Consider the following 56,155-nt stretch of genomic DNA (forward strand, 5'->3'; position numbering starts at 1 on the left):
GGAATCCCGGGCTGGGAAGATCGCCGAACACCTGCTCGGCCCCGGCCTCTTCTCCGGCTGGGGCGTGCGCAGCCTCGCCGAGGGACAGGGGCAGTACAACCCGCTCGGCTACCACGTCGGCACCGTCTGGCCGTTCGACAACGCGTTCATCGCCTGGGGGCTTCGGCGCTACGGCTTCACCCGGGAGGCGGGGCGCATCGCCGAGGGGATTATCGACGCCGCCGGGTTCTTCCAGGGCCGGCTGCCGGAGGCATTCGGCGGCTACCACCGCGACCTGACCCGGCACCCCGTCCAATACCCGGCGGCGAACAGCCCGCAGGCCCTGGCCACCGGAGCACCCCTGCTGTTGGTGCGCACGCTGCTCGGCCTCGAGCCGTACGGAGAGGACCTGGTGGTCGCGCCGGCGCTGCCCGACCGGTTCGGCCGGATCGAACTGCTCGACATCCCCGGGCGGTGGGGCCGCGTCGACGCCATCGGGAACGTGGCACCCCGGGAGACGGACGCCGGCCGGTGAGCCCGGCGACGTGGCCGCCCCGCCCTGGTGAGCTGCCGGGGCCAAGGGTCACCGTCGCGGGCGGACCAGGCCCGTCTCGTACGCCAACACCACCGCCTGCACCCGGTCGCGCAGCCCCAACTTGGTCAGCACGTGCCCGACATGGGTCTTGATCGTGGTCTCGCTGACCGACAGCGCGGCGGCGATCTCCGCGTTGGACAACCCCCGGGCCACCTGCACCAGCACCTCCCGCTCCCGTTCGGTGAGGGTGTTCAGCGCCTTGGGCGGGGTGGCCGCCGGGTCGGGCAGCACGTCGGCGAAGCGGTCCAGCAGCCGCTTGAGGATGCGAGGCGCGACCACCGCCTCCCCGGCGGCGACCGTGCGGATCGCGGTCACCAGGTCCTCCGCCGGCACGTCCTTGGCCAGGAAGCCGCTCGCCCCGGCGCGCAGCGCCCCCACCACGTACTCGTCCAGGTCGAACGTGGTGAGGATGAGCACCCGCACCGGCAGCCGGGCGTCGACGATGGCCCGGGTGGCCGCCACCCCGTCCATCCGGGGCATCCGGATGTCCATCAGCACCACGTCCGGCAGCAGCCGGCGGGACAGCTCCACCGCCTCCTGGCCGTCCCCGGCCTCGGCCACGATGTCCAGGTCCTCCTCGGTGCCCAGCACCATCCGGAAGCCGGTACGCAGCAGCGGCTGGTCGTCGGCGAGCAGGATCCGCACCGGCCGTGCCGCCGCCGTACCGTCGCTCATGAGCTCTCCCTGTCCTGCTGGTGGTGCCGTCGGTCGCCCGTGCGGTGGTGGCCCGGACGCCCGCGCCGGCGCCGCACCGGCGCGGCCCGGCCGGCGGCGCCCGCCCGGCGCTCCCGGGTCACGCTGCGGCCCCGACCGACTCCACCGGAATCCGCGCCGACACCCGGAAGCCGCCGCCCGGCCGTGGACCGGTCCGCAGGGTCCCACCGTAGAGGCCGACCCGCTCCCGCATGCCGACCAGGCCGTGCCCGATCCGGTCGGGTCCCGGTCCCGGCCCGCGCCCGGTGTCGGTGACCTCCACCGTCAGGCAGCCCTCGGCGACGGTGAGCCGCACCTGCGCGGTGGCCTCCCCGGCGTGCTTGAGGGCGTTGGTCAACGCCTCCTGCACGATCCGGTAGACGGTCAGTGACACGCCCTCCTCCACCGGCCCGAGGGTGCCCTCGACGTGCAGGGTCACCGGCAGGCCCGCCTCCCGTACCTGCTCGACCAGCGCCTCGATCCCGGCCAGGCCGGGCTGTGGGGTCAGGTCCGCCGCGGGCTCCGCGTCCGTGCGCAGCACGTCCAGCAGGCGGCGCATCTCCCGCAGGGTGACCCGGCTGGTGTCCTCGATGGTGGCGATCGCCTCGTCGGCGGCGTCCGGGTCGCGGCGCAGCACCCGACGCGCCCCGGTGGCCAGCACCCCCATCACGCTCACGTGGTGGGCGACCACGTCGTGCAGCTCCCGGGCGATCCGGCGCCGCTCGTCGGCGACCGCCTGCTCGGCCAGGGAACGCTGGTTCTCCTCGGCCACCCGGGCCCGCTCCCGCAGCGCCCGCACCGACGTGCGCCGCGCCTGCACCGCCCGTCCCACCGCGTACGACAGCAGGGCGATGAGCAGGTTGTTGAGCAGCAGGTAGCCGGGGCTCACCGCCAGCACCCCCTGCGGCGGGGCGACCAGGTTGGCCACCCCCACCGGGACCCAGAGCAGCACCGCGGCCAGCGCCGCCTGCCGCGCCGGCCGGTGCGCGGCCATCGTGTACGTCAGGACCATGAACGCCAGGCCCTGCGTGCCGGGCGCGAGCCTGAGCAGCACCGGCAGCATCAGGGTGGCCACGGCCAGACCCACCGCCGTCCACGGGGCGACCCGGCGCAGCGCCACCGGGGCGGCCGTGAGCAGGCTCCACGCCAGCGCGCCCGGCATCCGCCCGGGCCAGAACTCCGGCGGGGTGAGCAGCAGGAAGGCGATCTCCAGCAGCACCAGGGCGGCGGCGAAGAGCGCGTCACCGGCGAGCGGTCGGCGCTGCCACCATCGCGCGGGTCCGTCCGTCATACCGCGACGCTAGTCGCCCCTCGTCGCGCCAGGTCGTCGCCGACGGTGAACCTGGCCTCATCCTCAGGAAGGAGACGACCTCCGCCGCCCCGCCTCCGGGCGAGCGGTCGGCGACGGCGGCCGGTCACCCGGCGGTGTCGGCGGGGTGCCGCCCCCCGGTCGCCGGTCGACGCGCCCGGGTGACCGGTCGGTGCCCGAAGGCGGGGCGTCGGGCGGCCGCTCAGGAGCCAGGGCGGTCGGGTCGGGCGGGTGAGGGACGGCGGGTCACTCGTCGGCGCCGGGGGCGGCCGGGCCGGAGCGGGCGTCGCGCAGCGGGTCGGCGGCCGCCGACCGGTCCGGGAACGGCGGCGGGGTGCCCCCGAAGGTCGGGCAGTGCGCCTGGTGGCTGCACCAGTCGCAGAGCCGGCTCGGCCGGGGCCGGAAATCCTGCCGCGCGGTGGCCTGCTCGATGGCCTGCCAGAGCGCCACCACCGTCCGCTCGAAGCGCAGCAGCTCCTCGGCGTCGGGAGAGTAGTCGCAGACCTCGGCGTCCTTGAGATAGAGCAGGCGCAGCACCCGCGGCACCACCCCCCGGGTGCGCCACAGCACCAGCGCGTAGAACTTCAGCTGGAACAGCGCGCGCGCCTCGAACGCCTCCCGGGGCGCGCCGCCGGTCTTGTAGTCGACCACCCGCAGCGCGCCGTCCGGCGCGACGTCGAGACGGTCGAGGTAGCCCCGGATGAGCAGCTGCTCGTCGACCACCGCCGAGATCAGGCTCTCCCGCTCGGCCGGCTCCAGCCGGCGCGGGTCCTCCACCGCGAAGTAGCCCTCCAGCAGCCCCGCCGCCGAGCGCAGGAACTCGGCGGTGCCCGCCTCGTCGCCCGGGTCGAACAGGCCCGCCAGCTCGGGCTGCTCGGTGACCAGCCGGTCCCACTGCGGGGCCACCAGGCCACCGGCGGCGTCCGGGGTGCGCCCGCCGGCCGGCAGGTCGAACAGCCGCTCCAGCACCGCGTGCACCAGGGTGCCCCGGGCCTGCTCCACCGTCGGGCGCTCGGGCAGCCGGTCGATGCTGCGGAACCGGTAGAGCAGCGGGCAGGTCTTGAAATCCGCCGCCCGCGACGGCGACAACGACGCCCGGATGGTGGACGGCAGCGCCGCCGCCGGAGTGGCCTGCTCGTCGATCACCGGTTCCGCCGTCATGTCCCGAAGGTTAGGGCACCGGTGTGACAGGGCCGTGATCGGCGCACCGGAGCATGATCCGCACGGCGTAGCATCGGGGCGGTGAAACCCCGCAGTCGAGCGCCCCGCCGGTCCGGCCGACGCACCGGCCTGACCGTGGGCCGGGTGTTCGGGGTGCCGCTGCACGTCAACGTGTCGATGCTGCTGCTGACCCTGCTGATCACCGTGACGTACGCCGAGTTCGCCCGCGACCGGCTCGAACTCGGCCCGCTCGGCGGTTACCTGATCGGCCTCGGCTTCGTCGTCTCGCTGCTCGGCTCGGTGCTGCTGCACGAGCTCGGCCACGCGCTGACCGCCCGCCGGTACGGCATCGGTGTGCGCGGGATCACCCTGGAACTGCTCGGCGGGTACACCGAGATGGAGTCCGACGCCCCCAACCCCCGGGTCGACCTGCTGGTCTCCCTGGCCGGGCCGGCGGTCTCCGCCGTGCTCGGCGCGATCGCCGTCGGCGTCACCATGGCCCTGCCCCCGCACACCCTGGCCCACCAGCTCGCGCTGCAGGTGGCGCTGAGCAACGTGATCGTCGCGCTGTTCAACATCCTGCCCGGCCTGCCGCTGGACGGCGGCCGGGCGCTGCGCGCCGCGGTCTGGGCGCTCACCCGGGACCGGCACCGGGCCACCGAGATCGCCGGCTGGGTGGGGCGCGCCGTCGCGGTCGGCACGGCCGTGCTGGTGGTGCTGCTGACCGTCCAGCGGCTGCTGGTGCCGCTGGCCCTGCCGCTGATGCTGCTGGTCGCCGTCACCCTCTGGCGCGGCGCCGGCCAGTCGATCCGGTACGCCCGGATCAGCCGCCGGGTCCCGCTGATCGACCTGGCCCGGCTGGCCCGGCCGGTCTTCGGCGTGCCCACCGGCACCCCGCTGGCCGAGGCGCAGCGCCGGCACGCCGCGCAGGCGCCGGCCGGGGCGGCGGTCACCGTGGTCGACGGCACCGGCCGGCCGGTCGCCCTGGTGGACCCGGCCGCGGCGGACGCCGTACCCCCGGAACGCCGGCCCTGGGTGGCGGTGGACGCGGTGGCCCGGCCGCTGGACCGGCTGCCCGCGCTCCCGGCCGGGGTGGCCGGCGACCGGGTGATGGAGACGGTGCAGCGCCACCCGGCCGCACAGTACGTGGTGACGGCAGGCGAAGATGTGGTCGGCGTTCTGCACATCGGGGATCTCGCCCAGGTCCTCGAACCCACACGGAAGATGAACAGGTGACCGCAGCACATCCCCCCGCCCTCCCGGCCGAGAACGGCACACCGGCGCCCGTCGCCGTCGGAGACCTGCCCCCGGTGCACCGTGGGCCGTTCCGCCCCGGCGACCGGGTGCAGCTGACCGACCCTAAGGGGCGGATGCACACGGTCGTCCTGGAGCCCGGCAAGGCGTTCCACACGCACCGCGGCATCCTGGAGCACGACGCGCTGATCGGGCAGCCCGACGGCAGCGTGGTGACCACCTCCGGCGGCGGCACCGCGTTCCTCGCGCTGCGCCCGCTGCTGTCGGACTACGTCCTGTCGATGCCGCGCGGCGCGCAGGTGATCTACCCGAAGGACTCGGCGCAGATCGTCGCGATGGGCGATATCTTCCCCGGCGCGAAGGTGCTGGAGGCGGGCGCGGGCTCCGGGGCGCTGACCTGTTCGCTGCTGCGCGCCGTCGGCACCGGCGGCGAGCTGCACTCCTACGAGCTGCGCGACGACTTCGCCCAGATCGCGCGGCGCAACGTCGAGTCCTTCTTCGGTGCCCCGCACCCGGCCTGGAAGCTGCACGTCGGCGACGTCGCCGACTGCCCGGAGACCGGTTTCGACCGGATCATCCTGGACATGCTCACCCCGTGGGAGACCCTCGACATGGTCGAGCGGGCGCTGCTGCCCGGCGGGGTGTTCATCGGCTACGTCGCCACCACCCCGCAGCTGTCCGAGCTGGTGGAGGCGCTGCGCGAGCGCGGCGGCTGGACCGAGCCGCGGGCCTGGGAGTCGCTGGTGCGCGACTGGCACGCCGAGGGGCTGGCCGTGCGCCCGGACCACCGGATGATCGCGCACACCGCGTTCCTGGTCTCCGCGCGTAAGCTCGCCCCGGGCGTCACCGCCCCGCCGCGGCGTCGCAAGCCCAGCAAGGGTGCCGAGGCTTACGCCGAGCGCAAGCAGGCGCTGCGCGAGGCGGCGGCGGCCCGGCAGGCGGCGGCCGCCCAGGCCGCCGGGGTGGAACCCGCCGCGACGGGCGAGGCGGACGCGTCGTGACGGGGGAGCGGGGCGGCGGGGAGTGAGCGGGCGGATTCCGCCGGCCGGTGCGGGTCGGCGGCGCGACCTGGGGGAGATGGCATGAGTCGGCCGGGCTTCGGCGGTGGGGATCTGCCGGCGGTGTTCCCGGACTGGTCGCCCTACCAGGACCTCGAATCGGCGGCGCGGGCCTACCTCCGTGACCCGGACATCGCCCTGGAGGCGCTCGGCGGGGTGCTGCGCGGGGCGTCCGTGCTCGGCTTCACCCTGGAACGCTTCGTCAACGAGGTCAACGGGGTGTGGCAGGAGGTCGTCGTCTGCGACGGCAGCCGCCTGGTGCTCTGGCACGGCGAGGACGTGCCGCCGGGGGAGGGGCCGCCCGGGTCGATGACCTCCTCGCTGCGGGTGGTGCCGGTCTCCACCGTCACCGAGGTCGGCTGCCGGCGGCGGCTGACCCGCGCCGACAGCGGCGAGGTCCGGGTCGACAGCATCGACGTCTACCTGCTGCTGACTTCGCTGGACGAGGCGCCGCCCGGCGACGAGATCGCCGGCGCGCCCCGGCACGACGCGCTGCGCTTCGGCAAGACGCTCGACGACGGCGGCGCCGGCCAGATCGCCCGGCTGGAGGAGTTCGCCCGGCTGGTCGCCTCCGTGGTGGGCCGCCCGGTGCTCTGAGGGCCCGACCTGCACACGCGGGGCCGCGGACGACGATGTCGTCCGCGGCCCCGCGACGTCTGTGCCCGCTCGGGCGGGTCAGTCCTCCTCGGCCTCCGGGCCGGCCACCTCGACGCCGTCGCTGCCGCGCACGACGTGGATGCAGTCGCCCGGGCACTCCTTCGCCGAGTCGATCACCTCCAGGCGCAGGTGCTCCGGCACGTCGACCCGGCTGCCGGGGGCCAGTCGCAGCTCGCCGTCGGGGCCCTTGACGTACGCCAGGCCGTCGACGTCGAACTCGAAGACCTCCGGCGCGTACTGCACGCAGAGCCCGTCGCCCGTGCAGAGATCCTGGTCCACCCAGACCTGAAGCTGGTCCGTCACGACCTCCGCCACGATGCACCCCCCATGTTCTCCCGTCCCACGCCCCGACGGTACCCGAACGCCCGTACCCGACCCGGAGGCGACCCTTGGCGATCAAGGTTCGGTGACGAGGGCGTTGCGTAGGACCGAATCGCGCTCATAGCGGCTAGTGTTAGGGCAGAACGTTCAAGCCCCCCGGGGAGGTGGGACGTGGCACGCAGCGACGACGCGGACTCGCGCGCCGCACGGTGGGAGAAGGAAGCCCACGATCTCTCCACGCAGGTCGCGTTCCTGCAAGAGGAACTCGCTCTGGTGCGGCGCAAGTTGACCGAAAGCCCCCGACACGTCCGGCAGCTCGAAGAGCGGCTGGCGGCCACCCAGGCACAGTTGGCGCGGCTGACCGAGAACAACGACCGGCTCGTGAGCACCCTCAAGGAGGCTCGCGCGCAGATCGTGACGCTCAAGGAGGAGATCGACCGGCTCGCGCAGCCACCGAGTGGCTACGGCGTCTTCCTCGCGCGGCACGACGACGGCACGGTGGACATCTTCACCGGCGGACGCAAGCTTCGGGTCGCCGTCTCGCCCTCGCTGGACGCCGCCGAGCTGCGGCGTGGCCAGGAGGTCCTGCTCAACGACGCGCTCAACATCGTCGACGCGTTCGGCTACGAGCGGGTCGGTGAGGTGGTGATGCTCAAGGAGATCCTCACGGGTCCCGACGGCAGCGCCGGCGACCGCGCGCTGGTGGTCTCGCACTCCGACGAGGAGCGCATCGTGCACCTCGCGGAGACCCTGATCGGCTCGCCGATCCGGGCCGGCGACTCGCTCATGATCGAACCCCGCTCGGCGTACGCGTACGAGCGGATCCCGAAGAGCGAGGTCGAGGAGCTCGTCCTGGAGGAGGTGCCCGACGTCGACTACGGCGACATCGGTGGCCTCCAGTCGCAGATCGAGCAGATCCGCGACGCGGTGGAGCTGCCCTTCCTGCACGCCGACCTGTTCCGCGAGCACCAGCTCCGGCCGCCGAAGGGCATCCTGCTCTACGGGCCGCCCGGCTGCGGCAAGACGCTGATCGCCAAGGCGGTGGCCAACTCGCTGGCCAAGAAGATCGCCGAGCGCCGGGGTGAGGAAAAGCACACCAGCTTCTTCCTCAACATCAAGGGCCCGGAGCTGCTCAACAAGTACGTCGGCGAGACCGAGCGGCACATCCGGCTGATCTTCCAGCGGGCCCGGGAGAAGGCCGGCGAGGGCACCCCCGTCATCGTCTTCTTCGACGAGATGGACTCCGTCTTCCGCACCCGCGGCTCCGGCGTCTCCTCCGACGTCGAGAACACCATCGTCCCGCAGCTGCTCAGCGAGATCGACGGTGTGGAGGGTCTGGAGAACGTCATCGTGATCGGCGCCTCCAACCGGGAGGACATGATCGACCCGGCCATCCTGCGCCCCGGCCGGCTCGACGTGAAGATCAAGATCGAGCGTCCGGACGCCGAGGCGGCCAAGGACATCTTCTCGAAGTACATCCTCTCCGGGCTGCCCCTGCACCCGGACGACCTCGCCGAGCACGGCGGTGACCCGCAGGCCACCGTGGCGGCGATGATCGACGCGGTCGTGCTCCGGATGTACTCCGAGACCGAGGAGAACCGCTTCCTCGAGGTGACCTACGCCAACGGCGACAAGGAAGTCCTCTACTTCAAGGACTTCAACTCCGGCGCGATGATCCAGAACATCGTCGACCGCGGCAAGAAGATGGCGATCAAGGAGTTCCTCACCTCCGGGCGCAAGGGTCTGCGCCTGCAGCACCTGCTCGACGCCTGCGTCGACGAGTTCCGCGAGAACGAGGACCTGCCCAACACCACCAACCCGGACGACTGGGCCCGGATCTCCGGCAAGAAGGGCGAGCGGATCGTCTACATCCGCACGCTCGTCTCCGGCGGCAAGGGCGCCGAGGCCGGCCGGTCCATCGAGACCGCCAGCAACACCGGCCAGTACCTCTGACCGGACGACGACGAAGCCCCGCGGCGCCCGCGCCGCGGGGCTTCCTCGCATGTCACGACACGTTCACCTGGGCGACGCGTGCCCAGGGAGTGGAATGCCGGACTCGTCGGTAGACTGCGCACACCGCCGTCGACCGTCCGAGGAGCTTCGTGACGTCCGAGCTCACCGTCGCCGCCCCGCCCACCACGGCGGTCGAGGACGCGCACCCGCCCGCGCCGACCCGGCGCCCCTGGCGACGGGTCCCGGTCGTGCTCGCGGCGCTCGTGGCGGCCTGGGCCGTACCCGCCGTCACGCACGCCCTGCACGGGGGCTGGCTGCTGCCCCCGCTCGTACTGCTCGCCACCGCCAGCGTGCTGCGCGGCGGCCGTACCCTGCTCGACCGACTGGTGCTCGCGACCGCCCTGCTGCTCGGCGCGGCCACCGCCGGCGGACTGCTCTTCGCCGTCTGGCCCTGGGGCATGCGGCCCGTGCCGCTGACCGGCCTCGCCCTCACCGTGGTCGTGCTCGCCGCCGCCGGCCTGCGCCGACACCCCCGCCTGCCGCGCCCCGGCTGGGTCGACCTGTTCCCCGTCGCCGGCACCGCCGCGCTGCTCACCTATCTCGCGGCGCCCTGGCAGCGCGCCACCGACCTCGCCGACCAGTTGACCATCCTCGCCCGCGGCGAGGACAACTGGCGGCACCTGGCCCTCTTCGACGTCGTCGGCCGCCTCGGCGGCTACGCCTTCGTCGACCCCGCCGCCGCCAAGGACCAGATCATCTCCCAACTGCTCTACTATCCGCAGGGCTGGCACCTGGTCACCGCCCTGGTCGACGGCTTCCTCACCCCCGTCGGTGCCGCGCCCCGCGGCCCGGCCGCCATCGACCACTACGCCGGCTGGCTCATGGCCAGCTTCGGACTCCTCGTGCTGGTGCTGCTCTGGGCCGCGCACCGCATCGCCGGACCCGTCCACCCGCTGCACCGCACCGTGCTCACCGTCGTCGTCGGCGCCCTCATCCTCGGCACCCAACTGCCCCGCCTGCTGGTCTCCGGCTACCCGACCGAGATCCTCGGGCTCACCCTCACCGTGCTGCTCGCCGCGCTGGTCGGCCGGCCGCTCGCCAACACCCGCGAACAGGTCGTCCTGCTCGCCGCGCTGCTCGTCGCCATCGGCTTCACCTACTACCTGTTCCTCCCGCCCGCCGCCGTGCTGGTGCTCTGCTGGGTGGTCGGCCACCGGCGGGAGGCGCTGCGCCGCTGGCCCACCGTGCTCGCCGTCGGCCTCCTCACCGCCCCCCTCGCCCTGGTCGCCCCGCTGCTCGGCGTGCTCCGCGCCAAGCAGACCGAGGCGCTGGCCATCAACGGCGGCATCGAGGCCCGCACCGAAGCCTGGCGCGCCCTCATCTGGCTGGGCGGCATCGTCGGGGTGGCCCTGCTCGTCCAGGTCCGCCGCGCCGATCCCACCTGGCGGCGCTGGCTGCTCGTCGCCGCCATCGGCGTCGCCCTGCCGCTGGGAATCGCCTTGTACAACACCACCTCCGGCGTCGAGCCCGGCTACTACTTCATCAAGGCCACCCACCTGGCCACCGCGCTGCTCGTCGTCGGCGCCGCCGCCGTGGTCCGGCTGCTGCCCGTACCCCGGCCCAACCGGTCCCGGCGCGGCATAGCGTCCACCGTCGCCGGCGTGCTCACCGGGATCGTCGTCATGGCCGTCGCCGTCACGCTCTGCGGCGTCACCGGCTGGCACCCCAGCCTGCTCATCGCCAACGACCGGACCTGGACGCAACGGTGGGTGCACCAGGACCTGCACCTGCCGTCCAAAGAGGCCTGGGTCTGCGCCGCCGCCGCGCAGCGGTACCCCGACCTGCCCGACACCACCACCTTCGTCCTCGACCGCGGCCCCTACCGGGGTTACGTCGAGACCCTCTGCGTCGACGCCCTGCACGGCACCACCGCGCGCACCGAACCCGGCGTATACAACCTGGACTTCCTCGAACCCGAACGCACCGACCAGATCGTCCGGCGGGTCTCCGGGCCGATCCGCTTCATCACCGCCGATCCCCGCGCCGAACGCCGGGTCCAGCGGCTGATCAGGAAGGACCCGTCGTTGCGCCACCGGATCAGCTTCGTCCCCCTCACCGTTCCCGACTGCGACGTGCTCCCCTCCGAGCCGCCCCCCGTGCCCGGCGCCCCGCCCGCGACACCCGAGCCGCCTGTGCCGGCGTGCCCCCCTACGCCCTGAGGCGGACTACGCTCGACGTGACGGGGGACCGGGTCGGGCGAGCGAAGCGGGTAGGTCGATGAGCGTAAGACGGATCATGGGCACCGAGGTCGAGTACGGGATCTCCGTGCCCGGCCAGGCCGGAGCCAACCCGATGGTCACCTCCTCCCAGGTGGTCAACGCCTACGGAGCGCGCCCCGAACTCAACCGCGGCGGCCGGGCGCGCTGGGACTACGAGGAGGAGTCGCCACTGCGCGACGCCCGCGGTTTCACCTACTCCGGAGCCGCGTACGACCCCGCCGAGGCGCTCGCCGACGAGGACCTCGGCCTGGCCAACGTGATACTCACCAACGGTGCGCGGCTCTACGTCGACCACGCCCACCCCGAGTACTCCACCCCCGAGGTGACCAACCCGCTGGACCTGGTGCGCTGGGACAAGGCGGGGGAGCGGGTGATGGCCGAGGCCGCCCGCCGCGCCGCCACCATCCCGGGCACCCACCCGATCCACCTCTACAAGAACAACACCGACAACAAGGGCGCCAGCTACGGCGCGCACGAGAACTACCTCATGCGCCGGCAGACCCCGTTCGCCGACATCGTGGCGTACCTGACGCCGTTCTTCGTCACCCGGCAGATCGTCTGCGGCGCCGGCCGGGTCGGCATCGGCCAGGACGGCGGCCAGAGCGGCTTCCAGATCTCCCAGCGGGCCGACTTCTTCGAGGTCGAGGTCGGCCTGGAGACCACCCTCAAGCGGCCCATCATCAACACCCGGGACGAGCCGCACGCCGACGCCGACAAGTACCGGCGGCTGCACGTCATCATCGGCGACGCCAACCTCTCGGAGATCTCCACCTACCTCAAGCTCGGCACCACCGCGCTGATCCTCACCATGATCGAGGAGAAGGCGCTCGGCGCCGACCTGGGCATCGCCGACCCGGTCAGCGAACTGCGCGCGGTCAGCCACGACCCGTCGCTGAAGCACCTGATGCGGATGCGCGACGGTCGCCGGCTGACCGCCCTCGACGTGCAGTGGGCCTACCTGGAGCGGGTCCGCTCCTTTGTCGACGACCGGTACGGCGACGACGTCGACGAGCAGACCACGGACGTGCTGGACCGGTGGGAGAGCGTGCTCGACCGGCTCGGCCGCGACGCGTTCCTCTGCGCCGACGAGCTGGACTGGGTGGCCAAGCTGCGGCTGCTGGAGGGCTACCGGGAGCGGGAGAAGCTCGGCTGGGGCGCGCACAAGCTCCAACTGGTCGACCTGCAGTACTCCGACGTGCGCCCGGAGAAGGGCCTCTACCACCGGCTGGTGTCCCGCGGGTCGATGAAGACGCTGCTCGACGACGAGCAGACCCGTACCGCGATGGTCCAGCCGCCGGAGGACACGCGCGCCTACTTCCGGGGCCGCTGCCTGGCCCAGTACGCCTCCGAGGTGGTCGCCGCCAGCTGGGACTCGGTGATCTTCGACGTCGGCCGGGAGTCGCTGGTCCGGGTGCCGATGATGGAGCCGGAACGGGGCACCCGCGCGCACGTCGGCGCGCTGTTCGACCGGTGCGACACCGCCAAGGACCTGCTGGAGACGCTGACCGGCGGCTGACCGGCCGCCGACGTACGCCCGTCGGGTGCCGTGAGCCGGCGCGCGGCGGGCTTTTCGTCGCTCAGGCGAGGTAAGTTCATCGCAGACGATCGTGGAGGAGGCAGCCATGGCCACTCGTGACAGCGGCGGGCAGTCGCAGTCGGGCAAGGCCCGTCAGGGCGAGGAGATCGAGGACGTCACCACCGAGGCGAACCCGGAGGTCGCCGAGCGGCACGCCGAGATCACCGAGGACGTCGACGACCTGCTCGACGAGATCGACTCCGTCCTCGAGGAGAACGCGGAAGAGTTCGTGAGGGGCTACGTCCAGAAAGGGGGTCAATGAGGTCTATGTCCGATTCGTCCAACGAACCGGACAAACTGTGCCGGCAGTGCAAGCGTGCGCTGCCCCCCACCGATTTTCACCGGGACCGTCGACGGGCGGACGGGCTCGCTTTCTACTGCAAGGCGTGCGCGAACGCCCGGTCGGAGGCGAGCCGCCGAAAGCGTGGCATCTCCCCGCAACGAAAGTCGCCGACGCCGCCTGGCGAGGGTCTGAAGTGGTGCCCGGACTGCGAGCAGATCAAGCCGGTCGCCGATTTCCCCACCACCGTCAGCAAGGCCAGCGGCCGGCACAGCTACTGCAAACCCTGCCATAATGCCCGTGGCAAGGAGTCCGCGCAGCGGCTCTACGGCGGGACGCGCGAGTACCACCTGCGCCGGCGGTGCGGCATTGGGGAGAAGGAGTTCCAGGAGCTCCTGGCCGAGCAGGGCGGCGTCTGCGCGATCTGCGGCGGCGAAGATCCGCAACACCTGGACCACGATCATCGCACCGGATGGGTGCGCGGGATACTCTGCTTCAACTGCAACGGTGGTCTTGGCCAGTTCCGTGACAGTCCCACGAGGCTGGCCAGGGCGATCACGTACCTGAGAGGAACCACGTGGCAGCGGGCTTTGATCCATCCGGGCGTCTACCAGATGTGTTCACCAACGCGGGGACGTCCTCCTTCACCTCGTTCCTGAGCAGGGTGGCCCCCGAGATGCTGCCCGGCCGTCGGCCGCTGCCGCCGGGCATGGCCGCCGACATGGCGCCGCACGCGACGACCATCGTGGCCATCTCGGCCGCCGGTGGCGTGGTGATGGCCGGCGACCGGCGGGCCACCATGGGCAACCTGATCGCCCAGCGCGACATCGAGAAGGTGCACCCGGCCGACGCGTACTCGCTGGTGGGCATCGCGGGCACGGCCGGCATCGGCATCGAGCTGATGCGACTGTTCCAGGTGGAGCTGGAGCACTACGAGAAGATCGAGGGCGCGATGCTCTCGCTCGACGGCAAGGCCAACCGGCTCGCCTCGATGATCCGCGGCAACCTGGGCGCGGCCATGCAGGGGCTCGCGGTCGTGCCGCTCTTCGCCGGCTTCGACCTGGCCGCGAAGGACCCGGCGACGGCCGGCCGGATCTTCAGCTTCGACGTCACCGGCGGCCCCTACGAGGAGACCGGCTACGACGCGATCGGCTCGGGCTCGCTCTTCGCCAAGTCCGCCCTGAAGAAGCGCTTCCGCGCCGGGATCTCCGTGGACGACGCGGTCCGGCTCGCCGTCGAGGCGCTCTACGACGCCGCGGACGACGACACCGCCACCGGCGGCCCGGACCTGACCCGGCGGATCTACCCGGTGGTGATGACGGCGACGGCCGAGGGCACCCACCGGCTCACCGACGCCGAGACGGCGGCGATCGCCGAGGCGGTCGTGGCCGCGCGGATGGAGAACCCGGGCGGCTGAGGCCCGCTCCCACCTCACAGTCAGCAGTCCAGCACAGCGCCCGAAGGAGAACCGCCGCCGTGGCCATGCAGTTCTACGCCTCGCCCGAGCAGATCATGCGCGACCGCTCCGAGCTGGCCCGTAAGGGCGTCGCCCGGGGTCGCAGCGCGGTGGTCCTGAGCTATGCGGGCGGGGTGCTCTTCGTCGCGGAGAACCTCTCCAGCGCCCTGCACAAGGTCAGCGAGATCTACGACCGGATCGGCTTCGCCGCGGTCGGCCGTTACAACGAGTTCGAGAACCTGCGCCGGGCCGGCGTGCGGATGGCCGACCTGAACGGCCTGAGCTACGATCGGCGCGACGTCACCGGCCGGGCGCTGGCGAACGCGTTCGCGCAGACGCTGGGCTCGATCTTCACCGAGCAGTCCAAGCCGTTCGAGGTGGAGATCTGCGTGGCGCAGGTGGGTGCCACCGCCGAGGACGACGAGTTGTACCGGATCACCTACGACGGTTCGGTCAACGACGAGCCGGGCCGGATGGCCATGGGCGGTCAGGCCGAGGCGATCACCGGGGTGTTGAAGGCGCAGCACCGGCCGGAGATGTCGTTGAGCGAGGCGGTGCGGGTCGCCGTGCAGGCGCTGAGCAGCGTCGGCGGTGAGGGTGGGGCCGCCCGGACGATCGCCGCCAACCAGCTGGAGGTGGCGGTCCTGGACCGGCGCCGGGTGGGGCGTACCTTCCGGCGGGTCACCGGGGCGGCGCTGACCGCGCTGCTCGAGGGGGACGCGGCGGGTGACGCGTCGCCGGCCGGCGGCCGGGCGAAGACGCCGACGGTGCCGACGGAGGAGGCGGGCAAGCCGACCACCTCGGCCGCCTCGGCGGACCTGGAGGGTCAGCCGGAGCAGACGCCGGAGGCGTAGCGGTTCGTGGTGTCGCGGGGGTCGGGGAGCTTCCCCGGCCCCCGCGGCGTCTCCGGGCCCGTGCGGGCCGCCGCGGTTGCGCCCACGCCGCCGCGGTTGCGCTCATGCAGGCGCTGTGCTCACGGCCGGCCGCGCGCGCCCACGCCCGCCGGCCTACATCCGGGGGCGGCTGATGAGGCGGGAGAGCACGATGACGCTTTCGGTGCCCCCGATGACGGGGGAGGTCCGCATCCGTTGGATGGCCTGCTCGAGATGAGCGATGTCTTCGGCCTGTAGGTGGACCATCGCATCGGGCGCGCCGGAGATCGTGCACGCCTCGATCACCTCGGGGATCTTCTCGAGCTCATGCCGGAGGTCACCGGGGGTCGGGCTGCCGGCACAGTGGATCTGGACGTAGGCCTCGGTGCGCCAGGCCAGCGCCTGTGGGTCGATCACCGCGGTGAACCCGCGGATGGCGCCAACGGCGACCAGGCGGTCGAGCCGTCGTTTGGCCGCCGACGGGGACAGCCGGGCCGCCTTGCCGATCTCGGCGTACGTACTGCGTGCGTTGGCGACCACGCACCGGATGATCTCCTCGTCGATACGGTCCATCGCGCCGCCCTCCTCCCGTCGTGCCGCGCTTCCGCACAAAGAATCCGCTGTACCTGCCGATCTGTGCAAAGAATCGTACGCGATCAGCAAGTTTTGGCGATTGTTTGCGCCACGCCGCCCTGGATAGATTCACCGCGCCACATCGCCGCTGATCAGGGAAGGGGGGCGCACATGACCACCGCGCTCACGGCCACGGAGGCCAACGCCCTGGCGGCGGTCGACGAAGCGGGCATCGCCCGTACCCTGCTGGAACTGCTGGCTGTCCCCAGCGTCACCGGCAGCGCCGCCGAGTCCGAGCTGCAGCACCTCCTGGCCCGGCGCTTGGACGCGCTGGGGCTCGAGGTCGACCTGTGGGCGATGGATCTGCCCGCGCTCCGCGCGGATGCCGAGTTTCCGGGTACCGAGGCGCCGCGGGACGAGGCGTGGGGGCTGGCCGCCGTCACCCCGGGCGGGGGCGACGGGCCGACTCTGGTCCTGCAGGGTCACGTGGACGTGGTGCCGCCCGGCGACCCGGCCCAGTGGCGTGGGGACCCGTTCGTCCCGACGGTCGTCGGGGACGTGGTCCACGCTCGGGGCGCCTGTGACATGAAGGCCGGGCTGGTCGCCAACCTCGCCGCGCTCGCCGCGATCCGCGCCAGCGGCGCCAGGCTGCGCGGCCGGATCGCGGCCCACTTCGCCGTCAGCGAGGAGGACGGCGGGCTCGGAGCGTTCGGCACGCTACGGCGCGGCCACCGCGGCGACGCCTGCATCATCACCGAGCCGACCGGCGGCGCCCTGGTGACCGCCAACGCCGGCGCCTTGACCTTCCGGATAGAGGTGGTCGGCAAGGCGACCCACGCCAGCACCCGTGACGCGGGGATCAGCGCGATCGACGCGTACCTGCCGATCCACGCCGCGCTGGCCCGCCTGGAGGCGCGGCGCAACACCGCGCCCGACCCGCTGATGAGCGACCACGCGATCCCGTACGCCTTGTCGGTGGGCAGGCTCCGTTCGGGCGACTGGGCCAGTAGCGTGCCCGACCTGCTCGTGGCGGAGGGCCGGTTGGGGGTACGGCTGGACGAGGACCCGGCGCAGGCACGGGCCGCGCTCGAAACCTGCGTCGCCGAGGCCGCCGCCGCCAACGCGTGGCTCCGCGCGCATCCGCCGACCGTGACCTGGCCGGGGGGCCAGTTCGCCAGCGGCCGCCTGGCGCCCGACAGCCCGCTGCGGGATCTGGTCCGCGACGCGCACGCCGACGTCGTCGGCGGCCCGCGCCTACCTGAGCGCGGTGCGCCGTACGGAAGCGATCTCAGGCTGTACACCGCGGCCGGCGTGCCGACGCTGCACTTCGGGCCCGGTGACGTCCGCCTCGCGCACGGACCCCGCGAGCAGGTCCGGGTCAGCGAGATCGTCGCGGCGACCCGCGTGCTCGTGCTCGCGACGCTGCGCGCGGTCGGTGTCCGGTAGCGGGCAGGTTCGAGGGCTGGGACACGGCGACGGCCGCCCGGCGACTGCCGGACGGCCGTTCACGGCGAGACGGTCAGCGCTTGCGCAGCAGCGGCTTGGCCAGGGCCCAGTAGCCGGCGGCGATGGCGTTGAAGACGCCCATGCCGGGGGGCGAGTCGACGTTCGACGGGGCGACCCGGGCGGTCATCAGCTCGGCGATGACCCCGTCGGGCACGATCCGCTCGTCCTGGAGCTGCCGGCGGCGCGACGTCAGCCAGGCCCGGTTGGTCCAGAGCCAGCCCCAGCCGCGGAACTTCTGCGTGACCCAACCGCCGGCGAGCGCGGCGGCGAGCATGGCCGCCTCGGTGAGCAGCAGGACCGGGGCGAGCACCACCAGCGTCCGGGTCTCGTACGCGGTGAGCAGCGTGACCAGCCGGTTGCGCTCGACCAGGTAGAGCTTGAGGGCGTTGCGGGAGAACTCGTAGTGGTGCCGCACGACGGCGTCCGGGACGTACTCCAGCCGGAGCCCGCGCTGCCAGAGCCGCAGGCTGAGTTCGGTGTCCTCGTGGTAGGCGAAGTACTCGGCGGCGAAGCCGTCCAGCTCCCGCCACAGCTCCCGGTTGATGACGAAGCAGCAGCCGCTGAGCGACGGCACGGTGGTGCGGACGGCGTGGGCGCTGGCCGGCTCGCCGTTGCCGCCGGCCCAGGACAGCCCGGTGAAGTGCAGCGGGTTGCCGGAGGTGTTGATCAGCTCCGGGTCGTCGGCGAGGCGGATGGAGGCCATCGCGGCCCCCACGCCCGGCTCGCCGGCCACGGCAACGACCTTGGCCAGGGCGTCGGGGGCGACGATCGCGTCGGAGTTGACGAAGGCCAGCCACTCGCCGGTGGCCTCGGCGGCGCCGACGCGGCAGCCGCCGGAGTAGCCGGTGTTCTCCTCGGGGCGGATCACCCGGACGCCGGGGAAGCCCTTGACGACGTCGATGCCGTCGCCGGTGCAGCCGTTGTCGACCACGATCAGGTCGATGTCGACGCCGGTGCTGTCCAGCACGGCCCGGGCGGCGTCGACCAGGTACGGCTCGGCGCCGTAGGCCAGCATCACCGCGGTCACCTGCGGGCGGGTCATCGGATGCCTCCGGATACTCCGGTCGCCAGGGCGTCGTCGAGGGACCGGGTCGGGGTGGGGGTGGGGCGGGACTGGCGGCGCAGCAGCAGCGCCATGGCGGCGGCCACCACGACGGAGCCGACCGTGTAGGCCAGCTCGACGCGGAGCGCCACCGACGCCGGGGTGAGGGTCACGGCGATCAGGGCGGCCACGCCGACGGCCCAGGCGACGGCCTGGGCGCGGTGCCGGTCGAGGGCGAGCAGCGCCTGGCCGAGGACCATCGCCCACAGGTAGGCCAGGGTGGCCACGGCCAGCCAGGCGAAGTCGCCGTGGCCGAGCACGCCGGCGGCGTCGAAGAGGGTGCCGACCAGCCAGGGGCCGAGGGCGATGGCGCCGATCGCGCCGAGGACGCCGAGCGCGGTGACGATGCCGAGCGCCCGGCGCAGCAGGCTGTGGAAGCCGCGCAGGTCGCCGGTGGTGGCGGAGGTGGCCAGCCCGGGCAGCAGGGACGCCTGCAGGGAGGCGAAGACGAACAGCGGGATGCGGACCAGCACCAGCGCGGAGAGCAGCGCTCCGGCGGTGGTGACGTCGGACGGGTCGAGCAGCCGTACGTTGATCACGCCGACGTTCACCACGACCTGCGACAGCAGGCTGGAGACCGTGAGCAGGCCGAGGCCGCGCAGCAGGACGCCCCAGGCGACCGGTACGCCGCCGCCGGCGGCACGCAGCACCGGGGGCAGGGTGAGCAGTACGCCGGCCAGCGGGGCGATCACCAGCACCAGCCCGTACCACAGGGGTGAGGTGACGCCGGTGAGCCCGAGCACGGCGACCATGGCGATCCGCAGTCCGCCGTCGACGCCGAGCTGGGTGCCGTACCAGGGGAAGAGTTGCAGGCCGGAGAGGACGCCGCGGGTGGTGTAGGCGACGGCCATGGCGACGAGCGCGCCGATCAGCACGGTGACCATGGCGGCGTCGCCGGCGAAGAGCCGGTCGGTGAGCGGCCCGTGCGCGGCGAGGATCACCACGATCATCGCGGCGAGCACCCCGGCGGCGAGGACGGCGCCCCGGGCCAGCACCGGGCCGGGCGGCAGTCCCTGGCTGCGGCGGGCGGCGACGACCCGGGCGACCTCCTGCTCGACGGGCATGAACACGCCGATGCCGAGGGTGAAGACGATCGACCAGAGCACCGACAGCGAGGAGTAGTCGGCCTCGGTGAGGCTGTGCCCGGCCACCGCGAGGTGAACGTAGGAGGCCAGCCCGAGCAGGGCCAGCCCGGCACCCACGGCGAGGGTGCCGGGCGGGACGAGGTGGAGCAGCCGCCGGATCACCGGCGGATGAGCGCCAGCGTGAGTACCGCGAACGCGCGACCGAGGTAGATCATCGCCTTGGCGGGGGAGTGGCTCGGGGTGCCGGCCATCCGCTTGCGCATGGCCACCGGCACCTGCCGGATCTTGTAACCGCGGCGGGCGGTGTGCACCAGCGTCTCGACGGTGTCGCCGAGGTACTCGGCCGGGTACCAGCCGGCGAACATCTCGATGACCCGCCGGTTGGCGGCGCGGAAACCGGACGTGGTGTCGGTGAGCCTGGTCTTGGCGACCTTCGAGAGCACAGCGGAGAGCATGACCATGGCCCAGCGGCGGGGGCCGCGGACGGTGTAGTCCCCCTCGCCGGCGAAGCGGGCGCCGATCACCAGGTCGGTGTCGTCGAGCAGGTCGACGAGCTTCGGCACGTAGCGCGGGTCGTGCTGGCCGTCGGCGTCGATCTGGATGGCGACGTCGTAGTCGTTGTCCCGGGCGTACCGGTAGCCGAGCCGCATGGCCCCGCCGACGCCGAGGTTGTACGGCAGCTTGGCGACCCGGGCGCCGGCGGCGGCGGCCACCGCCGCGGTGCGGTCGGTGGAGCCGTCGTCGACCACCAGCACGTCGACGCCGGGCAGTTCGCCGCGGACCTCGCCGACGACCTCGGCGATCGAGCCGGACTCGTTGAGCGCGGGGATGATGATCAGGACGCGCTTGCCGTTAACCATCGTGGGACACCAGTTCGTCTCGGGCTGATTCGGTGCGGGCCGCGCGGTCGGCGTCGACCTGGGCGCGGAGCAGGGCGAAGTCTTCGGCCAGGGTGCGGGTCTCCTCCTCCAGGGCGCTGACCTCCCAGCTGAGGTGCACGCACACCAGCAGCAGGAAGACGATGCCGAGGAAGAGCACGAGGCTGACGCCGGAGACCACCCCGAAGAAGCCGGCCACGTTGTCGAGCAGGCGGGGGAACAGCGACAGCGGAATGACGATCAGCAGTACGGCCAGCCAGAGCATGCCGTACTTCTCGCGGAGCTGCCGGCGGCGCAGCAGCTCGACGATGGTGACCAGCAGCAGCAGGCCGGTCAGACCGGTGACCAGGGTGAGCTTCATGCGACCTTCCACGGGGCGGGTGGAGTGGGGGAGTCGAAGGCGTCGGACAGCGTGTCACGCCAGTCCGGCAGCGGCGGAAGACCTGCGGCCGCCCAGCGGTCGTGCCCTAGCACACTGTACGCCGGTCGGGCGGCCGGACGCGGAAACCGGTCGCTGGTCGTGGGTCGCACCCGCTCCGGGTCGAGCCCGGCCAGGGTGAAGGTGGCGCGGGCCAGTCCGCACCAGGTCGTCCGGCCGGAGCAGGTGCCGTGGTAGACCCCGGCCGGGGCGCGGCCGGCCAGCGCCGCGTCGGCCAGCGCCACCAGCTGGGTGGCCAGCGCGTACGACCAGGTGGGCTGGCCCTGCTGGTCGTCGACCACGTCGAGCTGCTCGCGCTGCTCGGCCAGGCGGAGCATGGTGGCCACGAAGTTCGGCCCGTGCGCGCCGTAGAGCCACGCGGTACGGACGACGTAGCCGGTTTCCGGGAGGAATCGGGCCACCGCCCGCTCCCCGGCCAGCTTGCTGCGGCCGTACGCGTTGACCGGGTCGGTGGGCGCGTCCTCGGCGTACGGCTGCTCGGCGTCCCCGGGGAAGACGTAGTCGGTGGAGACGTGCAGCAGCCGCGCGCCGGTGGCGGCGCAGGCCCGCGCGAGGTGCGCGACGGCGTCGCCGTTGACCGCGGTGGCGGCCGCCTCGTTCTGTTCCGCGCCGTCGACGTCGGTCCACGCGGCGGTGTTGAACACCACGTCGTGGCCGGCGACGGCGGCGTGGACGGCCTCGGCGTCGGTGATGTCGAGCGCAGTGCGGGTGGCGGCGGTCACCTTGAGGTCCGGCCGGGTCGCGAGCACGGCCAGCAGGTCCCGGCCGAGCATCCCGCCCGCGCCGGTGACGAGCACTCGGCTCATGCGCCCTTGGCCGCCTTCAGCGGCTCCCACCAGGCCCGGTTGTCCCGGTACCACTGCACCGTCTCGGCCAGGCCGCGGTCCAGGTCGATGCTCGGGGCGTACCCCAGCTCGGCGCTGATCTTGCTGATGTCCAGCGAGTAGCGGCGGTCGTGGCCCTTGCGGTCGGCGACCGGGACCACCCGGTCCCAGTCGGCGCCGCACGCATCGAGCAGCCGGCCGGTGAGCTCCTTGTTGCTCAGCTCGGTGCCGCCGCCGATGTTGTAGACCTCGCCGGCGCGGCCCTTCTGCTGCACCAGGGCGATGCCCCGGCAGTGGTCGTGCACGTGCAGCCAGTCGCGGACGTTGCCGCCGTCGCCGTAGAGCGGGACGGTGCCGCCGTCGAGCAGGTTGGTCACGAACAGCGGGATGACCTTCTCCGGGAACTGGTACGGCCCGTAGTTGTTGGAGCAGCGGGTGACCACCACGTCCATGCCGTGGGTGCGGTGGTAGGCCAGCGCGAGCAGATCCGAGCCGGCCTTGGAGGCCGAGTACGGGGAGTTCGGGGCCAGCGGCCAGGTCTCCGTCCAGGAGCCCTCGTCGATCGAGCCGTACACCTCGTCGGTGGAGACGTGCACGAAGCGGCCGGTGCCGTGCCGCAGCGCGGCGTCCAGCAGCGTCTGGGTGCCCAGCACGTTGGTGGTGACGAACGGCGCGGCGCCGGCGATCGAGCGGTCGACGTGCGATTCGGCCGCGAAGTGCACGATCACGTCGTGGTCGGCGACGACCTGGTCGACCAGGGCCGGGTCGCAGATGTCGCCCTGCACGAAGCGCAGCCGGGCGTCCTCGCGCACGGGCGCGAGGTTGTTCAGGTTGCCCGAGTAGGTCAACTTGTCCAGGACGGTCACCGCGGCGGGCTCCACGGCGGGCACCCCGGCAGCGTCGCCGCCGGGCACGCCCAGCAGCATCCGTACGTACTCCGACCCGATGAATCCGGCTCCGCCGGTGACGAGAATCCTCACGGGTCCGGAAGTGTACGCGAATCCTCGCGGACCCCGGGGGACGGCGACCCCGCTGTCCGGTTCGCGCCGGTGCAGGTAGTCTCCCCGGGTGCGTGGAATCCTTCTCGCTGGTGGCACCGGGTCCCGGCTGTGGCCGATCACCCGGGCGGTCTCCAAGCAGCTGATGCCGATCTTCGACAAGCCGATGGTGTACTACCCGCTGTCGACCCTGGTGATGTCCGGGGTGCGGGAGATCCTGGTGATCACGACGCCGGAGGACCAGTCCCAGTTCGAGCGGCTGCTCGGTGACGGCAGCCAGTGGGGCCTGCGGCTGGAGTACGTCACCCAGGCCCGCCCGGAGGGCATCGCGCAGGCGTTCGTGCTCGGCGCGGACTTCATCGGCGACGAGTCGGTGGCGCTGATCCTGGGCGACAACATCTTCCACGGCGCGGGCCTGGGCCGGCAGCTCGCCGCGCACGGGGACCCGGTCGGCGGGCGGGTGTTCGCGTACCCGGTGGCCAACCCGGAGGCGTACGGCGTGGTCGACTTCGACGACGAGGGCAAGGTGCTGTCGATCGAGGAGAAGCCGGAGAAGCCGAAGTCCCGGTACGCGGTGCCGGGCCTGTACTTCTACGACAACCGGGTGGTGGGCATCGCCCGCGACCTCAAGCCCAGCGCCCGGGGCGAGCTGGAGATCACCGCGGTCAACGAGGCGTACCGGGAGGCCGGGGAGCTGTCGGTGACCGTGCTGGACCGGGGCACCGCCTGGCTGGACACCGGCACCTTCGCCTCGATGATGCAGGCCGGCGAGTTCGTCCGGGTGATCGAGGAGCGCCAGGGCATGAAGATCGGCTGCGTCGAGGAGGTGGCCTGGCGGGCCGGCCTGATCGACGACGACCAGCTGCGTGCGCTGGCCGAGCCGCTGACCAAGAGCGGTTACGGCGACTACCTGCTCGGCCTGCTGGCCGAGAAGCACGGCGAGGCGGTGGCCCGCTGATGAAGATCCGGCAGTTGGGTATCGAGGGCGCCTGGGAGATCAGCCCGCAGCAGCACGGCGACCCGCGCGGGCTGTTCATGGAGTGGTACCGCTTCGACCGGCTCGCCGAGGCGGTCGGGCATCCGCTGCGGCTGGCCCAGGCCAACCTGTCGGTCTCGGCGCGCGGCGTGGTGCGCGGCATCCACTTCGCCGACGTGCCCCCGGGCCAGGCCAAGTACGTCACCTGCGTGCGCGGCGCGGTGCTGGACGTGATCGTGGACCTGCGGGTCGGCTCGCCGACGTTCGGCCGGTGGGAGGGCGTCCGGCTCGACGACGTCGACCGGCGCGCGGTCTACCTCAGCGAGGGGCTGGGGCACGGCTTCTGCGCGCTGACCGACGACGCGACGCTGAGCTACCTCTGCTCGACCACCTACAACCCGACCGGCGAGCACGCGGTGCACCCGCTCGACGCCGACCTGGCCATCGAGTGGCCGGCCGAGGCCCCGCAGCTCTCCGCCCGGGACGCCGCCGCGCCGACGCTGGCGCAGGCCCGCGAGTCCGGCCTGCTGCCGGAGTACGAGGCCTGCCGGGCGTTCGCGGCGAGCCTGCGGCCGGACGGAATGTCGTACTCGGACGGTATGTGATCGACCGGAGAGCACGACCTGTGCGGTGACAGTGACGAACGGGGCCTCCGGGCGGCTAGTGTCACAGCATGGAGCGGCGAATCTTCGGCCTCGAGACCGAGTACGGCGTCACCTGTACCTACCGCGGGCAGCGTCGGCTGTCCCCTGACGAGGTCGCCCGGTACCTCTTCCGCCGCGTCGTGTCGTGGGGCCGGTCCAGCAACGTGTTCCTGCGCAACGGTGCCCGGCTCTACCTGGACGTCGGCTCGCACCCGGAGTACGCCACCCCGGAGTGCGACTCGGTGGTGGACCTGGTGGCCCACGACCGGGCCGGCGAGCGGATCCTGGAGGGGTTGCTCGTCGACGCCGAGAAGCGGCTGCACGACGAGGGCATCGCCGGTGAGATCTACCTGTTCAAGAACAACACCGACTCGGCCGGAAACTCGTACGGCTGCCACGAGAACTACCTGGTCTCCCGGCACGGGGAGTTCGGCCGGCTGGCCGACGTGCTCATCCCGTTCCTGGTCACCCGCCAGCTGATCTGCGGCGCCGGCAAGGTGCTGCAGACCCCGCGCGGCGCGGTGTACTGCCTGTCCCAGCGGGCGGAGCACATCTGGGAGGGCGTCTCCTCGGCGACCACCCGCAGCCGTCCGATCATCAACACCCGCGACGAGCCGCACGCGGACGCCGAGCGGTACCGCCGGCTGCACGTGATCGTCGGTGACTCGAACATGAACGAGGTCACCACGCTGCTCAAGGTCGGCAGCGCCGACATCGTGCTGCGGATGATCGAGGCCGGGGTGGTGATGCGCGACCTGACGCTGGAGAACCCGATCCGGGCCATCCGGGAGGTGTCGCACGACATCACCGGCCGGCGCAAGGTGCGGCTGGCCTCCGGCAAGGAGGTCAGCGCGCTGGAGATCCAGCAGGAATACCTGGCCAAGGCGACCGAGTTCGTCGAGCGCCGGGGCGGCGACCAGACCGCCAAGCGGGTGGTGGAGCTGTGGGGCCGGGTGCTCGGCGCGGTGGAGAGCGGCGACCTGGACCCGGTGGCCCGCGAGATCGACTGGGTGACCAAGCTGCGGCTGATCGAGCGCTACCAGCGCAAGCACGACCTGCCGCTGTCGCACCCCCGGGTGGCCCAGATGGACCTGGCCTACCACGACCTGCGGCGCGGCCGGGGCCTCTACGGGCTGCTGGAGCGGCGCGGGCAGGTCGACCGGATCGCCACCGACCCGGAGATCTTCGAGGCGAAGGAGACCCCGCCGCAGACCACCCGGGCCCGGCTGCGCGGCGAGTTCATCCGGCACGCCCAGGAGAAGCGGCGCGACTTCACCGTCGACTGGGTGCACCTGAAGCTCAACGACCAGGCGCAGCGCACCGTGCTCTGCAAGGACCCGTTCCGGGCGTACGACGAGCGGGTGGAACGCCTGATCGCCAGCATGTGAGGACGTCGGCGGCCGGTGCCCGGCACCGGCCGCCGCCGCACCGGTACGCTGGCGTCGCGATGAACACTTCCTCACCCTCCGACCGCGATCGCGGCACCGAGAAGTTGAACTGGGTCGAACGGCGCCGGGAGAAGATCCGCGCCGAGATCGAGCGCAACCGCCGTGGCGAGTACACCGTGCCGACCTGGGTGCTCGCGGTCGCGCTGATCGCCATCGTCGGCGGCTGGCTGGCACTGATCTTCCTCGTCGGCTGATCCCGCGCTGCGCCGCGCCGGGCCGGTCAGGCCGCCAGGCGGGCCGCGTGCCGGCCGGCGGCGGCCGCCGCCAGGAAGTAGGCGTGGTCGGCGTCCAGGCCCCGGCCCATGGTGGACAGCGTCACCGGCGAGGCGCGCAGCGCCGCGTCCAGGCCGTCGGTCGGCACCCGGACCAGGGTGTGCCGCCCCGCGAGCGGGGCCAGCGCGGCGTCCACCTCCGCCGCCAGCGCCGGATCCAGCCCGTCGGGTACGACGAGGTCCGCCGGGGCGAGGGCGACCCGGCCGTACGCGGTGAGGCTGTGGTGGGAGACGCCGCGGTGCCGGGGGCGCTGATCGGCGTCGGAGATCCGCAGCGAGCCGACCGGCCGGCCGCCGAGGGCGGCGATCGCGTTGACCGCCTCGCCGACGGCGACCCCGGAGAAGCCCCAGGTGGTCCCGGTGCCCAGGTTGCCCGGGCCCTGGGCGACGATCGCCACGTCGGCGCGGAGCACGTGCCGGGCGGCCAGCAGGCCGCTGTGCAGGGTGGTGGCCTCCAGGTCCCCGCCGAACGCCTGCCCGACGCTGACCGTGCCCACCAGCTCGCCGCGCAGCCCGTCCAGCGTGCGGGAGAACCAGGCCGGCAGCGCGCCCCCGTCGGTGAGCAGGTACGCCACCCGGGCGTCGGGGGAGTCGGCGCGCACGCCGGCCAGGATCGCCGGCAGCGCCGAGTGCAGGTCGGCGGTGACCACGGGCAGCCCGTCCAGGCTCTCCGCCCGGGCCAGCAGCTCGTGGTGCTCCGACGCCTCCTCGTCCACCCCGAGCACGATCGCCTGCAACGGGGTGTAGCGGGCCTTGACCAGGTGGCCGGCGTCGCGGCTGTCGCCCGCCTGCGGCCGGTCCGACGGCAGCCGGTCGGGCAGCGCCACGACCAGGGCGTAACCGCCGGTGCCCAACCCCATCAGCAGGGCACCGGCGTTGAGCAGCACCCGGTCGCCGGGCACCGGGTCGCCGACCAGGGCGGGGTACGCCAGGGCGCGCAGGGCGCCGCCGTCGGGCAGGTCGACGTCGAGTTCGACCGCGCCGGCCCACCGCCGTCGTACCGCCGTCACCGTTCCGGACCGCCATCGCACCATGCCGGGCACGCTATCCGCGCCCGGCGGCGGCGCCGCGCCCGGGTCAGGGCGGGCCGGGCCGCCGGTGGTCCTGCTCCTGGTCCTGGATGCGCCGGGCCCGCCGCCCGTTGCTGCCGGGCATCGAGCTCGTGGGATCGAGGAAGACGAACCGGATCTCCGGGTAGCGGTCGGTGAGCCGGCGCTCGGCCTCGTCGGCGGCGGCCTCGATGTCGGCGCCGGTGGCCTGGTCGTGGAAGTCGACCTTGGCGGCGACCAGGATCTCCTCCGGGCCGAGCAGCATGGTCATCAGCGTGTCGACCCGGAAGACCGTCGGCAGTTCGGCCAGTTCCCGCTCGATCTCGCGGTGCAGCCGGTCCGGCACGGACCGGCCGACCAGCAGCGACAGGTTGCTCCAGGCCAGGATGGTCGCCACCACGAGCAGCAGCAGACCGATCCCGATCGAGGCGAGTCCGTCCCACAGCTCGTCGCCGGTGAGGTGGGACAGGCCCAGCCCGACGGCGGCGAGGAACAGACCGACGAGGGCGGCGCTGTCCTCCAGGAACACCGCCTTGACGGTGGTGTCGGCGGTCAGCCGCAGGAACCGGCGGGGGCTGGTCCGCCAGCGGCGCGACTCGTTGCGCACCTGGCGCACCGCCCGGGTCAGCGAGACCGACTCGATGACGAAGGACACCCCCAGCACGACGTAGGAGACGAGGTACTCCCCGCTGTGCCGGTGCACCAGGATGGTGGTCACCCCGTGGGTGATGGCGAAGCCCGCCCCGGCGACGAAGGTGAACAGCGCGGCGAGGAACGCCCAGACGTAGCTCTCCTTGCCGTACCCGAAGGGGTGCCGGGTGTCGGCGGGCCGCGCGCCGCGGCGCAGCGCCAGGTACAGCAGCACCTCGGTGGTGGTGTCGGCGACCGAGTGGGCGGCCTCGGAGAGCATCGCCGCGGAGCCGGAGATCAGGCCGGCGACCAGCTTGGCCACCGCGATGGCGAGGTTCGCCGCGCCGGCCACCACGACGGTGCCGACGCTCTCGGCCTTGACCTCGCCCTCCGACATGCGCCTCACCCTAGGGCGGTCGGGTCGCCACCGCCCGGTGACCGGCGGCACTGCGTCGCACGCCGCGCCCGCGCGGGTGCACGGCCGCGGCGCCCGGGCTGCTAGCGTTCACACGTGTCGCGGAGCCGTACCGAACGCCTGGTCAACCTGGTGATCTGTCTTCTCTCCACGCGACGGTTCCTGACCGCCGCGCAGATCGCCGCGACCGTGCCCGGTTACGAGCACGATCCGGACGACGCCAAGGAGCACGAGGCGTTCCAGCGCAAGTTCGAGCGGGACAAGGCCGAGCTGCGCGAGCTGGGCGTGCCGCTGGAGACCGGCACGGCCAGCGTCTTCGACGCCGAGCCCGGCTACCGGATCGCCCACCGGGAGTACGCCCTGCCGGAGATCCCCCTGGAGCCCGACGAGGCCGCCGCGGTGGGCATCGCCGCGCGGCTGTGGCAGCACGCCGGGCTGGCCGCCGCCGCCTCCTCCGGGCTGGCGAAGCTGCGCGCGGCCGGCGTCGACGTGGACCCGCAGGCCACCCTGGGCCTGGAGCCGATGGTCACGGTCGATCCGGCGTTCGCGCCGCTGACCGCCGCCGCGCGGGACCGGCGCGAGGTCGGCTTCGACTACCGGGTGCCCGACCGGGACGCGCCGACCCGCCGCCGGTTGCAGCCGTGGGGCGTGGTCTGCTGGCGCGGCCGCTGGTACGTGGTCGGCCACGACCTGGACCGGGCGGCGACCCGCTGCTTCCGGCTCTCCCGGGTCGTCGGCGGGGTTCGGGTGACCGGCGAGCCGGGCGGCTACGAGCCGCCCGCCGGGGTCGACCTGATCAGCCACGTGGCCCGCTGGTCCGGGCCGGTCGAGCGCACCGGCCGGGCCACCGTGCTGGCCGCGCCGGGCCGCGCCGCCGGCCTGCGGCGCTGGGCCGTGCAGACCCTGCCGGGCCCGGACGGCGACCGGCTGGTCCTGCCGTACGCCGACCCGGACTCCCTCGCCGGCCACCTCGTCGGGTACGGCCCGGACGTGCGGGTGCTGGAACCGCCGGAGGTGCGCGACGCGGTGATCCAACGGCTCAAGGAGATCGCCGTCCGGCAGGACGACCTGGCCGTGGCCGGAGGCCCCCGGTGACCCGGCCGGCCGCCCGGGGCGGCTCCCGCACCTCCGCCGACCGGTTGGCCCGGCTGCTCAACCTGGTGCCGTACCTGCTCGCCCGGCCCGGCATCGAGATCGCCGAGGCGGCCGGCGACCTGGGCGTCACCGAACGACAGCTGCGCGAGGACCTGGAGCTGCTCTGGGTCTGCGGGCTGCCGGGCTACGGCCCGGGCGACCTGATCGACATGGCGTTCGACGGCGACCGGGTCACCATCACCTACGACGCCGGCATCGACCGGCCGCTGCGGTTGACCCCGGACGAGGCGCTGGCCCTGGTGGTGGCGCTGCGGATGCTCGCGGAGACGCCCGGGGTGGCCAACCGGGAGGCCGTGGAGCGGGCCCTGGCGAAGATCGAGAACGCGGCCGGCGACCTGGTCGGCGCGCCGGTGGCGGTGCGGCTGCCCGGGGACACCCGCCAGGTCGAGGCGCTGCGCTCGGCGGTCGAGGGCGGCCGGGCGCTGCGGATCACCTACTACACGGCGGCGCGGGACGAGACCAGCGAGCGCACCATCGACCCGCTGCGGATGCTGATGGTCGGCGGCCGGGCGTACGTGGAGGCGTGGTGCCGCCGGGCCGAGGCGGTCCGGCTGTTCCGGGCCGATCGGATCGACGCGGTCGCCGAGCTGGACGAGCCGGCGGTGGTGCCGCCGCAGGCGCGCCCGCACGACCTCACCGACGGGGTGTTCCGCCCCTCGCCGGACCTGCCGCTGATCACCCTGCGGATCGGTCGCGGCGAGCGGTGGATCACCGAGTACTACCCGTGCGAGCGGGTGGAGGCCGGCGACGGCGACCAATGGCTGGTCTCGCTGCGGGTGACCGACCTGGGCTGGGCCCGCCGGTTCGTGCTCGGGCTGGGGCCGGACGTCACCGTGGTGGCCCCGGCCGAGCTGGCCGATCAGGTGCGGGCACAGGCGCTCGCCGCCCTGGAGGCGTACGGCACCCCGGTGGGCGACGGCACGCCGTCGGCCGACCCGGCGGTGGGGGCCGTCACCCAGTAGGCTGACCGCCGTGGTGAAGTGGATCGTTCTCGCGGTGGTGCTGCTCGCGCTGGTCGTGCTGGCCCTGGCGGTCCGGCCGGTGCTGGCGCGGCTGCCCCGGCTGCGGCGGGCGGCGGTGGCGCTGCAGCGACGCCAGGCCGACGCGGACGCCCTGCGCGAGGCCGCCGAGGCGCTCGCCGGGCGGGCCGAGACGCTCCACCGGCAGGTCGAGACGACCCAGCAGCGGGTGGAGCTGATCAAGGCCAAGCGGGGTAAGTGATCGACCCCGGTCGGTGAATCGCGCGCCGGGTGCGCGATCCGGGTGCCTTTCGCGCACGGATGGACGTCGCCAGGTGGTTGACGGGACACGCGAGGGTGGTCAAGACTTCACCGGCCGGACGCGTCACCAGCGGCCCGGCGGGTGGCAACGGCTCTCGACGCACGTACGATGGGCTGCGACACACCCTTCGACACAGAGCGACTGGAGCTTCCCATGGGTGCCCTCAAGCCGTGGCACATCGCCGTACTCGTGGTCGTGCTGATCCTGCTCTTCGGCGCGAAGCGGCTCCCCGACGCGGCCCGCTCGCTGGGCCGCTCGCTGCGGATCATCAAGGCGGAGACCAAGAGCCTGCAGGACGACGACCGCGACCTGGCTGAGAAGGCCGACGCGCAGGCCGGCTACCAGCCGCTGCCGCCGCACGCGGGTCAGCAGCCGTACGCGCAGCAGCAGTTCGCCCCGCAGCAGGCCCCGCAGCAGCCGGTCGCCCCGCCGGTCGACCCGGTGCAGCGCGTCCGCGACAACTGACCGAAGGGCCCGAGCACCGTGGCCTTCGCGCTCCGCAAGCGCGGCCCGAGCGAGTTCGAACGGGCCGCCGACGGATCCATGACGCTCATGGAGCACATCCGTGAGCTGCGCAACCGTCTCTTCCGCGCCTCGCTGGCGATCCTGGTCGGCTTCGGCTTCGGCATCTGGCTGGCGACGCCGGTCCGGGAGCTGTTGTCCAAGCCCTACTGCGACCTGCCGCAGGCTAAGGACCCCGAAACCGGGCTCTGCAAGTTCGTCCAGCTCGGTGTGGCCGATGTCTTCCTGCTTAACCTGAAGATCGGTCTCTGGGTCGGGCTGATCATCGCGGCACCGGTCTGGCTCTACCAGCTCTGGGCGTTCATCGCGCCAGGCCTGCACCGGCACGAGCGGCGGTACGCCTACGTCTTCACGGCGCTCGCCGCTCCGCTCTTCGCGGCCGGTGCGGTGCTGGCGTTCTTCGTGACCACCAAGGGCCTGGAGTTCCTGCTGGATGTGTCGGGTGACGACATCTCCACGACGCTGGAGGTCACCCGGTACATCTCGTTCGTCACCAACCTGATCCTGCTGTTCGGGGTGGCGTTCGAGTTCCCGTTGATCGTGCTGATGCTCAACTTCGTCGGCCTGGCCAGCGCGCGGAAGCTGCTGAGCTGGTGGCGGGTGGCGGTCTTCGTGTTCTTCGCCTTCTCGGCGGTGGTCACGCCGACCCCCGACCCGTTCGGCATGACCGCGCTGGCGATCTGCCTCTGCGCGCTCTACTTCGCCGCGGTCGGGGTGGCCTTCCTCAACGACAGGCGCCGGGGTCGGGGCAAGGAGATCTACTCCGACCTCAGCGACGACGAGGTGTCGCCGCTGGAGCTGGACAACGAGCCGGTCGAGGCGTCCGCCGCGGTGGACTTCTCCGGGCCGGTCGGGGCGCCCGCGCCGGTCGCCGCGCCGGCCCCGATCGATCGCCGCTTCGACGACATGACCTGACGGCGTTCCGCACTTCGAACCGTCCACGACGCCGCCTCCGCCTGCCGGGGGCGGCGTCGCCGTGTCATCCCCGCCCAACGACGGAGCCGGCGCAAGGTCAGGGAACGGCGACGGGTCGGGACAGGCATGGGCCGGGCCCCCTTTCGGGACCCGGCCGGCGGGAACGTCCTGATCGGGGCTAACTCGAGTAGCCGCGCGCGGCGATCCAGTCGGCGAGCTTGTCGTCGGTCATCCAGTAGGTCTTCGTCGGGTCGTACGGGTCGGCGACCTTCATGGTGTCACCGCCGTCGCGGTATCCGACGATGGTCAGATAGTGTCCGCCCTCGTACGAGTAGCGGTTGCCCTCGGTGTCGACCGAGGTGCCCATGATGTTGGCTACCACGCCCCGGTTGGCGTCGACCGCCTCCACCACGTCGGTACGCAGCTTGGCTTCCTGCTGCGGGTCGGCCTCGGCGCTCTGGATCTCGGTGGTCTCGTAGCCGCCGGCGGTCATCTCGTTCAGCACCCGGGTGGTGGCGTCGACAGAGTCGGTGCCGGCCTGCGTGGTGCCCAGCTTGTCGGCGACCTCACGTTGGCTCACCACCTTGCCCTGCGTGGACAGGGCGATCCGGGTAGCGGCGGGCGCGCAGTAGTACTCGTTCGGCTGTCGCTGATAGTCGTAGTGCAGCACTCGCTGACCGTCCTCCGGCGGAGGAGCCGGCGGAGGAGCCGGCGGGGGCGCGGGCGGCGGCGGAGGCTGGTCGACGGAGGCGGGCACGCTCTGCACCGGGGCTGGATGCGACGGGGTCATCGGGTCGGCGGACGCCTGGGCAGCGATCGCCGAACCAGTGAAGGCGCCGCTGGCCAGCACGGCAACGGACAGCACGCTCTTACGGAACAGGGAATTCATCGTGATGCTCCCCTCGACTGGTCTTACCGGCCTTCGCCCGCCGCTTACCCGGGCCCGGTCCGCGAAAACGCGCGACACTACCCGAGTAGCGGGGGTTCCGGCCGGCTTTGCCCAATCACGCGCGGAAATCGCGCAGGAGGAGTAGAAGGGGCTCGGGGCGCGCGGCGGTTGGTGCGAAAGGTGGCGGTGGGACCGGGTGCGACGTGAGGGATGTCGGAGCCGGGTCATCCCACGCGGCGGGCGGGCGGCTATGCACCGATGCGCGGATTGTCCCGGTCCAGTGGGCCTTCCGGGAGGCCTGACGGGCGGCATTTTGTTGGCCCGGTGGAGGTGGTCATCGAGCGGGGCGTCGTACGAGCCGGATCGGCCTCGTTGACGGCTTAGCGTCCTCGCCGGTGTCGTCGGGGTGTGGGCGGGGATAGGGTCTTCCGGCCGCCCACCGCCTCGTCGTGGCTCCGGACGGCCGGCCGGCACAGTCAGGCTACGTACGTGAGCCACGGTGCCCGCAGGGCGTCCCTCGGCCCGACCTCGCCCGGCGGTGAGGACCGCATCCCGGGGTCTGACGAGGGGTCCAGCGCTGCCCGGCAGCAACCTCGCGGTCGTCAGTTCACCCTGAGCTCCAGCGCTGGCCGGGCGGTGAGCGAGCGGCCCTCCAGGAAGGCCAGGTCGACAGCCACGCCACTGAACGTGACCGGGCCCGGCGGGGTGGTGGCGATCCCCGGGGGGAGTGGCAGGTCCGGGCTCAGGGTGATCGTCACGCCCAGGATTCGTCCGACGAATCGGGTGGCGTAGACGGCGACCTCGCCGCTGAGCGTCAGCTGATCGGTGGCGACCCGCACGGTGCGGCCGGCCGGGCCGGGCGTGCGCAGCCGGGCGTCGTCGGTCATCACCCGATCCATGCTGAACTTCAAGGCCCGCAGGGTGCCGCCGGCGGTGGGTAGCTCGACGATCCCCTCGATCCGCAGCCCCGTCATGGTCATGGTGGAGCCGGTCAGCTGGACCGGGCTTTTCGCGACCAGCGGCTGGCCGGGCTCGGCGGGGATCCGCGGCAGGGTTCTCCCGGCCCCGGGGGCGGTCGGGGTCGGCTCGGGGTGGGCGCAGTCGAGAGCCAGGACGATCGGCCCCGAGCTGGTGGCCAGCAGGGTCGCGGGCGGTGGCGGACCGGGCGCCACCGCACGCTCCGGCTGCGTCCCGGCAGCCTCCTCGTCGCTCTGGCCCCCGTAAGACGGGCCGAGGCCGCTGAGGGCGAGGGCGTTCCGGTGCGCCGTGGCGTACCCGCTCGGGTTGATCGAGGACGAACCGGTGGGCTCGTCCGGCGCCGGTTCGGTCGGGCAGGTGGGCCCGTCCCGGGCCGGGGCGGGTAGGGCCGACGCTCTCGCCGGGCCGGGCGCGGCGAACGTCACCGTGGCGGAGATCCCGAGCAGCCCCAGCAGCGCCGCGAAGAACCGTAGGCCGCGCTGTGGGGGCCCCGGCTGCTCGGGCTTCGTCCGCTCGGCCGGCCAGAGCCGCGGGGCCGCAGCGGACTCCTGATACGCGCCGGGTGACGGCCGGGTGAGGTGCAGCCCCAGGCTGTCCCGGCCGGACATCAGTTCGTCGACGAGGGCCGGCTGCCCGTGCTCGGGGCAGCGTCGGGGGCCGACAGGTCAGCTCCCGCCCCGTCCGGGGGCTGGTCCCGCCCCGCCCCGTCCGGCGGCGTCCCGGGCCGCGCCGTCCGGTCGCCCGCGGCCTCGTCGGGCCCGCTCGCGTCGTCCGCCGGCTCGTCCCGTACCCCGGCCTCGCCGGCCGGCTCGCTGGCCGGCGGGGCGCTCGGCGGGGGGTCCGGCGTCCAGGCGAAGCCGAGGGCGCTGCCGAGCAGGCCGAGCAGCAGACCGACGAAGAAGCCGCCGAGGTTCACCCCGATCAGCGAGAAGAGCGCGGTCACGGCGGCGACCACGGCGTAGAGGACCCGGTGTGGGGGCTTGAACCACATCAGCAGCCCACAGGTCACCAGGATGGCGGGGATCAGCCAGGACAGGAAGCCGGTCGTCCCCGTCTGGAGAGTGAGACCGGCGAGCGACATCTGGGTGGTGCCGAAGATCTGCAGACCGGCCAGGGCGGTGAACAGGCCACCCCAGAATGGTCGGGTCCGCCGCCAGCGGCGGAAGCCGCGCCGGTCGCGGAGCCGCTCCGGCCGGGCGTTCCGCGGTTCGCCGTTGTCCACCCATGCCTCCTGCCGAGTGAGGGGTCGAGCGCAGCCACCGCCACACGGAGAGCGGGGCGGTGGTCAGCTCAGAAGCACTCCTTGGCGGCCGCGCCCGTCCTGACCTTCAGCTTCAATCCGGTGAGGTTGAACGTCCTGGCCTGGGTGGAGCGGGCCACCTGGCGGAGGTTCGTGATCGTGACGGTGTCGGCCTGCTGGCCGAACGTTCCCCGGGGACCCTTCGCGTTTTCGGGACCGCCCTCGAGAGTCGACGCGTCCCGGTTGATCTGGATGTTCGTGAACCGGGCATCACCCTCGAGCTGTTCCGCGTCGATCAGCAGGTCGGTGGCGGTGGCCGGCCGGCCACCGCCGCCGGCGTTGATGGTGATCACGACGGGCGCGCCGGGCGCCTTCACCGACTGGCAGAGGTCGAAGAGCTGCGCCCTGCGGATACCGGTGGTCGCCACCGGATGCCTCGTCCCGTCGACCTCCGTGGCGACGCCGCCGTACTGCACGAAGCCCTCACCGCGCAGCTCCGAGGCGGAGACCTTGAACGTCTGCCCGGAGACGGCGAACGAGGCGGCCATGGCGCCGTTGGCCATGCCGAGCACGATCGCGCCGGCGACCGCGGTCGCCGGGATCGCCAGGGCGGCGAAGCGCCGCCAACGGGTACGTCCCGGGATGTCGGACCTCTCCTGCACGGTTCCTCCTCAGGGTGGATGTCGTGCCGGTGGTCGGACGAGCGCCAACGCGGGCTCGTGGCCAGCTGGGCGATGACGGGACCGAGAAGGGTCCGCCCCCTGCGCGTGCGGCAGCAGGCACCGCCACCCCGACGCTAACACGCTGTAGACAGTCGGGTGCGGATTCGTCACCTAGCGTCAGGCGCTCTGGGTGCGCTCGGCGCAGCGCGGTTCGTTCGTCGCACCGCCGGTTGCCACCTTCGACACCTTCGTCCCAGCCGCCACGACTTCTCGCGATGCCCTGCGGGGTCACCCGAACGAGCACCATGATGCCGGTGTCGGGTGCCTTTCCACGTCGGTGCGTCGACGACTGTGCCCGCGTGCAACCGAATGTGCCAGCCCAACGGCGGGAGCCGTCCCTTCGGACCGGACAGCAGGGCGAAGGCCTCACGCGATCTGAGTAGATACGTGCTCCGAGGCCGCGGCACCAATCCTGGGGAGGTTGTTGGATGTACGCACGGAAGCGGCGCTTCTACCTGTCCGCGCTGGTGCTGACGCTGGTCTTTCCGGCCCTGTCGTCAGCGGTCACCGGAGCGAACACGGCTGCGGCGCGTGCCGACTCGTGCGCGAATCCCACCACCGGCCGGGAAGCCGACGCCGTGGGTCGGAAATTCATGGTGGCGGCGGCCAATCCCTTCGCGGTGCAGGCCGGCTGCAAAATCATCGCCAAGGGCGGCACGGCCGCGGATGCGGCGGTGGCCGTGCAGGCGGTCCTGGCCGTCGTGGAGCCACACGCCTCCGGGCTGACCGGTGGCACGCTCATCAACTACTGGGATCCCGACAAGCACACGGTGCGGTATTTCGACGGCATGTCCCGAGCGCCGAAGAACGTGCCGCAGAACGTGATGACTCCCACCGATCAGGAGCGCAAGGCGCTCGGCGTCGACCGCTACCCGTACGCGGCGTCGGCGACGGCCCGGGCGTTCGCCGTCCCGGGCACGCTGCGGGTGCTCTCGGACGTCCACGACGTGTACGGGGATCTTCCCTGGGACGAGCTCTTCGACGACGCCATCAACCTGGCCGCGAACGGCTTCCCCATGCCGGAAGCCCTGAGCAGTGGACTCGACGAGCGCAACAACGGGCGCAAGCGCTGCAACTACCCCGATCTGCGCCCCCGCTACTGCAACGGCGACAAGGCCAAGAAGCCGGGTACGACGATCCGCAACCCGGAGATCGCGCAGGTGTTGCGGGAGGTCCGGGACGGCGGGGCGGACGCCTTCTACGACCCGAAGGGCAAGATCGCCCCGGCGATCGTGCAGCACGCGGCGAAGGGGCCGTTCAAGTTGAAGGGAAACACCGCCGGACCGGTCGTGATCCCCAGTCTCATGACCGCCGAGGACTTCGCCGAATACGCCGCCATCGAACGCAAGCCGCTGTGCCGCAAGGTGTTGGGCGTGCTGGTGTGCACGTCGGCGCCGCCCGCGTTCGGGGGAGTGTCCGTACTGGAGATGCTGGGCCTGCTCGACCGCGGCCAGGTGGGCCGGAGCGAGCCGGACTCGGCCGATCGGATGCACCTCTTCGTCGAGGCCAGCCGCCTGGCGAACTTCGATCGCCGGGCGTACATCGGGGACCCGGCCTACCACAAGGTGCCGGCGGCCGGTCTGCTGGACAGCAAGTATCTCGACCAGCGCTTCTCCCTCTACTCGGAGGACCGCGCGATCGACCCGATCAAACCGGGAGAGCCGCCGGAGCGGATCCCTCCCGGGCCGACCGGGGACGTCCCGAGCACGATCGACGTCGGCGACCCGACCAGCAACGTCAGCATCGTGGACAGCGACGGCGATGCCGTGTCCATGACGACCACCATCAACACGCACTTCGGGTCGCACCTCGAGGCGCGGGGGATGATCCTCAACAACGCGATGAACAACTTCACCGACACCTCGTCGGTCTCACCCGGCAAGCCGGTGAACGTCATGCAGTCGAAGAAGCGCCCCACGGCGTCGATGGCGCCGACCATCGTCCTGGACGAACAGGGACGCCAGCTGAAGCTGGTGGTGGGCGCGGCCGGCGGCTCGCACATCCCGGACTACGTGACCCAGGCGCTGGTCGGTGTGATCGTCGACGGCATGGGCCCGGCCGAGGCCATCGACCAGGGGCATTTCAGCGGGCAGGACATCACCCGCAAGTGCGGGGGATCGGTCGGGGCGCCCTCTGAACTCGAAGCGGGCCGGAAGATCAGCGCGATCATGGCCGAACTCGTGGTCCGGGAGCACCCGTGTCCCCGGCTCATCGCACTGGACAGCGGTCTCACCGCGATCGAGGTACGCGGCGACCAGCTGCTCGGAGCGGCGGACAAGCGCCGCGACGGCAGCGCGATCGGGCGCTGACGCACGGGTTCACCTCCGCGGTATGAGGCGGCCTCACCCCGCCGGGCGCCAGGCTGGTGGCACCGCGCGACGCGGCCGCGACGCGGATTTCGACGCCCGCCGAGTTCATCCCGGTCGGGTGAAGTCTCCTCACCCTGCCGAGTTCGATGATCGACATGACGCGCAAGTTCCGATGTCGCCGAGAGCGAAGGGTCGCCATGAAGCGCAAGAACGGAGGCGAGCAGCCCGCCCCCGACCGGGGTCGCGATCAGCAGCCGTTCCGCGGACGCGCGTCCGTGCCGTCAGTGCCCTCCGACCCGCCTCAGGAGCAGGCGGTCCCGTGGCGGCGACGGGCGCTGGACCAGCAGCTCCCGACCGCCGGCTTTCCCGCCGGCTCCGGTAAGCCGTCCCTGCTGTATCTCTGGGCGATCATGGGTTTGGCGGCCGCCATCGTGCTCGGGTTCGCCATCAACAACCAGCGGGGCGTCCCCCCGGCCGTCGTCGACTCGCAGCGGGACAACGTGTCGAAGGTCGCCTCCAGCATGCGGCTGACCATCAACCACTACGTGGAGGATCTCGACCAGCGCATCGCGGGTCGGCCGCCGACGACGCCCGACCCCGAGTTCGTCAAGCAGGTGGTGGGCAACGGTACGGAGTGGACCGGGGCCGCGATCGTGGAGACCGCCTCGCGACGCCCGTTGGCCACCGCCGGCACCGGTGTACCGATGGAGCTGCTGCCACCGACGCTTCCCGCCAAGGAAACGTTCCCCATCACCACGCCCGACGGACCGGCCCTGGTCCGCAGCGTCGCACTGGATCCCGCGCGCACCCTGCTGGCGACCCAACCGCTCGACGTGGACGAACTCCGTCTGAATCCCAACGCCCGACAGGGCATCTTCGTCATCACGCCGGACGGCAAGAGCACCCTGATGCAGGGGGTCAGTGCCGTACCCGATGTCCACCTGCCGGTGGTCTTCCAGGGGCTGGCGCAGTCCCAGTCCACCGAGGGTCACCCGATCCGGGTGACCGAGTGGCTGAACAAGCAACTGGTCGTCTCCTCCGCTCCGGTGGGGGAGACCGGGGCGACCGTGGCGACCCTCATCGTCGCCGAGGAAACGGGCGGCACCTCGACCGTGCACGGCTTCCTGCTCGGCCTGACCCTGCTGGCGATGGCGGTGCCCAGCTTCCTGCTGATGCGGCTGGCACTGGTCAGCCCCGTCCGGTCGCTGCTGGAGCGGGCCAAGGCTGACGCCTGTGGTGAGGTCCCCGGCAGGCGGCACCGGCTGGGCATCGCGGAGGCCCACCGCATCGCCCGGGCGCTGTCGCTGACGTCCGACGATCCATCGTCCGGCACCGCCGGCGGGAAGCGGCGGCGGTGGCGGTGGCGACCGACCGTGAACCAGGGCCTCGCCCTGGCCACCGTCGTGGCGCTGCTCTGGCCGGCGGCGGCGGTGGCGTACACGCTGAGCTCACCTGAGCCGCCGATCCCCAACCAACTCGTCCGGGACGAGGAGAGCAGGGCCGAGGCGGCGAGCAACGTCATGGGCAAGGCGCTGAACAACGGCCTGCAGACGGTGACCCGGATCTCCCAGGCGTCGGAGGCGACACCCGACCCCGCTCAACTGGCCCCGCAGCTGAAGCAGGAGCTGGCCGACAAACACCGCTTCCGCAGCCTGTACCTGATGGACCCGAGCGGATCGGTCGTCAGCGCCGCGGGACGGGAGCCGCTTCGCAAGGAGCCCCTGCGCGGTGAGACCGGCATCGACCTGGACGGCGAAACCGCGCGCGTGCCGCTGGTGTACGCCTTCCGGGTCGCTCCCAACGGCGTCGCGACCGTCGGCGAGTTCGACATCGACTACCTGCTGGAGATGATCCGGGCGGTGGACGGGCAGGTCCGGGTCGTCGATGAGGATCTGCGCACCGTCTTCGACTCCAACGGCTTCCGCGCCTTCCAGCAGTTGGAGGGCAGCGCCCGGGTTGCCGCCTCCGAGGCGCTGAAGGGCGGCACCGTGGGTATGGCGAAGACGCCGGACGGCAGGCCGGCGCTGATCGCCGCCGCCGGGCTGAACAAGCCGAACACCGTCGCTCCGCTGAAGTGGTCGCTGGTGGTGGAGCAGGACCTGGCCGGGCTGCGGCTGCCGGAGAGCGACGGCCGGCGGTGGACGCTGCTCGTGGCCGGTGCCACGACGGGCGTGGTGCTGCTGACCCAGACGTGGCAGTACTTCGTCTTCGCGCGGCCGCTGCGCCGCCTCGCCGTGCAGGCCGACCGGATCAGCGACGGGGACGTGGAGGAACCGATCTCGCCGCAACGCCACGACGACATCGGGGCGTTGGCGATGTGCCTGGAGGTCTGCCGCCAGGTCCGGCACACCGGCTCCAGCCGGTTGGGCGGTGCGAGCCGGCTGCGCGGCACGGAGGAGGACCGCACCGTCGTGCTGCCCGAGGTCCCGCCGCAACCCGAAGCGGGTCGGGCCACTGTCTGGCTGAGCGAGAGCGCCGACACCCGCGCCGACGACCGAGACGAAAGGAGCTGACGTGGTATACCTCTACGTCGTTTTCGTCCTCTGCTGTGTGGCGCTGTTCGGCGCGGGGATGGTCGAGCAGCGTAACCACTATCGGAACCTGAACATGATTCCGGACCGGGTGCTGGTCAACGGCATCCGGGGCAAGAGTTCGATCACCCGGCTCTGTGCCGGCGCGTTGCGCGGCGGTGGGCGGGTGGTGGTGGCCAAGACCACCGGCACCGCGGCCCGGTTCATCTTTCCGGACGCCAGCGAGGAGCCGGTGCACCGCAAGTTCGGCATCGCCAACGTGGTCGAGCAGATCGGCATCGTGCGGCGGGCCGCCGTCTACCACCCGGACGCTCTGGTCATGGAGTGCATGGCGGTGATGCCGGCGCTGCAGGAGGTCAACCAGAGCAAGCTGATCCGGTCGAACATCGGGGTGCTGTGCAACGTGCGCGAGGACCATCTCGCCGAGATGGGACCCACCCTGGACGATGTCGCCCGGTCGTTGAGCCGGTCCATGCCGGCAGGCGGCACCTGCATCACCGCCGAGCGGGAACGGCTCGCGATCCTGCAGGAGGAGGCCGACCGGCGGGACTGCCGCCTGATCGCGGTCGACCCGGAGTCGGTCAGCGACCACGAGATGAACGGCTTCGGCTGGATCACCTTCAAGGAGAACGTCGCGATCGCGCTGGCCGTCGCCGAAGAACTGGGCGTCGACCGGCAGAGCGCACTGCGGGGCATGTGGGAGGCGCCGCCCGACCCGGGTGTGCTCTCCGTGGCCCGGGTGATGCACGGCGACAAGCGGTTCCGGTTCGCGAACATCTTCGCCGCGAACGATCCTGAGTCGACCTTCATGAACATCCAGCAACTGGAGGACCAGCAGCTCATCACCCGTCCGCTGACGATGGTGATCAATTGCCGGCCGGACCGGATCGAGCGCAACGGGCAGATGGGCGAGCTGAGCGGCCGGGTGCGACCGGAGACCATCGTCCTGATCGGAGAGGTAACCAAGAGTGCGCGGAGTACGGTGCCCGCGGACCTTCAGGACCGGGTGGTCGACCTCGGCGGCAAACCGGACCCGGACAGCCTGCTGCAGGGCGTGAGCGCAGCGACCCCGGACGACTCCTCGATCGTCGCCGTCGGAAACATCCACGGGCAGGGTGAGGTGCTGGTCCACCAGCTGGCGACACTGCCGGGCTGGACCTGCGAGGACGGCTCTCCCTCCGCCTCCACCCTTCGTACGTCGACCGGAGAAGGGAGCCAGTGATGACGTTCGGCGGAGAACTCAGCGCCCAGCTGGCCACGGCGAGCCTCGGCATCGGACTGGTGTTCGCTCTGCTGTGCTACCTGACCACCAACCTCTCGCCCGGCGGCATGATCACCCCGGGCTGGATCGCGTTGACCCTCATCGAGGACCAGCTCCAGGCGGTGATCGTGGTCGGGGTCACCATCGTCACGTACCTCATCGCCCGGCTGATGCACCGGGTGATCATCCTGTACGGGAAACGGCTGTTCGCCGCGATCGTGCTGGTCAGCGTGCTGTTGCAGCTGACCATGTTCCTGCTCGTCCAGCGCGACCTGCCACTGCTGTTCGCCCACCAGACGCTGGGCTTCGTGATTCCCGGGCTGATCGCCTACCAGCTCGTACGCCAGCCGCCCAGGGCGACCATCCTGGCGACCCTCATCGTCACGGCGATCACGTTCGGCATCACGTACAGCGGCGTGGTCGCGGGTTTCGTGCCGGTGACCTGACCCTTCCGCCCGCCTCGCACTCGTCTCGAAAGGAGAAGCAGGAATGAGCTACCGCAGGTATCTCCGCAGGCCGGCCGTGTCGAGCATCATCGGGCTCGTCCTGCTGATCACCGCGAGCATGCTCACCTACCTGGTGGCCCGGCCGTCGCCTGCAGACGAACCCGAGCTGACCCTGGGCCTGGCGAAGCCGGCCGAGGGCCAGGCGGCCGGCGCGTCGGGCTACCACTACCAGCGGTCGTCCGAGCCGGACCGTACGGAGATCATCGACTCGTCGGGGGAGCCGGTCGCGATCATGACCGACGGCGCGCGGACCGCGCACATCTACGGTCCGTCCCGGACGTTCGAGGAGCCGCGCTTCACGGACGCGAAGATCGAGACCGACATGTGGGTGCGGCTCGCGCCGCAGCCGTGGCGGGCCGGCGCCGAACAGGAGCAGTGGTTCGTCGACTGGTTCGCCGCGGCCCGCCGGGACCGCTCGCCGGACGTACTGTCGATCGCCTTCGAGTACGTCGATGGGGCCCCGGTGAAGCGGGACAACCAGGGGCAGCAGTATTCCGGCGACGCCTCGTTCGGGCCGCCGGACCCGGCGGATCCCGACGGCCGTCAGGAACGCTCCGACTTCTACGACTACCTGGGTCTGCCCTGGTCGTTCCTGGACGGCAAGGCGGCAATCCCCGAGCCGCAGCGCAAGCTGGCCCTGGACTGCTCCGGCTACCTGCGGATGGTCTACGGTCACCGGCTCGGCTATCCGCTGCGCGGTACCAACACCCCGGGTGAGGGTCTGCCGCGCCGGGCGTACGCCATGGCGGAGCTGGGCCCAGGCGTCCAGCTGATGCCCAACTCGGGCCAGCGGGCCCGCGGGATCGACAAGCTGCTCCCCGGCGACCTGGTGTTCTTCAACGCCCAGCCGGTGCCGAACCGCCAGATCGACCACTCCGGCATCTACCTCGGCATCGACGACGGCGGGCACCACCGGTTCATCTCCAGCCGGTCCCAGACCGACGGTCCCACCATGGGTGACCTCTCCGGCGCGCCCCTGCTGGACGGGGTCGGCTACTGGCCGGACCGGTGGCTCACCGCCCGCCGGCTCTGAGCGCGACCCCACCGGGGGGTCCGCCGGCGTCCAGGTGGCGGCTCAGAGCACCTGGGACAAAAAGCGGCGCAGCCGGGGGTGCTCCGGCGCCTCGAAGATCGCGGCCGGCTCCCCGGCCTCCAGCACCACGCCGTGGTCCATGAAGGCGACGGTGTCGGCGACCTCGCGGGCGAAGCCCATCTCGTGGGTGACCACCACCATGGTCATCCCGCCGGCGGAGAGGTCCGCCATCACCGCGAGGACGCCCTTGACCAGTTCCGGGTCGAGCGCCGAGGTGGCCTCGTCGAAGAGCATCACCTGCGGTTGCAGCGCCAGTGCCCGGGCGATGGCCACCCGCTGCTGCTGCCCGCCGGACAGGTGCGCCGGGCGGGAGTCCGCCCTGCCGGCCAGCCCGACCAGCTCCAGCTGGGCGCGGGCGACCGCGGTCGCCTCGTCCTCGGAGAGCTTCCTGATCCGGCGCAGCGCCAGGGTGATGTTGCGCAGCACGCTCATGTGCGGGAAGAGGTTGAACTGCTGGAAGACCATGCCGACCCGCTGGCGCAGCACGTCCGGGTCGTCGCGCAGCACGCTGCGCCCGTCGAGCAGCACGTCGCCCCGGTCCGGCTCGATCAGCCGGTTGATGGTGCGCAGCAGGGTGGACTTGCCCGAGCCGGAGGGGCCGATCACGCAGGCGGTGCCGCCGCGCCCGACGTCCAGGTCGGCGCCGCGCAGCACCCGGTTGGCGCCGAAGGCGAGGTGGACGTCCCGGACGGCGAGGCTGACCGAGGTGGTGGTGGCGGTGCCGGTCATCGGTGGTCCTTTCCGGTCTGCGGGGGCAGGGCGGTCTCGCCGGCCAGGGCCAGCCCGCCGTCGTCGTCCGGGTCGACGGTCACCGACCGGCCCTGGCGCAGCCGCCGGTCGATCCAGTTGACCGCGTGGGTCAGCGGCACGGTCAGCGCCAGGTAGAACAGGCCGGCCAGCAGCAGCGCCGACTCGTTGCCGGTGGTGGCGGCGTAGTCCTGGCCGATCCGGAACAGTTCCCGCTGGCTGGCCACCAGGCCGAGGAAGTAGACCAGGCTGGAGTCCTTGATCAGCGCGATCAGCTGGTTGACCCAGGCCGGCAGGACCCGGCGTACCCCCTGCGGGATGATCACCAGCCGCATCGCCTCCCCCCAGGAGAAGCCGAGCGCCCGGGCCCCCTCCAGCTGCGCGGCCTCGACGCTCTGGATGCCGGAGCGGAAGATCTCCCCGATGTACGCGCCTGCGATCAGCGACAGCGCCAGGATGCCCAACGGGTACGGGTTGGGTCCCCAGACCTCCATGCCGAGCGGCGCCAGGCCGACACCGATGAGCAGGATGGTCGCCGCGGCCGGCAGGCCGCGGAAGACGTCCGTGTAGACCCGCGCCGGCCACCGCAGCCAGCGGGTACGCGAGATGCCGGCGATGGCCAGCAGCATGCCGAGGATCGAGCCGAGCAGGGCGGCGGAGATTGCCAGGATCAGCGTGTTGGGCAGCCCGACGGTCAGCATCTCGGGCAGTGCCTCGCGCATCGAGTCCCCGTCGAAGAAGGTCTCCCACAAGGTGCTCAAGGTGTCCATCGGTCTCCTCCCCGTCCGCCCCGCTCGCTCGTCATCCGTACCGTCAGTTGGTGGTCGACGCCGACGCCGACGCCGACGCCGCCGGCACCGCGACGGTGCCGCTGCCGGGCTTGAAGTCGGCCGGGATCGGCCGGCCCGGGTAGTACTGCGCCTGGAGCCGGGTCCAGGTGCCGTCGGCGATGACCTCGTCGAGGCCCTTGTTCAGCGCCTCGCGCAGCTTGTCGTTGCCCTTGGCGAACGCGTACGCGGTGGGGGCGGGGCTGAGCTGCTTGGCCGCCACGGTGATCTTGCCGTTGCTGTCCGCCGCCGACTTCTCGCCGATCTCGGCCGGGGCGATCCAGGCGTCGGCCGTGCCGGCCTTGAGCTGGTTGATCGCGCCGTTGTAGTCGGGCACCCGGACCGGGTCGAGGTTCCGGCCGGTGGCGTAGTCGTCCTGCACCGTGCCCTGCACGACGACGATCCGCTTGCCGGCGAGCTGGTCGAAGCTGGTGATCGGGGAGCCGGCGGGCACGTCGAGGCCGAAGTAGCCGAAGTCGTAGCCGTTGCCGAAGTCGACGGTCTTCTTGCGCGCCTCGGTGATGGTGATCGAGGAGCTGCCGATGTCGAACTTGTGGTTGTTGACCTGGGACAGCAGCGCGGAGAAGTCGGTCCCGACGAACTCCACCTTCAGGCCGACCTTCGCCGCGGCCGCGGTGAGCAGGTCGTTGTCGAAGCCGGTGAACGTGCCGTCCTTCAGGTACACGTTCGGCGGCGCGTCGGTCAGCGTGCCGGCGCGCAGCACGCCCGGCTGGAGCAGGCCGTACGGGTTCTCGGCGGCCTCGGACGAGTCGTCGCCGCAGGCGGTCAGCGCGGTGGCGGCGAGGACGGCGGCGGCGCCGAGCGCGGCCACCTTGGACAGAGCGGGAAGAAATCGCACAGGTCTCTCCGGATCGATCGGTCGGCGGGCACACGGGCGCGCCGGGAGACGGCGAGCCGGACCGGCACGCCGCTGCGGTGGTACGAGGAAGGGGTCGTCGACTACGCGGTCGGGCGGCGACAGCCGTCGCTGCAGACCCGCATCAGGTCGACGTGTCGCCGCTTGACCAGCAGCAGGCCGGCAGCCGGCGCGTCGGACGGGGCCGTGGACACGGCGCCGCCGACGGGCGGGGCGAAAAGATCAGCAGACATGGTTCTCCTGGGTCGGTGCTGACCTGGGAACCAGGCCACGCTTGCACCGGTGCCACACCGGTGCCTGGTCCTCACCCGGAGCACCCCACCGTGGAGGAGGGTTGCCGGCCAGCGAGCCGGGGCTTGACGCTGGCGCTCATGACCTGCCGAGAAGGCTAGCAGCAGGGCCGGGCTGATCGTCCAGCCGTTATGACGGCCCTCACGTCCGCCCCTTACCGGTCGCCGTCGCCCGGGCGGCTCGAGGGGCAGTGCCCGCCACCACCGCCCTCGCCGGCGAAGGCCACCACGGCGGAATTGGCCGCCGCGCGCCGCACCAGCCGGTGCCAGGGTGGGGACACCGGCGCGCCCGTCGCCGTGCCGCACCGCGTCATCCGAGCTGCCGCTTGATCGGGTTGCCGTCCTCACGACCGGTGCCCCGACCGCCACCGAGTCGCCGAGGAGGGCGCTGCGATGACCGATCCGCTGCGGGACACCGACGGGGACGAGGCGCTGCGCCGGGTGTACGAGGCGACCGGGCCGTACCTGTCGTCGCTGGCGGACCGGCCGGTGCACGACCCGGACAGCCTGGCGCTGCTCGGCCAGCTCTGGGAGCCGGCCGCCGGCGGCGCGCTGCCCGAGCGGGGCGAGGGCGCCGCCGCCGCGCTGGACCGGTTGCTGCGGGTCGGGACGGCCGCCGCCACCCACTCGGCGGGCCCCCGCTTCTTCCACTTCATCATCGGCGGGACGACGCCGGCCGCCCTCGCCGCCGACTGGACGGCGGCCCTGCTCGACCAGAACGCCGCCTTCCGCGCCTCATCGCGGCTCGCCAGCGAGGTCGAGACGATCGCGCTGACCTGGCTGCGGGAGCTGTTCGGGCTGCCCGCGACGTACGGCGGCGCGCTGGTCACCAGCGCCACCTTCGCCAACGTCACCGGGCTCGCCGCCGCCACCCACTGGTGGGGCGAGCGGCACGGCGTCGACGTCGCCGCGGACGGGCTGGCCGGGCTGCCCCGGATGCCGGTGCTCTCCGGCGGCTACCTGCACGCCAGCGACCGCAAGGCGCTGCAACTGCTCGGGCACGGCCGCAACGCCGTCGAGATCCACGCCCGCGACGGCGCCGGCCGGGTCGACCTCGTCGCCCTCGACCGGCGGCTCGCCGAGCTGGCCGCGCCGGCAGTGGTGATCGCCAGTGCCGGAGAGGTGGACACCGGTGCCTTCGACCCGCTGGCCGACCTCGCCGACCTCGCCGAACGGCACGGCGCCTGGCTGCACGTCGACGGCGCGTTCGGGATCTTCGCCGCGCTCTCCCCGCGCACCGCCGGGCTGGTCGCCGGCATGGAACGCGCCGACTCGATCGCCGGCGACGGGCACAAGTGGCTCAACGTGCCGTACGAGAGCGGCTTCGCCTTCCTCAGGGACCCGTCCCGGTTGCCGGTCGCGTTCGGCATGCCCGGCGCGGCGTACCTGCCGGGGGAGGGCAGCGCCCTGCCGACACCGGGCGAGGGCGCGGACTACGCCCTGCTCGGTCCGGACTCCTCCCGCCGGGCCCGGTCGCTGCCGATCTGGGCGACGCTGGCCGCGTACGGGCGGGCGGGCTACCGGGCCATGGTGGAACGGCACCTCGACCTGGCCCAGCGCCTGGCGCGCCGGGTCGACGAGACACCCGAGCTGGAACGCCTCGCCGAGGTGCCGCTCTGCATCGTCTGCTTCCGGGCCCGGCCGGCGGGCGTAGGTGAAGCGGCGCTCGACGAGGTCAACCGGCGGCTCGGCGCGGCCCTGCTCGCCGACGGCCGGGTGTACGCCGGCACCACCGTCCACGACGGACGGGTGGCCCTGCGCCCGGCGATCGTCAACTGGCGCACCACCGAGGCCGACATCGACCTGCTGGTCGACGTGGTCCGCGAACTCACCGCGAAGGTGGTCGCCGAACTCGGTTGAGGGAGGGTGCATCCACCGGCCGGAATCGTTGCGAAGCAATGGTCGTGACGACAAGTCACGGATCTGGTCGCACCGATGAAGGGTTCGCCGATGAAGATCGCACGACTCGCCGCCCGCGTGGCCGTGGGCACCATGGCCACCGTGCTGGCCACCGCCGCCGTGGCGGTGCCCGCCGCCCAGGCCGCCGGCAAGCAGCCCGGCACCCGCAGCCTGGCCGGGGTGCTCACCCGGGACACCGGCGGTTTCGACCGCAACTCCCGGGACTTCGACGTGCTCACCGCGGCCGTGCTGGCCGTCCTGGAGGCCAAGCCGAACTCGCCGGTGAAGGTGCTCGCCGACGGCACGGTCGCGCTGACCGCGTTCGTCCCCACCGACGCCGCGTTCCGGGAGCTGGTCCGGGACCTCACCCAGGCCCACCGGCTTCCGAGCGAGCAGGCCGCCTTCACCGCCGTCGCCGGGCTCGGCATCGACACCGTCGAGAACGTGCTGCTCTACCACGTGGTGCCGGGCGCGACCATCGACCGGCGCGCCGCCGTCAGGGCCGACGGCGCGGAGTTGACCACCGCGCTGGGCGCCACCGTCGAGGTGGACGTGCTGCGCTGGTGGCACTTCCGCCAGGTGCGCCTGGTCGACGCCGACACCAGCGACCGCGACGCGCGGGTGGTCGCGTACGACATCAACAAGGGCAACCGGCAGATCGCGCACGCCGTCGACCGGGTGCTGCGCCCGATCGACCTGCCCTGACCGGCACTGAGGCCACGGCGCCCGGCTCCTGCCGGGCGCCGTGGGCGTGCAGGCGCGCCATGCCCCGGCGCGCCGGCAGGCCGACACTCACCGTGGCCGGCGGCGACGTGCTCCGGCTCAACCCGGTGCTGCCCGACGGGCTCGACCAGGTCGACTCCGCCTCACTGGGTCGTCTCGACCTTCAGATGTCAGCGTTTGCCGGCCTGGCGAACCACTCGCTGCGCCAGGTGATCCAGGGCGGCGAACTGCACCTCGGTCAGCGGGTCGGTGTTGTTGCCGCCCGTGCCGTGGGAGACCCCGTAGGGGTTTCCGTCGGCGAACTTCAATGGGTCGGTGTACCCGGGCGGCACGATGATGCCGCCGAAGTGATAAATGCTGTTGTAGAGAGCCAGCAACGTCGCCTCCTGGCCGCCGTGGGGCGTCTGCGCGGCGGTGAAGCCCGCGTACACCTTGTCGGCCAGCAGGCCCTGCGCCCACTGCGGACCAAGGGTGTCCAGGAACTGTTTGAGTTGGCTGGAGACGTTGCCGTAGCGGACCGGGGTGCCCAACAGAACGGCATCAGCCCAGACGACGTCATCCGCGGTGGCCTTCGGCTCGTCCTTGGTCCGGTCGAAGTGCTGGCTCCATGCCGCGTTGGAGGCGATGGCCTCGGCGGGGGCGAGCTCGGGACACTGCCGAAGGCGGACTTCAGCCCCGGCCTTCTGCCCGGCCTCGGCCAGGCGCTCGGCCATCGCATGGACGGTACCGGTAGCCGAGTAGTAGATGACGGATAGCTTGACGCTTGTCATGGCAGCTTCTCCGGCCTGGTGTGGCTGCCCCCGCGGGGCAACTGGTTCGATCCTCAGCGAGCCCCAGCTTATGCGCGTTTCACGACGTTTAGCACCAGTTTCCACCGCATCGGCCCTGACGGGCCCGATGGTGGTGCACCGGATCCGCGAGAGCGTGCAGACCAACGCGGAACGTGCTGCGACAGCTCACGCCGCCGGTCGACCTGGGCGCCACGGTGACCGTGATGCAGGAGCGCGACGGGGTCCGCATCGACCGCGACGGCGGCTGGATCGGATGGGGGTGCGGCGGGGGTGGGGTCAGCGACCGTGTTGGCCCTCGGACACAAACCATTGCCCCACGGTGCGCGCTGAGAGGTTGTACCGCAGGTACCAGCGGACCGCGACGACGATCACCTCTGCGCGCAGCTTGGCGATGTTCTCTCGGACAGGTCGATCGTGTGAGTGGCGCCGCCCATGCCGTGCGGGCGCCGTCGAGGAATCGCGGCGCCCGCGCACAGCTTGTCCCTGCCGAGCAGGACTGAGGACAGTTCGACCGCTCGCTACGGGGTGAGGCCGACGATGCTGTCCGGCGAGATCACGCTGATCTTCACGTAGTCGCCCTGGTCGTCGACGGTCAGGTACGGGTTGTCCCGGCTGGTGCCTGCGGATTCCACGACGCTGCCGTTCCACAGTTCGGCATGCACCCGCCACTTGCCCCGGGTCACCGGGATCACCTGCTGGCTGCCCCAGCTGAACGGGTCGAGGGTGCGCACCGTGGTGTTCGTGGAATGCACGGGACGGGATTCGGTGTACGTGACCGAGTAGTTCAGCGACCCGGAGCCTTTGCTGATGCCCAGGAAACAGTGAGCGATGGTGTGCCCCGAGACGACGAACCCCGTCGGGCTTACCGAGTCCAACGTCGCGTTGGCGGCCAGCGCGTCCGGAGTCTGCATGCCGTACTGGATGGCGACACTGGGCACGTCGATGGTCCACCCGTCGGCGGCGCTGATCGTGTGGGTGTCGTTCTTGTCGCGGCAGCCGTCCCAGGACCGCAGATCCCAGCCCGTGCCGCCCGCCGGTGCGCTGATCGTGCGGTACTCCGTGCTCTGGATCGGCTCATCGTTGGTCACCGTCACCCGTTTCGTCGGTGCCGAGGGCAACACGGTGACCATCAGGTGGAAAACGCCGATGGGCCGGGACTTGAAGATCACACCCTTCTCGTACGGGGCGTGCAGCTCCATTGACACTTGTTGTGCCCGGTCCGGCGAGCTGGGGAAGACGTTGGCAGGGACCAGGAACTGGACGTCGCTCGTCAGGTTCTCCGCCGCCTTGTACGTCACGCCACCCACCTGAAGCGTGACGTCCAGTTTCTTCTCCGAAGCCCAAAAGAAGTTGCCCTGCACGGAAACCGGAACCGGTTCGTTCTTCGCCCCGCCGACGAACCGCGGGGAGAACGCCCGGACCTGAGGGTTCTTGTTGGTGAACGGCAGGCTGTTGATCAGTTGCTGGGCGTCGTTGGTCGCGGCGTTGAGCAGTTCGGTGGCACCCGACTGCAGCTGCTTTACCATGGCCTGCAGCTGCTCGATGGTCCGCCGCGTGGCGTCGTCGACCTTGTCGATGCCGGTGTTGAGGGCCGTAGCGAAGGCCGATTCGGCGTTGTTGATCGCCAGGTACACCTGGCCGCCCGCGGTCACCGTCAGGATCTGCCCCTGCCTGCCCGCCTCGTCGATGATGCCGTTGACGGTGGCCTCGAGTGAGCCTAGGACCCCGCCGATCGGATTGACAACGGCGGCCGGCGACCCGCCGGTACAGGCGCCGAGCATCGATACCGCCGTTACCGCGGTCAGGAGCACGGACACCATCCGGCGACGGTGCTTGGTACGCATGTTCATCGGTTCACTCCGATCTGAGGTGTCGTTGCGTACCCGTCGATGCTCGGCAGGTGGCCGTCCCGCCCGACAGGTAGCGACGCCCCCATTCCGGGTGGGAGCGACGTCCCCGGAGAAACGCGGCAGCACGGCGTCGGCGACCGCCGGAATTCCCGCGCCGGATGGGCGCACGCTCACTGGGGTCCGGGACGGTCCGGTTTCGACACTGGGCGGGCTCGGGTCTGCCGCAGGCGACCCACCGAGGCGGAGGAGAGGCCATGCCCACCAAGACGATATCGACGATGCTGCGCGGTGCCGGTGCGCTGACCCTGACGGCGGCCCTGGCCGCGGCCGGCGGTTGCGCGTTGTTCGGAGGTGGGTCCGGCACGCCGCCACCGCCGCCCACCACCACGACGATCTCGGTCACCACCTGGTTCGCCTCGCAGGGCGCGCCCAAGTGCACCGCGGGCCCGATCCAATGGAATGCCGCGCCGCTCACGGTGCCGCCGAACGGCGACGGCACGGCCACCGCCGTCAACGACGTCGATGCCTACCACGAATTCCTGCCGAGCGGGGACCGGTGCCAGTTGCAGCACATGTTTTCGTCCCTGCGGCCCGGTCGCTGGCGGATCACCGTGGCGGCCGGGCTGGCCAGCGGCGTCTGCGAGTCGGACTTCCCGGCCGGGACGAAGTTCGTGGGGTTCAGCGGCGGCGTCTGCTCGATCCGGTGACCGTCATGGCTCCAGGCCGCCTGCTGGGCAAAGGATGCGGAACGCGAACCTGAAGGCGGCCTACGTGACGCGATACCAGATCAACCTGGACTTCTCGAGGGAGGACTTCAAGGATGTCGAGCCGGGGTCCAGGCTGGTGTTCCGGTGGCCCGACCAGGATGACCCGAACACGATCAATCTCATCCTGAACCGGCCGTCCGCGCTGAGGATCGCAGCCCCCGTCTTCGCCCCGTCCGCTCCGACCGCGAACAAGGACGCGGTCAGCCTCAAGGTCACGGTCAGGAATGAGGGCGGCACACGAAGCGGGAACTTCGTCGTTAACTGGAAACCGGATCCGACCGACCCTCGGATCCTGTCCGTCACCCGTGGACCGCTCAACCCGGACCAGTCGACAGTGGTGCCATTCCCCGGCTTCGTCTACACCCGGGGCGGCATGATCAGCTCCACCGTTTCCCTGAGCAATGGGGACGACACGAAAAGCTTCCCGCTGGCGGTCGCCGATCCTCCCGCCGAGCCGGCGCCTGAACGCGACCTGCCGGGATTCCCGCAGCCCCCGTTGACGACGTACGGCAAGTACATCGGCGGCTTTGGTCTGGACACCCAGTACGGCGGGGACTGTAGTCCCGGCTACGTGCGCACGACGGCTCAGGTCATCGTGACCGACACCCGCGGACCCGCCAATGCGACCCTTCTGGGCTGGGTGGATCCGAACAACCCGAGGGATTGCCGGATCGGTGTCCATTACAGCGTTGCTGCCAGCTTCCCGAACCCGAGCCCGAACTATGTGCAGGTGATGATCATCATCAAGGAGAGAGGCGCCTAGGTGGTCGACGGTGCCGTTGCGGAACGTCCGTAACGGCACCGTCGGTCAGGGCAGAGGCTCGAGGCCGGAAAACTCTCCCGGCCTCACCGGTGGCTCGGGCGCGATGTGGCCGGAAGGGACCTCCGTCCCGGTCGGCGGTGCCAGCCCGGACCGGGACTCCGTCCGATGGTCGAGGGGCAGCAAGACGTGGACGCGTGTACCGCCGCCCGGCGCCGGGCAGACGGTCCAGTGCCCGCCGAGCTCCTCGGCACGGTCACGCATCGACAGGAAACCGCCCCCGGGCCGGAACTCGGCAGGCAGGCCCCGGCCGTCGTCGGTGACCTCGATCGTCAGATCCCGGTCCCGCATCAGGCGCACGTGAGCGGAGGATGCCCGGCCATGGTGCGCGGCGTTGTGCAGGGCTTCCACCGCAATCCAGAAGGCGGCTACCTCCACCGCCGCGGGGAGGCTGCCCAGATCACCGGACTCGGTCACCACCACCGTCAGCCGGTCCCCGAAGCGGTTGCGCACCGCACCGGCCAGGCCCCGCTCGTCGAGGGCATAGGGCCGCTGGTCGTTCACCAACCGGTGGACGTCGTCGCTGACCTCCTCGATGTTCGCGATGAGGTTCGTCATGGTTGCGGCCGCAGCGTGCGGATCGCTGCGCATCTGCGCACGGGCCACCTCCATCTGCAGCGCGTGTGCGGCCAGCGTCGGCCCGAGGCCGTCGTGCAGGCGGTGGTGCAGCCGCCGCCGTTCCTCCTCGCGCGCAAGGACGAGCTGCTCGCGGGAGTGCTGCAACCGGGTGCCGAGCAGCGCGGCGGAGGCAGTGCTGCTGATCTGGCGCATGAGCGTGTCCAGCAACTGCTGGTCAGCCCGCCCGAACGGCTCCCGTCCCGAGGCCGCCTCCAGGACAAGCCGGCCGAGCACCTCCTGCCCGTGTGTCAACTCCCACGTCATCGGCCTGCCCAGCGGATGGCCACACGAGGCCTCGATGGTGCCGAGGCGGATCGCGGCGTGCCGGAGCCGCAGGGTCTGGGCGAGCGTCTCCACGATACGCTGCAGTACGCGTTGCGGATCGGCCGCAGCGTCGATGCGGCCCAGCCTGGCCATCACCTCGTACGGGTCGTCCCGTTCGCCGTACACCAGGCGCCCCACGTACCGCTGCAGCCACCGGCGCAAGGGCTGGGCGCTGAGCGCGACGAGCCCGCTGGCCATGAGGGCGGCCAGACCCGGCCGGGGACCGGCGAACAAGCTCAACGCCCAGGTGGTGCCCAGGAAGATCGCCAGGACACAGGCGGTGAGGCCGCCGTAGAGGAGGGACCTGCGCACGATGAGTTCGACGTCGAACCAGCGGTAGCGCAGGACGGCCGCTCCGATCGCGAGCACCCACGGCAGGAACAGCACGGGAATCAGGTTCTCCGGCGGAACCTCCAGCCCGAGCGCGTTCGGAACGGACCACAGACCGACGAAGCCGGCCACCGCGCCGTAGAAGGGGATCAGCACCCATCGCGTCCGCCGCCGGGACCCCTCGTCCCGCATCGACCGGTAGCTGAGTACCGTCATCACCACCGCGGCCATCGGGAGCACCGTGCTGGGAGACAGCGATATCTGCGCCAGGCGGCCCAGTGCTTCGGACGTGCCGTTCGCGGTGGGGAGGGCCACCGCGAGATAGGCGGCGTGGGCGGCAAGGGGTGCGGCGTACAGGCCCGCGAGGAACCACCGGCTCGGTCGCAGCCCGGACCCGGGCAGGATGACGGCGAAATGCAGCAGCGCCCCCCAGATCATCGCCAGGGCGGTCTCGCCAAGGACCTGCAGCATGGTCGGCCCCGACGTGGCGAGGGCCATGACGTCACCACCGAGCAGCCAGGCCGTGGTACCGCAGCAGGTCAACGCGGCGATGACCAGGAGAACCTGGGCCGCCCTGTCGGCGGGGCGGCTCGCGACAACGAACAGGGCGACCGCGAGCAGGCCGAGGAGGAATACGAGGGCCGCCAGGTTGCGGCCGGCGGCGGCCCGGAGCGGGAACGACCGGTAGGTGATCGCCACGTCGAGGGTCCGTCCGTTGCGTTGGACGGTGTAGCGGTGCGTGTCGTTCACGCGGACCGGGGCCGGGCCGCGCATCGAGCCGAGCGGCCGCCCGTCCACCTGCGTGACGACGTCTCGCTCGCGCAGCCCGTTGGCGTCGTCCAGCACGAACCTGATCGTCATCGAGTCGCTGTGCCACGGTTCGTTGGACAGTTGCACGACGGCACCGTCCGACGGCGTGGCCGCCCGCTCCCAGATCAGCGCACCGGTCAGCAGGGCCAGCAGTCCCACGAGGGCGGCGACGAGGCGCACGTTCATCAGTAGCCGGAGCTCTGCTCCCAGGCGCGGACATAGCCCAGCGCCGAGTCGAGCAGGGGCCTGCCTTCCTCCTCCGACAGGCCCAGCTCGAACAGGTGCGCCACGAAGTCCGGCAGCATGCCGACGTGGGCGATCCCGTCGGTGTTGAGGTCGAAGCTGCGCCGGCCCAACCGGCTGCGCCCAAGCGCCGCGCGGGTCACCGGCGCGTTGAACGGATACTCGAGAGGTCGTCCGCGGCGCAGGTCGCACGGCAGTCCGGCGAAACCGTTGAGGTCGGAGCCGAACGGAATCGCGGCCTCCGGCAGTCGCCGCAGCACCCGGCGGTACGCCGCGAGGAACGCCTCGGCGGTCCCCTTCGCATCGCTCGACACCGCGATCGACATCTGGCGGAGCAGGGGGGCGACGATCCCGCCGTGCCGGCCGATGGCGGTGAGCTCGTCGTCGGTCAGCAGGCGTTCGCTGCGTCTACCCGCCTCGGCGGCCGCCAGGACCTCGGCGTGACCAGCCACCACCGGATAGCCGGCCGCACCTGTGAGCCGCAGCGTGTCGGCCCGGGAGGCCGCAGACATGTGGTCGACGTCGATCATCATGTGGTGCTCCATGAGCAGCCGG

54 protein-coding genes, 1 pseudogene and 1 riboswitch (1 of these 56 cut by a window edge) are annotated in these 56,155 nt (G+C 72.0%); of the genes and pseudogenes, 30 read left to right on the forward strand and 25 right to left on the reverse strand.

The features are described from left to right. Positions 1-514: MGH1-like glycoside hydrolase domain-containing protein (locus tag V6U89_RS16475; RefSeq protein WP_442933936.1), on the forward strand; the 514-nt coding region annotated here is incomplete at its 5' end. Between the two features lie 48 nt (positions 515-562). Here V6U89_RS16475 and V6U89_RS16480 read toward each other — a convergent pair. The 3 genes from V6U89_RS16480 to V6U89_RS16490 form a co-directional block, all read right to left on the reverse strand. Further along, the gene (locus tag V6U89_RS16480; protein ID WP_334572050.1) at positions 563-1,249 is read right to left on the reverse strand and encodes a response regulator transcription factor; all 687 of its coding nucleotides are present in this window, start codon (positions 1,247-1,249) and stop codon (positions 563-565) included. Positions 1,250-1,367: 118 nt separating this feature from the next. Continuing rightward, positions 1,368-2,558 (reverse strand): sensor histidine kinase, encoded by a 1,191-nt coding sequence (locus V6U89_RS16485; RefSeq protein ID WP_334572051.1) that lies wholly within the window; start codon positions 2,556-2,558, stop codon positions 1,368-1,370. Between the two features lie 264 nt (positions 2,559-2,822). Then, positions 2,823-3,737 (reverse strand): RecB family exonuclease, encoded by a 915-nt coding sequence (locus tag V6U89_RS16490; protein ID WP_334572052.1) that lies wholly within the window; start codon positions 3,735-3,737, stop codon positions 2,823-2,825. 81 nt (positions 3,738-3,818) lie between these two features. Between V6U89_RS16490 and V6U89_RS16495 the strand changes: the two genes are divergently transcribed. The 3 genes from V6U89_RS16495 to V6U89_RS16505 all read left to right on the forward strand — a co-directional run bounded on the left by V6U89_RS16495 (position 3,819) and on the right by V6U89_RS16505 (position 6,646). Continuing rightward, complete coding sequence (locus V6U89_RS16495) at positions 3,819-4,973, forward strand: site-2 protease family protein (protein ID WP_334572053.1); 1,155 nt, start codon at positions 3,819-3,821, stop codon at positions 4,971-4,973. Positions 4,974-5,038: 65 nt separating this feature from the next. After that, a complete protein-coding gene (locus V6U89_RS16500; RefSeq protein WP_247657956.1) occupies positions 5,039-5,992 on the forward strand; it encodes a tRNA (adenine-N1)-methyltransferase in 954 nt (317 codons plus the stop codon). An 81-nt stretch (positions 5,993-6,073) separates the two neighbouring features. After that, positions 6,074-6,646 (forward strand): hypothetical protein, encoded by a 573-nt coding sequence (locus V6U89_RS16505; RefSeq protein ID WP_210776257.1) that lies wholly within the window; start codon positions 6,074-6,076, stop codon positions 6,644-6,646. 78 nt (positions 6,647-6,724) lie between these two features. Here V6U89_RS16505 and V6U89_RS16510 read toward each other — a convergent pair whose 3' ends face one another. Then, positions 6,725-7,021, reverse strand: a complete 297-nt coding sequence (locus tag V6U89_RS16510) for a ferredoxin (RefSeq protein WP_154937337.1) — start codon at positions 7,019-7,021, stop codon at positions 6,725-6,727. A 177-nt stretch (positions 7,022-7,198) separates the two neighbouring features. Between V6U89_RS16510 and arc the strand changes: the two genes are divergently transcribed. The 7 genes from arc to prcA all read left to right on the forward strand — a co-directional run bounded on the left by arc (position 7,199) and on the right by prcA (position 15,425). Continuing rightward, on the forward strand, positions 7,199-8,980 hold the full coding sequence (gene arc, locus V6U89_RS16515; RefSeq protein WP_154937334.1) for a proteasome ATPase: 1,782 nt from the start codon (positions 7,199-7,201) through the stop codon (positions 8,978-8,980). Positions 8,981-9,129: 149 nt separating this feature from the next. Continuing rightward, positions 9,130-11,199: a hypothetical protein gene (locus tag V6U89_RS16520; protein WP_334572055.1), complete on the forward strand. Its 2,070-nt coding sequence runs from the start codon at positions 9,130-9,132 to the stop codon at positions 11,197-11,199. 58 nt (positions 11,200-11,257) lie between these two features. Beyond that, positions 11,258-12,775 carry a depupylase/deamidase Dop gene (dop, locus tag V6U89_RS16525; RefSeq protein WP_442933937.1) on the forward strand — a complete coding sequence of 506 codons (1,518 nt, stop codon included), beginning with the start codon at positions 11,258-11,260 and terminating at the stop codon, positions 12,773-12,775. Between the two features lie 106 nt (positions 12,776-12,881). Then, positions 12,882-13,097, forward strand: a complete 216-nt coding sequence (locus V6U89_RS16530; RefSeq protein ID WP_074477166.1) for a ubiquitin-like protein Pup — start codon at positions 12,882-12,884, stop codon at positions 13,095-13,097. A 5-nt stretch (positions 13,098-13,102) separates the two neighbouring features. Continuing rightward, on the forward strand, positions 13,103-13,774 hold the full coding sequence (locus tag V6U89_RS16535; RefSeq protein WP_334572057.1) for an endonuclease VII domain-containing protein: 672 nt from the start codon (positions 13,103-13,105) through the stop codon (positions 13,772-13,774). Further along, the gene (gene prcB / locus V6U89_RS16540; RefSeq protein WP_334572059.1) at positions 13,693-14,532 is read left to right on the forward strand and encodes a proteasome subunit beta; all 840 of its coding nucleotides are present in this window, start codon (positions 13,693-13,695) and stop codon (positions 14,530-14,532) included. Before V6U89_RS16535 ends, prcB begins: the two co-directional genes overlap by 82 nt. 59 nt (positions 14,533-14,591) lie before the next feature. Next, a complete protein-coding gene (gene prcA, locus V6U89_RS16545) occupies positions 14,592-15,425 on the forward strand; it encodes a proteasome subunit alpha (protein WP_334572060.1) in 834 nt (277 codons plus the stop codon). Positions 15,426-15,578: 153 nt separating this feature from the next. On the opposite strand, the gene V6U89_RS16550 is transcribed toward prcA, so the two are convergent. Further along, the gene (locus V6U89_RS16550; protein ID WP_334572061.1) at positions 15,579-16,016 is read right to left on the reverse strand and encodes an Lrp/AsnC family transcriptional regulator; all 438 of its coding nucleotides are present in this window, start codon (positions 16,014-16,016) and stop codon (positions 15,579-15,581) included. A gap of 171 nt (positions 16,017-16,187) precedes the next feature. Here V6U89_RS16550 and V6U89_RS16555 point away from each other — a divergent pair, with 171 nt between their 5' ends. Continuing rightward, on the forward strand, positions 16,188-17,462 hold the full coding sequence (locus V6U89_RS16555; RefSeq protein WP_334572062.1) for an ArgE/DapE family deacylase: 1,275 nt from the start codon (positions 16,188-16,190) through the stop codon (positions 17,460-17,462). A gap of 73 nt (positions 17,463-17,535) precedes the next feature. On the opposite strand, the gene V6U89_RS16560 is transcribed toward V6U89_RS16555, so the two are convergent. From V6U89_RS16560 to rfbB, 6 genes are read right to left on the reverse strand one after another with little or no spacing between them, the layout of a single operon-like run. Beyond that, entirely contained in the window at positions 17,536-18,564 is a 1,029-nt protein-coding gene (locus tag V6U89_RS16560; RefSeq protein ID WP_334572063.1) for a glycosyltransferase family 2 protein, read from the reverse strand. Next, entirely contained in the window at positions 18,561-19,871 is a 1,311-nt protein-coding gene (locus V6U89_RS16565) for a polysaccharide biosynthesis protein (protein ID WP_334572065.1), read from the reverse strand. The genes V6U89_RS16560 and V6U89_RS16565 overlap by 4 nt, the downstream gene beginning before the upstream one ends. Next, positions 19,868-20,569, reverse strand: a complete 702-nt coding sequence (locus V6U89_RS16570; RefSeq protein ID WP_334572067.1) for a glycosyltransferase family 2 protein — start codon at positions 20,567-20,569, stop codon at positions 19,868-19,870. Before V6U89_RS16570 ends, V6U89_RS16565 begins: the two co-directional genes overlap by 4 nt. Next, positions 20,562-20,948 (reverse strand): DUF2304 domain-containing protein, encoded by a 387-nt coding sequence (locus V6U89_RS16575; RefSeq protein WP_154937316.1) that lies wholly within the window; start codon positions 20,946-20,948, stop codon positions 20,562-20,564. The genes V6U89_RS16570 and V6U89_RS16575 overlap by 8 nt, the downstream gene beginning before the upstream one ends. Then, positions 20,945-21,832 (reverse strand): dTDP-4-dehydrorhamnose reductase, encoded by an 888-nt coding sequence (gene rfbD / locus V6U89_RS16580; RefSeq protein WP_334572068.1) that lies wholly within the window; start codon positions 21,830-21,832, stop codon positions 20,945-20,947. The genes V6U89_RS16575 and rfbD overlap by 4 nt, the downstream gene beginning before the upstream one ends. Next, positions 21,829-22,830 carry a dTDP-glucose 4,6-dehydratase gene (rfbB, locus tag V6U89_RS16585; RefSeq protein WP_334572071.1) on the reverse strand — a complete coding sequence of 334 codons (1,002 nt, stop codon included), beginning with the start codon at positions 22,828-22,830 and terminating at the stop codon, positions 21,829-21,831. The genes rfbD and rfbB overlap by 4 nt, the downstream gene beginning before the upstream one ends. Positions 22,831-22,918: 88 nt before the next feature. Between rfbB and rfbA the strand changes: the two genes are divergently transcribed. The 4 genes from rfbA (at position 22,919) to V6U89_RS16605 (ending at position 26,110) form a co-directional block, all read left to right on the forward strand. After that, on the forward strand, positions 22,919-23,806 hold the full coding sequence (gene rfbA, locus V6U89_RS16590) for a glucose-1-phosphate thymidylyltransferase RfbA (RefSeq protein WP_210776249.1): 888 nt from the start codon (positions 22,919-22,921) through the stop codon (positions 23,804-23,806). Next, the gene (locus V6U89_RS16595; protein ID WP_334572073.1) at positions 23,806-24,429 is read left to right on the forward strand and encodes a dTDP-4-dehydrorhamnose 3,5-epimerase family protein; all 624 of its coding nucleotides are present in this window, start codon (positions 23,806-23,808) and stop codon (positions 24,427-24,429) included. Before rfbA ends, V6U89_RS16595 begins: the two co-directional genes overlap by 1 nt. A gap of 68 nt (positions 24,430-24,497) precedes the next feature. Beyond that, positions 24,498-25,856 (forward strand): Pup--protein ligase, encoded by a 1,359-nt coding sequence (gene pafA, locus V6U89_RS16600; RefSeq protein ID WP_334572075.1) that lies wholly within the window; start codon positions 24,498-24,500, stop codon positions 25,854-25,856. A 59-nt stretch (positions 25,857-25,915) separates the two neighbouring features. Continuing rightward, positions 25,916-26,110, forward strand: coding sequence for a hypothetical protein (locus tag V6U89_RS16605; protein ID WP_154937302.1), 195 nt, complete (start codon positions 25,916-25,918; stop codon positions 26,108-26,110). Positions 26,111-26,136: 26 nt separating this feature from the next. On the opposite strand, the gene V6U89_RS16610 is transcribed toward V6U89_RS16605, so the two are convergent. Then, complete coding sequence (locus V6U89_RS16610; RefSeq protein WP_334572078.1) at positions 26,137-27,222, reverse strand: DUF3866 family protein; 1,086 nt, start codon at positions 27,220-27,222, stop codon at positions 26,137-26,139. A gap of 43 nt (positions 27,223-27,265) precedes the next feature. Further along, positions 27,266-28,264 carry a cation diffusion facilitator family transporter gene (locus V6U89_RS16615; protein WP_334572080.1) on the reverse strand — a complete coding sequence of 333 codons (999 nt, stop codon included), beginning with the start codon at positions 28,262-28,264 and terminating at the stop codon, positions 27,266-27,268. A gap of 114 nt (positions 28,265-28,378) precedes the next feature. On the opposite strand from V6U89_RS16615, the gene V6U89_RS16620 reads away from it, so the two are divergent. From V6U89_RS16620 to tatC, 5 genes are all read left to right on the forward strand, one after another. Further along, on the forward strand, positions 28,379-29,377 hold the full coding sequence (locus V6U89_RS16620) for a helix-turn-helix transcriptional regulator (protein WP_334572082.1): 999 nt from the start codon (positions 28,379-28,381) through the stop codon (positions 29,375-29,377). After that, positions 29,374-30,399 (forward strand): helix-turn-helix transcriptional regulator, encoded by a 1,026-nt coding sequence (locus V6U89_RS16625; RefSeq protein WP_334572084.1) that lies wholly within the window; start codon positions 29,374-29,376, stop codon positions 30,397-30,399. The genes V6U89_RS16620 and V6U89_RS16625 overlap by 4 nt, the downstream gene beginning before the upstream one ends. 10 nt (positions 30,400-30,409) lie before the next feature. After that, entirely contained in the window at positions 30,410-30,658 is a 249-nt protein-coding gene (locus V6U89_RS16630) for a hypothetical protein (protein ID WP_334572085.1), read from the forward strand. A 213-nt stretch (positions 30,659-30,871) separates the two neighbouring features. Continuing rightward, positions 30,872-31,183, forward strand: a complete 312-nt coding sequence (gene tatA, locus V6U89_RS16635; RefSeq protein ID WP_238448139.1) for a Sec-independent protein translocase subunit TatA — start codon at positions 30,872-30,874, stop codon at positions 31,181-31,183. Positions 31,184-31,201: 18 nt separating this feature from the next. Continuing rightward, the gene (tatC, locus tag V6U89_RS16640) at positions 31,202-32,155 is read left to right on the forward strand and encodes a twin-arginine translocase subunit TatC (RefSeq protein WP_334572088.1); all 954 of its coding nucleotides are present in this window, start codon (positions 31,202-31,204) and stop codon (positions 32,153-32,155) included. Between the two features lie 178 nt (positions 32,156-32,333). On the opposite strand, the gene V6U89_RS16645 is transcribed toward tatC, so the two are convergent. From V6U89_RS16645 to V6U89_RS16660, 4 genes and pseudogenes are all read right to left on the reverse strand, one after another. Further along, entirely contained in the window at positions 32,334-33,044 is a 711-nt protein-coding gene (locus tag V6U89_RS16645) for a C39 family peptidase (RefSeq protein ID WP_334572090.1), read from the reverse strand. A gap of 602 nt (positions 33,045-33,646) precedes the next feature. Continuing rightward, positions 33,647-34,630 (reverse strand): hypothetical protein, encoded by a 984-nt coding sequence (locus tag V6U89_RS16650; protein ID WP_334572091.1) that lies wholly within the window; start codon positions 34,628-34,630, stop codon positions 33,647-33,649. Between the two features lie 116 nt (positions 34,631-34,746). Continuing rightward, a pseudogene (locus V6U89_RS16655) lies at positions 34,747-35,244 on the reverse strand (DUF6114 domain-containing protein); the annotation flags it as partial. A gap of 68 nt (positions 35,245-35,312) precedes the next feature. After that, positions 35,313-35,924, reverse strand: a complete 612-nt coding sequence (locus V6U89_RS16660; RefSeq protein WP_334572094.1) for a DUF6230 family protein — start codon at positions 35,922-35,924, stop codon at positions 35,313-35,315. Positions 35,925-36,412: 488 nt separating this feature from the next. Here V6U89_RS16660 and V6U89_RS16665 point away from each other — a divergent pair, with 488 nt between their 5' ends. From V6U89_RS16665 to V6U89_RS16685, 5 genes are all read left to right on the forward strand, one after another. Further along, positions 36,413-38,293, forward strand: coding sequence for a gamma-glutamyltransferase family protein (locus V6U89_RS16665; RefSeq protein WP_334572095.1), 1,881 nt, complete (start codon positions 36,413-36,415; stop codon positions 38,291-38,293). 275 nt (positions 38,294-38,568) lie between these two features. Further along, entirely contained in the window at positions 38,569-40,806 is a 2,238-nt protein-coding gene (locus tag V6U89_RS16670; RefSeq protein WP_334572096.1) for a HAMP domain-containing protein, read from the forward strand. 1 nt (position 40,807) lies between these two features. Then, positions 40,808-42,046, forward strand: coding sequence for a poly-gamma-glutamate synthase PgsB (gene pgsB / locus V6U89_RS16675; protein ID WP_334572097.1), 1,239 nt, complete (start codon positions 40,808-40,810; stop codon positions 42,044-42,046). After that, positions 42,046-42,531 (forward strand): poly-gamma-glutamate biosynthesis protein PgsC/CapC, encoded by a 486-nt coding sequence (locus V6U89_RS16680; protein WP_179804695.1) that lies wholly within the window; start codon positions 42,046-42,048, stop codon positions 42,529-42,531. Before pgsB ends, V6U89_RS16680 begins: the two co-directional genes overlap by 1 nt. A 43-nt stretch (positions 42,532-42,574) precedes the next feature. Continuing rightward, positions 42,575-43,624 carry an NlpC/P60 family protein gene (locus V6U89_RS16685; RefSeq protein WP_334572098.1) on the forward strand — a complete coding sequence of 350 codons (1,050 nt, stop codon included), beginning with the start codon at positions 42,575-42,577 and terminating at the stop codon, positions 43,622-43,624. A gap of 42 nt (positions 43,625-43,666) precedes the next feature. Here V6U89_RS16685 and V6U89_RS16690 read toward each other — a convergent pair whose 3' ends face one another. From V6U89_RS16690 to V6U89_RS16705, 4 genes are all read right to left on the reverse strand, one after another. Beyond that, positions 43,667-44,413, reverse strand: coding sequence for an amino acid ABC transporter ATP-binding protein (locus V6U89_RS16690; RefSeq protein WP_334572099.1), 747 nt, complete (start codon positions 44,411-44,413; stop codon positions 43,667-43,669). Next, positions 44,410-45,201, reverse strand: coding sequence for an amino acid ABC transporter permease (locus V6U89_RS16695; protein ID WP_334572101.1), 792 nt, complete (start codon positions 45,199-45,201; stop codon positions 44,410-44,412). The genes V6U89_RS16690 and V6U89_RS16695 overlap by 4 nt, the downstream gene beginning before the upstream one ends. Before the next feature lie 43 nt (positions 45,202-45,244). Then, on the reverse strand, positions 45,245-46,117 hold the full coding sequence (locus tag V6U89_RS16700) for an ABC transporter substrate-binding protein (RefSeq protein ID WP_334572102.1): 873 nt from the start codon (positions 46,115-46,117) through the stop codon (positions 45,245-45,247). Positions 46,118-46,218: 101 nt separating this feature from the next. After that, positions 46,219-46,368, reverse strand: coding sequence for a hypothetical protein (locus V6U89_RS16705; protein WP_334572103.1), 150 nt, complete (start codon positions 46,366-46,368; stop codon positions 46,219-46,221). Between the two features lie 32 nt (positions 46,369-46,400). Further along, positions 46,401-46,512: riboswitch (SAM riboswitch) on the reverse strand. Positions 46,513-46,818: 306 nt separating this feature from the next. Here V6U89_RS16705 and V6U89_RS16710 point away from each other — a divergent pair. Together V6U89_RS16710 and V6U89_RS16715 are read left to right on the forward strand one after the other, a co-directional pair. Further along, positions 46,819-48,285: a pyridoxal phosphate-dependent decarboxylase family protein gene (locus V6U89_RS16710; RefSeq protein ID WP_334572104.1), complete on the forward strand. Its 1,467-nt coding sequence runs from the start codon at positions 46,819-46,821 to the stop codon at positions 48,283-48,285. Between the two features lie 90 nt (positions 48,286-48,375). Then, positions 48,376-49,029, forward strand: a complete 654-nt coding sequence (locus V6U89_RS16715; RefSeq protein WP_334572105.1) for a fasciclin domain-containing protein — start codon at positions 48,376-48,378, stop codon at positions 49,027-49,029. Between the two features lie 188 nt (positions 49,030-49,217). On the opposite strand, the gene wrbA is transcribed toward V6U89_RS16715, so the two are convergent. Then, entirely contained in the window at positions 49,218-49,817 is a 600-nt protein-coding gene (gene wrbA, locus V6U89_RS16720) for an NAD(P)H:quinone oxidoreductase type IV (RefSeq protein WP_334572107.1), read from the reverse strand. 539 nt (positions 49,818-50,356) lie between these two features. Further along, positions 50,357-51,688: a hypothetical protein gene (locus tag V6U89_RS16725; protein ID WP_334572108.1), complete on the reverse strand. Its 1,332-nt coding sequence runs from the start codon at positions 51,686-51,688 to the stop codon at positions 50,357-50,359. A gap of 254 nt (positions 51,689-51,942) precedes the next feature. On the opposite strand from V6U89_RS16725, the gene V6U89_RS16730 reads away from it, so the two are divergent. Beyond that, positions 51,943-52,395 (forward strand): hypothetical protein, encoded by a 453-nt coding sequence (locus V6U89_RS16730; RefSeq protein WP_334572109.1) that lies wholly within the window; start codon positions 51,943-51,945, stop codon positions 52,393-52,395. A gap of 34 nt (positions 52,396-52,429) precedes the next feature. Further along, positions 52,430-53,218 carry a hypothetical protein gene (locus V6U89_RS16735; RefSeq protein WP_334572111.1) on the forward strand — a complete coding sequence of 263 codons (789 nt, stop codon included), beginning with the start codon at positions 52,430-52,432 and terminating at the stop codon, positions 53,216-53,218. 45 nt (positions 53,219-53,263) lie between these two features. On the opposite strand, the gene V6U89_RS16740 is transcribed toward V6U89_RS16735, so the two are convergent. Further along, the gene (locus tag V6U89_RS16740) at positions 53,264-55,543 is read right to left on the reverse strand and encodes a sensor histidine kinase (RefSeq protein ID WP_334572113.1); all 2,280 of its coding nucleotides are present in this window, start codon (positions 55,541-55,543) and stop codon (positions 53,264-53,266) included. After that, positions 55,543-56,155, reverse strand: the final stretch of a protein-coding gene (locus tag V6U89_RS16745; RefSeq protein ID WP_334572115.1) for a membrane dipeptidase. Its footprint extends 743 nt past the window's final position; 613 of the gene's 1,356 nt are visible here — the last part of the coding sequence; its start codon lies off the right edge, out of view; the stop codon is at positions 55,543-55,545. Before V6U89_RS16745 ends, V6U89_RS16740 begins: the two co-directional genes overlap by 1 nt.

The sequence above is a fragment of the Micromonospora sp. CPCC 206171 genome (genome assembly GCF_036906755.1).
Taxonomy (GTDB): Bacteria; Actinomycetota; Actinomycetes; order Mycobacteriales; family Micromonosporaceae; genus Micromonospora; species Micromonospora purpureochromogenes.

Bases quoted from the DNA above. Each gene is read 5' to 3' on its own strand.
- V6U89_RS16480 (WP_334572050.1), bottom strand. From the start codon at position 1,249: ATGAGCGACGGTACGGCGGCGGCACGGCCGGTGCGGATCCTGCTCGCC.
- V6U89_RS16485 (WP_334572051.1), bottom strand. From the start codon at position 2,558: ATGACGGACGGACCCGCGCGATGGTGGCAGCGCCGACCGCTCGCCGGT.
- V6U89_RS16490 (WP_334572052.1), bottom strand. From the start codon at position 3,737: ATGACGGCGGAACCGGTGATCGACGAGCAGGCCACTCCGGCGGCGGCG.
- V6U89_RS16505 (WP_210776257.1), top strand. From the start codon at position 6,074: ATGAGTCGGCCGGGCTTCGGCGGTGGGGATCTGCCGGCGGTGTTCCCG.
- dop (WP_442933937.1), top strand. From the start codon at position 11,258: ATGAGCGTAAGACGGATCATGGGCACCGAGGTCGAGTACGGGATCTCC.
- V6U89_RS16530 (WP_074477166.1), top strand. From the start codon at position 12,882: ATGGCCACTCGTGACAGCGGCGGGCAGTCGCAGTCGGGCAAGGCCCGT.
- V6U89_RS16535 (WP_334572057.1), top strand. From the start codon at position 13,103: ATGTCCGATTCGTCCAACGAACCGGACAAACTGTGCCGGCAGTGCAAG.
- V6U89_RS16550 (WP_334572061.1), bottom strand. From the start codon at position 16,016: ATGGACCGTATCGACGAGGAGATCATCCGGTGCGTGGTCGCCAACGCA.
- V6U89_RS16555 (WP_334572062.1), top strand. From the start codon at position 16,188: ATGACCACCGCGCTCACGGCCACGGAGGCCAACGCCCTGGCGGCGGTC.
- V6U89_RS16560 (WP_334572063.1), bottom strand. From the start codon at position 18,564: ATGACCCGCCCGCAGGTGACCGCGGTGATGCTGGCCTACGGCGCCGAG.
- V6U89_RS16570 (WP_334572067.1), bottom strand. From the start codon at position 20,569: ATGGTTAACGGCAAGCGCGTCCTGATCATCATCCCCGCGCTCAACGAG.
- V6U89_RS16575 (WP_154937316.1), bottom strand. From the start codon at position 20,948: ATGAAGCTCACCCTGGTCACCGGTCTGACCGGCCTGCTGCTGCTGGTC.
- rfbD (WP_334572068.1), bottom strand. From the start codon at position 21,832: ATGAGCCGAGTGCTCGTCACCGGCGCGGGCGGGATGCTCGGCCGGGAC.
- V6U89_RS16595 (WP_334572073.1), top strand. From the start codon at position 23,806: ATGAAGATCCGGCAGTTGGGTATCGAGGGCGCCTGGGAGATCAGCCCG.
- pafA (WP_334572075.1), top strand. From the start codon at position 24,498: ATGGAGCGGCGAATCTTCGGCCTCGAGACCGAGTACGGCGTCACCTGT.
- V6U89_RS16605 (WP_154937302.1), top strand. From the start codon at position 25,916: ATGAACACTTCCTCACCCTCCGACCGCGATCGCGGCACCGAGAAGTTG.
- V6U89_RS16610 (WP_334572078.1), bottom strand. From the start codon at position 27,222: ATGGTGCGATGGCGGTCCGGAACGGTGACGGCGGTACGACGGCGGTGG.
- V6U89_RS16615 (WP_334572080.1), bottom strand. From the start codon at position 28,264: ATGTCGGAGGGCGAGGTCAAGGCCGAGAGCGTCGGCACCGTCGTGGTG.
- tatA (WP_238448139.1), top strand. From the start codon at position 30,872: ATGGGTGCCCTCAAGCCGTGGCACATCGCCGTACTCGTGGTCGTGCTG.
- V6U89_RS16645 (WP_334572090.1), bottom strand. From the start codon at position 33,044: ATGAATTCCCTGTTCCGTAAGAGCGTGCTGTCCGTTGCCGTGCTGGCC.
- V6U89_RS16650 (WP_334572091.1), bottom strand. From the start codon at position 34,630: ATGTCCGGCCGGGACAGCCTGGGGCTGCACCTCACCCGGCCGTCACCC.
- V6U89_RS16665 (WP_334572095.1), top strand. From the start codon at position 36,413: ATGTACGCACGGAAGCGGCGCTTCTACCTGTCCGCGCTGGTGCTGACG.
- V6U89_RS16680 (WP_179804695.1), top strand. From the start codon at position 42,046: ATGACGTTCGGCGGAGAACTCAGCGCCCAGCTGGCCACGGCGAGCCTC.
- V6U89_RS16685 (WP_334572098.1), top strand. From the start codon at position 42,575: ATGAGCTACCGCAGGTATCTCCGCAGGCCGGCCGTGTCGAGCATCATC.
- V6U89_RS16690 (WP_334572099.1), bottom strand. From the start codon at position 44,413: ATGACCGGCACCGCCACCACCACCTCGGTCAGCCTCGCCGTCCGGGAC.
- V6U89_RS16695 (WP_334572101.1), bottom strand. From the start codon at position 45,201: ATGGACACCTTGAGCACCTTGTGGGAGACCTTCTTCGACGGGGACTCG.
- V6U89_RS16705 (WP_334572103.1), bottom strand. From the start codon at position 46,368: ATGTCTGCTGATCTTTTCGCCCCGCCCGTCGGCGGCGCCGTGTCCACG.
- V6U89_RS16710 (WP_334572104.1), top strand. From the start codon at position 46,819: ATGACCGATCCGCTGCGGGACACCGACGGGGACGAGGCGCTGCGCCGG.
- V6U89_RS16715 (WP_334572105.1), top strand. From the start codon at position 48,376: ATGAAGATCGCACGACTCGCCGCCCGCGTGGCCGTGGGCACCATGGCC.
- wrbA (WP_334572107.1), bottom strand. From the start codon at position 49,817: ATGACAAGCGTCAAGCTATCCGTCATCTACTACTCGGCTACCGGTACC.
- V6U89_RS16725 (WP_334572108.1), bottom strand. From the start codon at position 51,688: ATGAACATGCGTACCAAGCACCGTCGCCGGATGGTGTCCGTGCTCCTG.
- V6U89_RS16730 (WP_334572109.1), top strand. From the start codon at position 51,943: ATGCCCACCAAGACGATATCGACGATGCTGCGCGGTGCCGGTGCGCTG.
- V6U89_RS16735 (WP_334572111.1), top strand. From the start codon at position 52,430: ATGCGGAACGCGAACCTGAAGGCGGCCTACGTGACGCGATACCAGATC.
- V6U89_RS16740 (WP_334572113.1), bottom strand. From the start codon at position 55,543: ATGAACGTGCGCCTCGTCGCCGCCCTCGTGGGACTGCTGGCCCTGCTG.